Annotated in this window: 58 protein-coding genes, 1 pseudogene and 1 riboswitch (2 of these 60 cut by a window edge); of the genes and pseudogenes, 51 read left to right on the forward strand and 8 right to left on the reverse strand. The window is 50.4% G+C overall.

Annotated elements, in window-relative coordinates; all coding sequences use genetic code 11:
- The 9 genes and pseudogenes from PAE68_RS03720 to PAE68_RS03760 all read left to right on the forward strand — a co-directional run.
- Positions 1–786, forward strand: the 3' portion of a protein-coding gene (locus tag PAE68_RS03720; RefSeq protein ID WP_281882888.1) for an IS4 family transposase. The gene continues 372 nt to the left of window position 1, outside the view; only the last 786 of its 1,158 coding nucleotides appear in the window; its start codon lies beyond the left edge, outside the window; it ends in the stop codon at positions 784–786.
- Between the two features lie 215 nt (positions 787–1,001).
- The gene (locus tag PAE68_RS03725; protein ID WP_281884185.1) at positions 1,002–1,910 is read left to right on the forward strand and encodes a hypothetical protein; all 909 of its coding nucleotides are present in this window, start codon (positions 1,002–1,004) and stop codon (positions 1,908–1,910) included.
- Positions 1,876–2,526, forward strand: a complete 651-nt coding sequence (locus PAE68_RS03730) for a hypothetical protein (RefSeq protein WP_281884187.1) — start codon at positions 1,876–1,878, stop codon at positions 2,524–2,526. The genes PAE68_RS03725 and PAE68_RS03730 overlap by 35 nt, the downstream gene beginning before the upstream one ends.
- A gap of 315 nt (positions 2,527–2,841) precedes the next feature.
- Positions 2,842–4,521, forward strand: a complete 1,680-nt coding sequence (locus tag PAE68_RS03735; protein ID WP_281884189.1) for a hypothetical protein — start codon at positions 2,842–2,844, stop codon at positions 4,519–4,521.
- A 33-nt stretch (positions 4,522–4,554) separates the two neighbouring features.
- On the forward strand, positions 4,555–5,406 hold the full coding sequence (locus PAE68_RS03740; protein WP_281884191.1) for an HNH endonuclease: 852 nt from the start codon (positions 4,555–4,557) through the stop codon (positions 5,404–5,406).
- Between the two features lie 375 nt (positions 5,407–5,781).
- Complete coding sequence (locus PAE68_RS03745; protein WP_281884193.1) at positions 5,782–5,940, forward strand: helix-turn-helix transcriptional regulator; 159 nt, start codon at positions 5,782–5,784, stop codon at positions 5,938–5,940.
- 128 nt (positions 5,941–6,068) lie between these two features.
- A pseudogene (locus PAE68_RS22880) lies at positions 6,069–6,346 on the forward strand (transposase); the annotation flags it as partial.
- Between the two features lie 312 nt (positions 6,347–6,658).
- The gene (locus tag PAE68_RS03755) at positions 6,659–7,732 is read left to right on the forward strand and encodes a DUF4238 domain-containing protein (RefSeq protein WP_281884195.1); all 1,074 of its coding nucleotides are present in this window, start codon (positions 6,659–6,661) and stop codon (positions 7,730–7,732) included.
- A 286-nt stretch (positions 7,733–8,018) separates the two neighbouring features.
- On the forward strand, positions 8,019–8,906 hold the full coding sequence (locus PAE68_RS03760) for a hypothetical protein (protein WP_281884197.1): 888 nt from the start codon (positions 8,019–8,021) through the stop codon (positions 8,904–8,906).
- A gap of 476 nt (positions 8,907–9,382) precedes the next feature.
- On the opposite strand, the gene PAE68_RS03765 is transcribed toward PAE68_RS03760, so the two are convergent.
- A complete protein-coding gene (locus tag PAE68_RS03765) occupies positions 9,383–9,898 on the reverse strand; it encodes a DedA family protein (RefSeq protein ID WP_281884199.1) in 516 nt (171 codons plus the stop codon).
- Positions 9,898–10,692, reverse strand: coding sequence for a TerC family protein (locus PAE68_RS03770; protein WP_281884202.1), 795 nt, complete (start codon positions 10,690–10,692; stop codon positions 9,898–9,900). The genes PAE68_RS03765 and PAE68_RS03770 overlap by 1 nt, the downstream gene beginning before the upstream one ends.
- A gap of 792 nt (positions 10,693–11,484) precedes the next feature.
- Between PAE68_RS03770 and PAE68_RS03775 the strand changes: the two genes are divergently transcribed.
- From PAE68_RS03775 to PAE68_RS03805, 7 genes are all read left to right on the forward strand, one after another.
- The gene (locus PAE68_RS03775; protein ID WP_281884205.1) at positions 11,485–12,600 is read left to right on the forward strand and encodes an IS4 family transposase; all 1,116 of its coding nucleotides are present in this window, start codon (positions 11,485–11,487) and stop codon (positions 12,598–12,600) included.
- Positions 12,601–13,136: 536 nt separating this feature from the next.
- Positions 13,137–13,916 (forward strand): hypothetical protein, encoded by a 780-nt coding sequence (locus PAE68_RS03780; protein ID WP_281884208.1) that lies wholly within the window; start codon positions 13,137–13,139, stop codon positions 13,914–13,916.
- 71 nt (positions 13,917–13,987) lie between these two features.
- Positions 13,988–15,529 carry a hypothetical protein gene (locus PAE68_RS03785; RefSeq protein WP_281884210.1) on the forward strand — a complete coding sequence of 514 codons (1,542 nt, stop codon included), beginning with the start codon at positions 13,988–13,990 and terminating at the stop codon, positions 15,527–15,529.
- An 18-nt stretch (positions 15,530–15,547) separates the two neighbouring features.
- Positions 15,548–16,417 (forward strand): ABC transporter ATP-binding protein, encoded by an 870-nt coding sequence (locus PAE68_RS03790; protein ID WP_281884212.1) that lies wholly within the window; start codon positions 15,548–15,550, stop codon positions 16,415–16,417.
- Between the two features lie 2 nt (positions 16,418–16,419).
- Positions 16,420–17,037, forward strand: a complete 618-nt coding sequence (locus PAE68_RS03795) for a hypothetical protein (protein WP_281884214.1) — start codon at positions 16,420–16,422, stop codon at positions 17,035–17,037.
- A 224-nt stretch (positions 17,038–17,261) separates the two neighbouring features.
- Positions 17,262–18,533 (forward strand): phytoene desaturase family protein, encoded by a 1,272-nt coding sequence (locus tag PAE68_RS03800; RefSeq protein ID WP_281884216.1) that lies wholly within the window; start codon positions 17,262–17,264, stop codon positions 18,531–18,533.
- A gap of 40 nt (positions 18,534–18,573) precedes the next feature.
- A complete protein-coding gene (locus PAE68_RS03805; RefSeq protein WP_281884218.1) occupies positions 18,574–19,155 on the forward strand; it encodes a TetR/AcrR family transcriptional regulator in 582 nt (193 codons plus the stop codon).
- Here PAE68_RS03805 and PAE68_RS03810 read toward each other — a convergent pair whose 3' ends face one another.
- Entirely contained in the window at positions 19,156–20,067 is a 912-nt protein-coding gene (locus tag PAE68_RS03810; RefSeq protein WP_281884220.1) for a helix-turn-helix transcriptional regulator, read from the reverse strand.
- A gap of 132 nt (positions 20,068–20,199) precedes the next feature.
- Here PAE68_RS03810 and PAE68_RS03815 point away from each other — a divergent pair, with 132 nt between their 5' ends.
- Positions 20,200–20,661: a VOC family protein gene (locus tag PAE68_RS03815; RefSeq protein ID WP_281884222.1), complete on the forward strand. Its 462-nt coding sequence runs from the start codon at positions 20,200–20,202 to the stop codon at positions 20,659–20,661.
- A 25-nt stretch (positions 20,662–20,686) separates the two neighbouring features.
- Here the strand turns inward: PAE68_RS03815 and PAE68_RS03820 are convergent, their stop codons facing one another.
- From PAE68_RS03820 to PAE68_RS03830, 3 genes are all read right to left on the reverse strand, one after another.
- Positions 20,687–21,364, reverse strand: a complete 678-nt coding sequence (locus PAE68_RS03820) for a hypothetical protein (RefSeq protein WP_281884224.1) — start codon at positions 21,362–21,364, stop codon at positions 20,687–20,689.
- A gap of 215 nt (positions 21,365–21,579) precedes the next feature.
- Positions 21,580–22,221, reverse strand: a complete 642-nt coding sequence (locus tag PAE68_RS03825; RefSeq protein ID WP_281884226.1) for an ABC transporter ATP-binding protein — start codon at positions 22,219–22,221, stop codon at positions 21,580–21,582.
- A 2-nt stretch (positions 22,222–22,223) separates the two neighbouring features.
- A complete protein-coding gene (locus PAE68_RS03830; RefSeq protein ID WP_281884228.1) occupies positions 22,224–24,500 on the reverse strand; it encodes a DUF1430 domain-containing protein in 2,277 nt (758 codons plus the stop codon).
- A gap of 277 nt (positions 24,501–24,777) precedes the next feature.
- Between PAE68_RS03830 and PAE68_RS03835 the strand changes: the two genes are divergently transcribed.
- The 11 genes from PAE68_RS03835 to PAE68_RS03885 all read left to right on the forward strand — a co-directional run bounded on the left by PAE68_RS03835 (position 24,778) and on the right by PAE68_RS03885 (position 34,171).
- The gene (locus tag PAE68_RS03835) at positions 24,778–25,299 is read left to right on the forward strand and encodes an RNA polymerase sigma factor (protein ID WP_281884230.1); all 522 of its coding nucleotides are present in this window, start codon (positions 24,778–24,780) and stop codon (positions 25,297–25,299) included.
- Positions 25,292–26,947, forward strand: a complete 1,656-nt coding sequence (locus tag PAE68_RS03840) for a DUF4179 domain-containing protein (protein ID WP_281884232.1) — start codon at positions 25,292–25,294, stop codon at positions 26,945–26,947. The genes PAE68_RS03835 and PAE68_RS03840 overlap by 8 nt, the downstream gene beginning before the upstream one ends.
- A 433-nt stretch (positions 26,948–27,380) precedes the next feature.
- The gene (locus PAE68_RS03845; protein WP_397378113.1) at positions 27,381–28,526 is read left to right on the forward strand and encodes an MBL fold metallo-hydrolase; all 1,146 of its coding nucleotides are present in this window, start codon (positions 27,381–27,383) and stop codon (positions 28,524–28,526) included.
- Between the two features lie 51 nt (positions 28,527–28,577).
- Positions 28,578–29,363, forward strand: coding sequence for a sulfite exporter TauE/SafE family protein (locus PAE68_RS03850; RefSeq protein ID WP_281884236.1), 786 nt, complete (start codon positions 28,578–28,580; stop codon positions 29,361–29,363).
- A gap of 26 nt (positions 29,364–29,389) precedes the next feature.
- The gene (locus PAE68_RS03855) at positions 29,390–29,707 is read left to right on the forward strand and encodes a rhodanese-like domain-containing protein (RefSeq protein ID WP_281884239.1); all 318 of its coding nucleotides are present in this window, start codon (positions 29,390–29,392) and stop codon (positions 29,705–29,707) included.
- 25 nt (positions 29,708–29,732) lie between these two features.
- Positions 29,733–30,308 carry a sulfurtransferase TusA family protein gene (locus tag PAE68_RS03860; RefSeq protein ID WP_281884240.1) on the forward strand — a complete coding sequence of 192 codons (576 nt, stop codon included), beginning with the start codon at positions 29,733–29,735 and terminating at the stop codon, positions 30,306–30,308.
- A 62-nt stretch (positions 30,309–30,370) separates the two neighbouring features.
- Complete coding sequence (locus PAE68_RS03865) at positions 30,371–30,595, forward strand: sulfurtransferase TusA family protein (protein ID WP_281884243.1); 225 nt, start codon at positions 30,371–30,373, stop codon at positions 30,593–30,595.
- 116 nt (positions 30,596–30,711) lie between these two features.
- Complete coding sequence (locus PAE68_RS03870; protein ID WP_281884245.1) at positions 30,712–31,191, forward strand: DsrE/DsrF/DrsH-like family protein; 480 nt, start codon at positions 30,712–30,714, stop codon at positions 31,189–31,191.
- Between the two features lie 58 nt (positions 31,192–31,249).
- A complete protein-coding gene (locus tag PAE68_RS03875) occupies positions 31,250–31,510 on the forward strand; it encodes a metal-sensitive transcriptional regulator (protein WP_281884247.1) in 261 nt (86 codons plus the stop codon).
- Positions 31,511–31,518: 8 nt separating this feature from the next.
- Positions 31,519–31,890: a rhodanese-like domain-containing protein gene (locus PAE68_RS03880; RefSeq protein ID WP_281884249.1), complete on the forward strand. Its 372-nt coding sequence runs from the start codon at positions 31,519–31,521 to the stop codon at positions 31,888–31,890.
- 199 nt (positions 31,891–32,089) lie between these two features.
- Positions 32,090–34,171, forward strand: coding sequence for a diguanylate cyclase (locus PAE68_RS03885; RefSeq protein WP_281884251.1), 2,082 nt, complete (start codon positions 32,090–32,092; stop codon positions 34,169–34,171).
- Positions 34,172–34,240: 69 nt separating this feature from the next.
- On the opposite strand, the gene PAE68_RS03890 is transcribed toward PAE68_RS03885, so the two are convergent.
- Positions 34,241–34,723: a hypothetical protein gene (locus PAE68_RS03890; protein ID WP_281884253.1), complete on the reverse strand. Its 483-nt coding sequence runs from the start codon at positions 34,721–34,723 to the stop codon at positions 34,241–34,243.
- 364 nt (positions 34,724–35,087) lie between these two features.
- On the opposite strand from PAE68_RS03890, the gene ahpC reads away from it, so the two are divergent.
- On the forward strand, positions 35,088–35,651 hold the full coding sequence (gene ahpC, locus PAE68_RS03895) for an alkyl hydroperoxide reductase subunit C (protein WP_281884255.1): 564 nt from the start codon (positions 35,088–35,090) through the stop codon (positions 35,649–35,651).
- Between the two features lie 14 nt (positions 35,652–35,665).
- Positions 35,666–37,201 (forward strand): alkyl hydroperoxide reductase subunit F, encoded by a 1,536-nt coding sequence (gene ahpF, locus PAE68_RS03900; RefSeq protein WP_281884257.1) that lies wholly within the window; start codon positions 35,666–35,668, stop codon positions 37,199–37,201.
- 63 nt (positions 37,202–37,264) lie between these two features.
- Here the strand turns inward: ahpF and PAE68_RS03905 are convergent, their stop codons facing one another.
- Positions 37,265–37,609 (reverse strand): hypothetical protein, encoded by a 345-nt coding sequence (locus PAE68_RS03905; RefSeq protein WP_281884259.1) that lies wholly within the window; start codon positions 37,607–37,609, stop codon positions 37,265–37,267.
- Positions 37,610–37,941: 332 nt separating this feature from the next.
- On the opposite strand from PAE68_RS03905, the gene PAE68_RS03910 reads away from it, so the two are divergent.
- The 21 genes from PAE68_RS03910 to PAE68_RS04010 form a co-directional block, all read left to right on the forward strand.
- Positions 37,942–40,671, forward strand: coding sequence for a stalk domain-containing protein (locus PAE68_RS03910; RefSeq protein ID WP_281884261.1), 2,730 nt, complete (start codon positions 37,942–37,944; stop codon positions 40,669–40,671).
- A 127-nt stretch (positions 40,672–40,798) separates the two neighbouring features.
- Positions 40,799–41,230 (forward strand): DUF6526 family protein, encoded by a 432-nt coding sequence (locus tag PAE68_RS03915; protein WP_281884263.1) that lies wholly within the window; start codon positions 40,799–40,801, stop codon positions 41,228–41,230.
- Positions 41,231–41,430: 200 nt separating this feature from the next.
- Complete coding sequence (locus tag PAE68_RS03920) at positions 41,431–41,949, forward strand: GNAT family N-acetyltransferase (protein ID WP_281884265.1); 519 nt, start codon at positions 41,431–41,433, stop codon at positions 41,947–41,949.
- A gap of 76 nt (positions 41,950–42,025) precedes the next feature.
- Positions 42,026–43,033: a DUF3231 family protein gene (locus PAE68_RS03925; RefSeq protein WP_281884267.1), complete on the forward strand. Its 1,008-nt coding sequence runs from the start codon at positions 42,026–42,028 to the stop codon at positions 43,031–43,033.
- Positions 43,034–43,303: 270 nt separating this feature from the next.
- A riboswitch (cyclic di-GMP riboswitch) is annotated at positions 43,304–43,393 on the forward strand.
- A 91-nt stretch (positions 43,394–43,484) separates the two neighbouring features.
- A complete protein-coding gene (locus PAE68_RS03930; protein ID WP_281884269.1) occupies positions 43,485–43,859 on the forward strand; it encodes a DUF192 domain-containing protein in 375 nt (124 codons plus the stop codon).
- Positions 43,856–44,050, forward strand: coding sequence for a Flp family type IVb pilin (locus PAE68_RS03935; protein ID WP_281884271.1), 195 nt, complete (start codon positions 43,856–43,858; stop codon positions 44,048–44,050). Before PAE68_RS03930 ends, PAE68_RS03935 begins: the two co-directional genes overlap by 4 nt.
- A 104-nt stretch (positions 44,051–44,154) precedes the next feature.
- Positions 44,155–44,667 (forward strand): A24 family peptidase, encoded by a 513-nt coding sequence (locus tag PAE68_RS03940; RefSeq protein WP_281884273.1) that lies wholly within the window; start codon positions 44,155–44,157, stop codon positions 44,665–44,667.
- A complete protein-coding gene (locus PAE68_RS03945; RefSeq protein WP_281884276.1) occupies positions 44,664–45,044 on the forward strand; it encodes a TadE/TadG family type IV pilus assembly protein in 381 nt (126 codons plus the stop codon). The genes PAE68_RS03940 and PAE68_RS03945 overlap by 4 nt, the downstream gene beginning before the upstream one ends.
- Positions 45,045–45,073: 29 nt before the next feature.
- Positions 45,074–45,991, forward strand: a complete 918-nt coding sequence (locus PAE68_RS03950) for a pilus assembly protein TadG-related protein (protein WP_281884278.1) — start codon at positions 45,074–45,076, stop codon at positions 45,989–45,991.
- A 65-nt stretch (positions 45,992–46,056) separates the two neighbouring features.
- Positions 46,057–46,746 (forward strand): Flp pilus assembly protein CpaB, encoded by a 690-nt coding sequence (gene cpaB, locus PAE68_RS03955; protein WP_281884280.1) that lies wholly within the window; start codon positions 46,057–46,059, stop codon positions 46,744–46,746.
- A gap of 148 nt (positions 46,747–46,894) precedes the next feature.
- Positions 46,895–47,749, forward strand: coding sequence for a CpaE/TadZ family protein (locus PAE68_RS03960; RefSeq protein WP_281884282.1), 855 nt, complete (start codon positions 46,895–46,897; stop codon positions 47,747–47,749).
- 62 nt (positions 47,750–47,811) lie between these two features.
- On the forward strand, positions 47,812–49,248 hold the full coding sequence (locus PAE68_RS03965; protein WP_281884284.1) for a TadA family conjugal transfer-associated ATPase: 1,437 nt from the start codon (positions 47,812–47,814) through the stop codon (positions 49,246–49,248).
- A gap of 5 nt (positions 49,249–49,253) precedes the next feature.
- Entirely contained in the window at positions 49,254–50,216 is a 963-nt protein-coding gene (locus PAE68_RS03970; RefSeq protein WP_281884288.1) for a type II secretion system F family protein, read from the forward strand.
- 3 nt (positions 50,217–50,219) lie between these two features.
- Positions 50,220–51,275 (forward strand): type II secretion system F family protein, encoded by a 1,056-nt coding sequence (locus PAE68_RS03975; protein ID WP_281884291.1) that lies wholly within the window; start codon positions 50,220–50,222, stop codon positions 51,273–51,275.
- A gap of 236 nt (positions 51,276–51,511) precedes the next feature.
- Positions 51,512–52,309 (forward strand): hypothetical protein, encoded by a 798-nt coding sequence (locus PAE68_RS03980; RefSeq protein WP_281884293.1) that lies wholly within the window; start codon positions 51,512–51,514, stop codon positions 52,307–52,309.
- Positions 52,306–52,575, forward strand: coding sequence for a PqqD family protein (locus tag PAE68_RS03985; protein ID WP_281884295.1), 270 nt, complete (start codon positions 52,306–52,308; stop codon positions 52,573–52,575). The genes PAE68_RS03980 and PAE68_RS03985 overlap by 4 nt, the downstream gene beginning before the upstream one ends.
- Positions 52,568–53,041, forward strand: coding sequence for a S24/S26 family peptidase (locus PAE68_RS03990; RefSeq protein ID WP_281884298.1), 474 nt, complete (start codon positions 52,568–52,570; stop codon positions 53,039–53,041). Before PAE68_RS03985 ends, PAE68_RS03990 begins: the two co-directional genes overlap by 8 nt.
- Positions 53,038–54,843 (forward strand): ABC transporter ATP-binding protein, encoded by a 1,806-nt coding sequence (locus tag PAE68_RS03995; RefSeq protein WP_281884300.1) that lies wholly within the window; start codon positions 53,038–53,040, stop codon positions 54,841–54,843. Before PAE68_RS03990 ends, PAE68_RS03995 begins: the two co-directional genes overlap by 4 nt.
- A 76-nt stretch (positions 54,844–54,919) precedes the next feature.
- Positions 54,920–55,165: a hypothetical protein gene (locus PAE68_RS04000; protein WP_281884302.1), complete on the forward strand. Its 246-nt coding sequence runs from the start codon at positions 54,920–54,922 to the stop codon at positions 55,163–55,165.
- Positions 55,166–55,311: 146 nt separating this feature from the next.
- Positions 55,312–55,833 (forward strand): lasso peptide biosynthesis B2 protein, encoded by a 522-nt coding sequence (locus tag PAE68_RS04005; RefSeq protein ID WP_281884304.1) that lies wholly within the window; start codon positions 55,312–55,314, stop codon positions 55,831–55,833.
- Positions 55,834–55,895: 62 nt separating this feature from the next.
- Positions 55,896–57,671, forward strand: partial view of an asparagine synthase-related protein gene (locus PAE68_RS04010; RefSeq protein ID WP_281884306.1) — the 5' portion only. Its footprint extends 138 nt past the window's final position; 1,776 of the gene's 1,914 nt are visible here — the first part of the coding sequence; it begins with the start codon at positions 55,896–55,898; its stop codon lies beyond the right edge, outside the window.

Consider the following 57,671-nt stretch of genomic DNA (forward strand, 5'->3'; position numbering starts at 1 on the left):
ATAGACTCTTCTACGATCAGCGTTTGCCTACAGCGGTATAAATGGGCGACTTTCCGAAAAACGAAAGCAGGCGTGAAACTGCACCTGCGAGTGGCATTTGCTGACCCCGACCATGTTTATCCGGATAAGGCAGTGGTTACGCCTGCAAGGCCCGCAGACCGCAGCCAAATGGACGTCCTGATCGATGAGTCGGACGTCACGTATCTGATGGACCGCGGGTATCTGGACTACGGCAAATACGACAGTTACTGCGAGCGTGGCATTCGATTCGTATCACGATTAAAGGACAATGCTGTTGTCGAAGAAGTGGAAGAACTTTCGGTGAACACAGATTCAGACATCATCCGCGATGTCAAAGTCGTGCTAGGCAAAGCTCACAAGCGCATGCAGCACCCCCTTCGTATGATCGTCACCACAGACGGTCGCGGTAATGAGGTCCGTATCATTACGAATCGGTTCGACCTGACGGCAGAAGAGCTTGGTGACCTGTATCGTAGCCGCTGGCAGATCGAGATGTTCTTCCGGTGGGTCAAGCAGAACCTGAAGCTAACCTGTTTTTACGGTGACAGCGAGAACGCAGTGATGAATCAGATTTGGATCTGTTTAATTGCATACTGCTTGCTGCTGCTTATGAAGCTAGAACTGGGAACGAGTCGAACGTTAACGGAACTCATTGAGGCTTTGAAAGAACTCATGTGGCAACCGTGGCTGAGGATGGTCGCAGCAGTAGAGCGAAAACCAAGTCGAACTTCGAGAGGGCGACAGAAGAAACAGAAAGACCAGTAAGTCGCCTAAGTCGAAAAAAACCAATCATCAACTTGAAAAGGATGAATATTACAAATGGACAGCAACTGCCTGTTTCAGGGGTACCCCGTAAGTTTTTGGCCCTTGGAATTTGAAAACTAATTTCTGAATATTCCACCATTTTAGATGTCATGATTTATGCAACGCTACTGAATTTTTATCTTTCATATCATGCCATGCTTGTTGTGGCTTCGAGGTTGCTGGAGAAAATGCCTGTTGTTCACAGCTCGGATTGGTATGAAGATGAGTGGCATGAGTGGTTACACAGACACTTATTGACTCGAAGTGATGGTTATTGGCTATATGACCGTAGAGATCCTATTCCTTTGTATAGAAGGGATTGGATTAATGAAATGAGAAATCCAGATTGGTGTGAAGAGATATCAAATGATGATTTTCTTGATGGCATATTGTCTGAAAGAAACGGAGAACTATGGCTAAACGTGTTCGGATCTTGGGAGGATGGAGAGAGTGAAAGATCGGAAAGTTTCTATATTGCAAGCTCTCTTGTATCATCGGCGACTGCTCAATCGCTTTTGCATGCATTGAGCACATGTTCAAATCCTCATGATTTTAAGTTGCCTGATTTCGAAGAAGAGAGAATGGAAATAGACCAGGGTCCGTTTAAGCTTAAAGGTTGGGTATATCAAGAAGAAGCATCTAAGCGTCTGGATGAGTTCGATCCACATTCTGCTAAAGTAGATTACCCGCCTTATAAAATAGGGAACTCAATCGCTGAGAAAATGAAGTTATCCTCTGATTATGAGAAGAGGGAATGGACTTTGGCGGATGAGAGTAGAGCATCAATAATTTGCGAAATCTGGGCGCCTATTCATGATAGTCATGAAGATGAGGAAATGCGCTGCGGCAATAGACTAACAGCATCGCTCTCATTTCTAAAAAGACTTTGTTCTGAATTCCAAAGTGAATTAATTATTGAAGTTCAAATTAGAAGAAGATTTAGACAGAAATCATACATGAGAAGGGAAGAGTCGGATGGATATAAACCACCGCATAGCAAAGTATTTATCTTCTCAGCCGATGGAAGACTCAGAGATACAGAAACGTACTATGAACTTAGGCAAAGCGCTAGTCAAAGAGCTTAATTTGGATCCCGGTGTAGATACCACTGCCCGTTGGATGGCACATTATATAGCGGAACAAATTGAACTCGCTGAACATAGCACTGGAGCTGAAAAAAAGCAGGAGGAAGAACGTTGTTTTGAAACAATATTAAAGTTATGGAATCACAGATCAATGTTCCCAAGTGGCTCAAGGCCATTTGAAAATTTTGAGCCTATACTTCGTGCTCTAACTCGACTTGATCCTGAAAATGATCGCCATTTCTTCTTTGAAAATAGAAGGGATGCAAAGGATTGTGTCCCAGAAGAAGTTCAAAATTGGCTGGATGTAGCCAATGGAATAGATGAAGCCGCGCGTGTATGGTTGAAATATGTTTTTGAACAAGCTTCATTGGCTGCAACTGATGATTCTACACTCGAATGGTTAGAAAATTCAGTGGCACTTCAGGATGACGACCATTTTCCTGTTATTTTTCGAGATTTGTATAGTGATATCAATAATCTTTGGGGAAAAGGCCAAAATGAAAATGATAAGAAACAAAAAATTATTATTTCGAGGATTAAGAAACTTGAGGCCTTCGAGGAACTAAATCAATTTTTATTGTCCGAATATAGGGAAGAACTTAAGAAGTATGAATAAGGGAGTATAATTTCAGACCCCTAACTTTCTAAGAATTTCGAATTTTTCATATTTCCTGTTTTTTAAATCCCGCGGCAAAACAAATTCATCTAATCGGTGTCATATCATTATAAATCTTGGTTACCTTATCTTTTTGAAAGAATAATCCCTGTTTTTTGGAGAATCATTCAGAAGGCGGGGGTTCTTGGCATATGTGAATTATACAGATAATGTTTCATGTGATACCGCCGCCGCTATCCCCTTTGTAACATGGAATGAATTACAGGATAGTTTAAGAATAACCGTTATATAGATTGATTATAAGGGGTTATAAAAATGAGTTTAAGTCGGGAAGAAACCCAAAATATCGAAAACCAAGTGGATCAGTTCCTGTTTGATTTATTGGATGCCTCGATTCCTAGGTATAAATTTATATATCATATGAATTTAGTTTTTATTGATTGGGTTATAGATCAGAGGTTGTGGTTTACCACAGTAGAAAGACATTTTCTATTTTCTTTAAGTTATAATATTTTTTTAGCTTATAAAAAACTTTCAGAAGAAGAGGTTTTTGATTATGAATTCGATAATGAACTATATCTTTACTGCATGAATTTTCTTATCAGGGGTATGCAATATTCGATGTTATGTGATGAATTTCCCAGTACATATTCAGGAAATAAGAACATCTATCTGCATGATATTTCAAGGACTATTTCGTTTATTGAATCAAGAGAGGTGCCACGCAAAAACCACGAATTTATAAATAAATATAATTTGAGAAAAGCTCTAAGCTATTCGTTACAAATGGCTGCTGGCAAATTGGAAGATAAAGATGATGAAGATGCTGCACATGAACTGACAAAGGTCTATCATAATTTTTGGAATGAAAACATGTTATACGATGATTTTGAACCGTACTCCCGACTCGATTGGGGAGGGGTAACAAATTTTTTTATTCTGGCTTCTATGAGAAGATTTATAAAATTATACAGAAAAGATTTTAATATTGTTAAATTTGATTCTCAAAAAATGATGATAGTTATTTCACCTCAAGGACGTAATAAGATTATTGAATTTACTGTTACAAAAGACCAAGAAACACTTGATCAAGTGCTAGATGATTATACATACAGGCCAATTGGGAATGGACTATTTCCCAAATCAAATATTTCTGACGCACCAATTATTCAAACCAAGGATGGTTATTTATTTATTAATCCATTAGTGATGCTATTTAATGATTCTAGTGAAAGCCGCTTTTTAAACTATTTACGAAAATATGATAACGAGCGGCACCAGCGGATAAAAGATAAATTAAAGGAAAGAGCTATACCAATAGTTGAACAATTGATTAAGCTTAAATTTCCCGATGTTGTTGTTAAAAGTAATTTCAATTTACCTATACCAGGGAGAAAGAAGCAAAAAAGAGAACTTGATATATTAGTTATAGATGAAAAAACTGGATTTGTTCTGTACATGGAAGTCAAGCATTTTTTTAACCCTTTGTCTATTGCAGAAATGAAAAGCCTAGATAAACAATTACAAGAGGCCGTAGATAAAACGTCCGATCAAATTGATGCGATTCAAAGTAATTGGGAACTGATAAGAGAAAGGTTTGCTGTCAGTACAGATATCAAAGATATTAAAAGTGTTATACTTTCCCATCAATACTTAGGAAATAATGTTGAGATTAATAATACGGTTCCGATTGTTAATCCGCAAAATCTATATGAAAGTTTAGCCCAATCCAACTCGGTCGAAGAATTTTATAAGGCAAATAAAGAAATAGATGATATTTATAACTCAATAAAAATGATAAGTGATGATGTTAATTTTGAATATGCAGGGTACAATTTTTCCTTGAAAATGGAGGTTTTAGATCCGGCATTTGAGATGTTATACATATCAGCATATCAGAGAAATATTTCTAAAACTATTGATTTTAAACAAAAAAGCACCTTTACTACAATTGAAGAGGCCGTACAAGTGTTGTTTAATCGATTGCATGCTTAAAAATACGTTGCAAAAAACGAATGGAGGCATTGGATGTTATATCCTAATGCAAGAATTGTTAATAAATATGAAGTGATAACGATGGCAGGTGTGGTTTTCTCTGAGTGTGACGGTGTAAGTTCATATTCACCTAAAGACTGGATTGAGTACATCGGCATCAATTATATAAATAAGGTAATAAAACCACATAAAAGAACTCTTTTGCATGACTATATAGCGGCCATCTATGAATATCACATGAACTACCTAATTAACAAACATCTTCCAATTGAGGTGATCGAAAATATAATTGAACTATTTACTACATATAGTCCAGATGATAAGGAATTCAAGAGAATATTATCGAAGTATAGAGAATTCAAAATTGACTTTGTTGAATTAGAAGCCATAGATCAGTCTGGGAACGTAGTAGATTATAGATCCCTCGATGGAATGGGAAGTCATTTTTACAATCTTTTTGAAGAAAAAATCATGCCGATAGTTGTTGATGATGTATTTACGTTATTATTTCAAAATAAAATGTTTTTGAAAAAGTTTAATGAGTCAATTTCAGAACTCATTGATGTTTTAAATATGACAGAATACCCTGAATTTTTGAAAAAAGATGGTGTTATAAGGCGATGTAGTTATATTCCAGAATGGCTAAAGAGAGGCGTTTTCTTTAGAGATAAAGGAAGATGTCAGGAATGCGGAATAGATCTAACCGGTTTGCGAAGTCCGTTCGATCAAATTCATTTGGATCATATTATCCCCCTTGATTTAGGTGGAACGAATGATCCAACAAATTTCCAATTGTTATGTGAAAAATGCAACCTGTTCAAAGGTGCAAGACATAGTAATACAAAGGATATTGATATACCTTTTTGGAGCCAAGAAGAGGATTGAAATAAAAATTGCTGCTTTTCTGGTCAGATAAGTAGTTTCCCACTTTCTTTTCATGGTAATTTCTAGTGGTTCCAGACTTTTCATTTTTCGTGTTTATCACGTGCCGCGGCAAACCCAATAAAATCAACAAAAGTGGTACCAGAGTTTTTTTAGACCTGACAGTTGTTGGAGTTCGGTATTAAAGTTGTGTACTCAATAAAAAGATGTGTATCTTTGGTATTATATTTGTGTGCTGAGCTATAAAGTTGTGTTCTACTCGGCATTAAGTTGTGTACTGAGTAAATAAAGAGCTTGCTGAAATAAACACCACTATACTCAACTAGAAAAGTCCCGATGGATTAAAGTCGGGACTTTTCTGTATTTAGGGGGCAAATGATGAGTTCAACGATTGGGGAACGTATTCGTACAGTCAGAAAATCAAACAAACTCAGTCAAGTTGAGTTTGCTAATATAGCTGGTGTATCTCAAGGTACATTAAGTGAGTTGGAGCAAGATAAGTATAAACCTTCACTTGATACAATTATAGCTCTATGAAAGAATGTTTTAAAATAGATACTGACTGGCTAATTTTCGGTGATGATAATAAGGAGATTAAGAGTATTTATAATCTATCGATTAAATCCCAAGAACTAAATCTATTATCTAACTTTCGTGAACTCTAGCGGTACCAGGCGGTAATCGAGCCGATGGTACTGAAGGACTGGATTCAATGGGGGCTTAAGTGCAAGCTCGCACCGATGGTCGAAGTTGCCCGCATGCTGCAAAGCCACTCGAAGGGATTGTTAGCTGGTTCACCTCCAAGCTAACGAATGGCTTAATTGAAGGCGTGAACAGCTTGTTCCAAGCTGCCAAACGCAAGGCCCGGGGCTACCGTTCAGATAAAAACATAATCGCTATGGTGTACGTATTGGCAGGCAAGCTCAATTTCTCTCTGAAATGAGAAAAGAACTGGTCAACAGCACGGAGCTACGTTTTTGCTCGCATCTAACCAATTCCCTTGTCCAATTTTTAAAGATTTACTGGAAATTCATAGAGCCTTTTTTGACAAGTAGCATTGCTAATGGCAAAGAGCCAGTAAGAATTTCAATTTGGCTTATAGCCGTATTATAAAGAGAATTAGAAGTACACTGTTTTGAGCTTAGTGTTTAAGGTAGGTAGGTCCTATCACTATATTGGGGTTGTCCAAAGAGAATAAAGTTTTTTCTTAGTGCTTAGGTTAAGATAAAAAGAAAAATATCAGGGGGGCTAATGTTTGTCACAACAAAAAGGCGGTCGCCAACACATCATTCCAGCTTGCCATATTGCGAGTTTTTCAAACAATGAAGAGATCCATCCTAGACGTAAAAGACCTGTATGGTACCGGAGAGATGGGATGATTAAGGCTGCCCAGCCAAGTGCTAAAGATGTGGGATTTCGAGAACATTTCTATACCTTAAAGGATGATGACTTAGATAAAAGATATGTTGATAAGACTTGGGATTTTGTTGAACATAATTTGCCAGGTGCGGTAACTGCACTGGAAAATCATAAGACATCACCTCTTTTTGATGGAACCTTATGGGTATCAATCCTTGTTCCTTTTGTTGCACAATTGTTTTGCCGTGGAGAAGATTATAAAAACCTGCTTCTCGGGAGGGCTCCTTCACTTAATACATTTGTTGAAGAAGTGGGAGGGAATTTAGAAGATACAATCAACCTCAATCGGCTTATTGATTTCCAAATATATTGTGGATTGCTATGTAATGCTGAATGGAGATTAATCCATAATCAAAGCCCAATCCCATTTGTTCTTAATGACTTAGGTTATGCAACAATTCAATCTCAACGATATGGCTATGGAGAAAGGGAAGGTTATTTTATTCCTATGTCCAAAACTACAGCTTTGGTAATCACTCAGAAAAATCCTATTAGAGAACCGTTTAATCCGTACGGGAATAAGGTCCCACTTGTCCAAAGTGTACTTAAAAATAGCAGTAGGGTGAAGTTCTTCAACCAACAAGTTGTAAAATGTGCATATTCTGAGGCATATGGACCGTCAGAAGAGGTGTTAAATCAGGCCTGGGGCGATAGAGAAGTAAGGAGAAAAAAGTTACCTGTCGGCCCAGTATTAATTCAAAGCCGGTTGATCGATGGGGTTAAACTAGGCTTCCATTGGAAATGGATGGATAAGCTCAACATACCATCAACTGTTCGTAAAGAATTATACGGCGGTCGGGTTATAGAGGTGTGTAATGGACTGCCTGAGGACAAGGAGAAACTCGTATCACTCGTGTACAATGAGAAGAAAAAGGATTCGCTATACGCATTAGTCTATAGAGAATTATAAATAGCTTTCTGTAATTTCATTACGCTATCGATTACGTTAGTTTACTATAGGAAATTAACAAGGCTGTCGCGAAATTGTACCACAGCCTTGATAAGCCCAAGGGGAGTTAGGTTGAAGACCATCCGCGGCTTAGCTTACCAAGCCGTCACCATGACCCTTGATGACGTTCTTTTTACTCCAGACGACGTCGCGAGTATAATGTAACCATCCACATAACAACACGCGAAACGTCCGCACAAACTATATATTGTATAAAGCTACATTTAATTAAGAAAGGAAACGAAACATGGATAGAACTAAAATAAACAACTTGGCGTTAATTCCCATTAACGAAAGCTTTGTAGATGTTTTTGAAACATTTATGGATGATAACCAGAAAACTAAAATTCGCGCGAACAGTGTGCGGCAGTATGTTGAAGGTATTATTGATTTATTATTGAAAGACAAAATTGTAGCAGTTCTTAAACCCAATGAAGATTATAGGGGTATTAACTGGGGCAGAAAAATAACAATCATAAAAGAAAAATATGATAGAAACATTGGAGAAAATATTCAGGAAATTTTTAGGATTGGAGGGGACGGCTCACATTTTAATGGTCAAGTTATCGATGATGATTTACATATAATCATAAATAAAGCTATACATATTGTAGAAGATATCTTCGTGAATTATTTCCTTGCTCCTGAGCATAGATTCGGTTGTGAAGATATTTACACAATATTTAGCATGCTTCCTTTGCATCATAGAATTTATATATTAGAAAATGTAGCCACACATTACACTAACCCAGATATCGTTGATCGACTTTCACTTGCTTATACAAAGTCGGGGGATATGAATAAAGCAATCAAGCTTCTTGAAAATTCATTGCAAGAAAAGGTGATTGATGAGTTTTTCTATAATTGTCAATTAGTAAAAATAAATATTTTATATTCAAATTTGACAGAATTATACGAGAGAAATGCGCAATATGAGAATGATCCAAAACGCTCAGTAGCTATCATAGATGGAAATCAATTAGTAGTAGGGTTACCAACCTCAAAAGATGTTTTTGATACTGCAAGGGCTGTACAAATATTTAGTGAGTGGTTCGAAACAGACAAGGATAAATATCCTGAATTTATAAATCTTTTTCTATATCTAATGAAAACGGATAATCGACAATATAATTAGTTATTACCTGAGTATATGAGAAACTACTTCACATTCACTGTCCTTCAAGACCACGATAAGCAAAACGACCCTTACCCTTGGAGTAAAAAATGATCTCGACTGTTTCTGCGTGTAAAGACTGCAGGTCATCCCGTTCATGGTCACACGGCAAAAGCCGGGGGACGAAGGCCTCAGCTGATTGGAGATCAGGTGGCGCAGCGCAGCAAGGCCAGAGCCGAGTGAAATGTCATTCGCCTACCGCCGGTAACACGCACACCGCGCGGCTAAAGTCGAGTGGGGGAGAAGGTTGCTGACGGACTTGGTAACATTTCCGTATGGTTCTGGAAATATTATGCTGACGGCTACAAACTATAAACATTAGCAGCTCGTTAAACTAAGTTGAACAAATGACATTATTATTCGCTTACTGTTATACACTGTTTCCGGGAATGATAAGCTGAGGAGGAAATCCGCTCACAAAGGCGAAAGCTATCACTTTACCCGGTAATCGTTCCCCAGGAATGGCCTGCTGCGGCTCCAAGATATATAAAGATCATATTCCAGATGAAGCTGCCGATCGTGGTGAGTAGCAGGAACCATCCGATGCTGATTCGGCCTAAGCCTGCCGGAATGGAGATGAGACTTCGGATCAGCGGAATAAAGCGGCAGAAGAATACGGTCCATAGTCCATACCGGGCAAACCATCCGTTCGCTCGGTGCAGGTCATGCGTCGTTAATCGCACGAAGGAGCCGTAGCGTTCAATGATCCGCTCCAGCTGCCGGAGTCCCAGCTTCCAGCCGAGTCCGTAGAGCACGGCTGCTCCGACAACGGAGCCGATCGTGGCGTACAGCAGGACACCTGCCAATGTCAGGTCGGTTCGTGTGGTCATGAATCCGCTGAACGAAAGGATCACCTCGGACGGAATGGGGGGAAATACATTTTCCAAGGCGATCAATACAAGGATACCGGTGTATCCGAACTGCTCAATAATAGAGATGATCCACTGCTCCACTAGTGTACTCCTTTAGCTTGATTCTCTTCGGCCAATGGCTTTTCCTTCGATAAGAACCATCCGCCCAGCGCAATAAGAATCAGGATGACGTAGAAGGTGATCTTCCATTCAGGCAGCTTGGCGAAGCCCTCTGGAAGGACGGACAGCGCCGGATGCGACAGGGTATAGACCGACAGCTTCACGCCAACCCAGCCTACGATTAGAAATGCGGCGATCTCGAGTCCCGGTCTCCGCTGAAGCAGCTGCACGAAGAAGGAGGCGGCGAAGCGCATAATAATGAGGCCGATAAAGCCTCCGGCGAAAATAACGAGGAAGTGCCCGCCGTCCATTCCGCCAATCTGCGGAAGCGGTGTCGTAGGGAGCGCGACAGCAAGGGCGACGGCTGCGAGAATCGAATCGACAGCGAAGGCGATATCCGCGAGCTCGACCTTGAATACCGTTGTCCAGAAACCGGCGCCTTGCTTCGGCTTGGACTCGCCCGTCAGCCCACCGTTTTCAGCCTTCTTGACGAGCAGCTTGCGGAATATGTGATTCAACGCGATGAAGATCAGGTAGAGGGCTCCGAGCGCTTGAACCTGCCATACGTCCACCAGGAACGAGATGATGAACAGGGAGGCGAAGCGAAACACGAATGCACCAGCCAGGCCGTAGAACAGAGCCTTTTTCCTCGCTTCGTCCGGCAGATGCTTCACCATAATCGCTAACACCAAAGCGTTATCCGCAGCCAACAAGCCTTCGAGGGCAATCAGGACGAGCAGCACCCATCCGTATTCCAGTAACAGAGTTAGCTCCATTAAACATTCACTCCTTCATGGTCATATAAATTTTAGCTCGATCAGGTAAACGTTCGGTTTAATAAGCAACGTGATGGTTTGTTCGCACCCCCCTTTGGCGATTAGCCCTCTTGCAGTGACGATCAACGAATTCAACGAAAAAAGCCCTTACCGTTTGCCGGCAAAGGCTGTACATGTATGTACATCAAAAGAGACCTTTGCCGACAAGGGCAAAGGTCTCGCTAACAACGTGAGTGACGCTGCAACAAAGCCGGAGGCATACGCCACGTAATGACGACTTTGTTCGAAATAGCTACTCCCCTTTGAGGGATCGTATGAAGTTAAGCTTAATATAGCAGGAACTTGCTGATGACGTCAAGACATAAGTAAGAGCAAGACCACGATTGGGTTTGGAGAAGCTGTACGAACATTGTTAAACTTGTTTTATATCCAATAAATGGACATGGATTAAGTTACTAGGTACAATATAGTAGATTCCAAAGTGTGGGATCTGAATTCTTCATAAATATGACGTTATCAGAAATGACCGATTTTGTGTGTGATTCAAGGAGGTGCTGAAAATACGAAAAACACTATTATTTAGTCTATTGTTAGTATCAATGACTGGCGCAGCAGTGATCACATCGATTTCATTATCCATTTTGATAGGTGTTTATTTACTTTCAGATACTTTCGCAGGTAATGATTATTATGGAGCCAGGCCTGTTGATTAACCACTAAATGGTAGAAAAAGAGCCGTCAACCCGATAAAATGTTTGTACCCCTACAAACAATTGGGAAGGTGACGACTCCATGAAAAATTCTAACACGATTCTTCCCATTCTACAAACACTCCTTACGACTGAAGAAGTCGATCATATCGTCCAGGCGAACGGTTATGTGGACAAAGCTCGAAAGTTCACGGTTCATCATTTGCTTCAATATTGGTGCGCCGCAGCGAGTGAGGAATGGTCAGGGTATCGCTCTGGTGCAGATCGCGCCGCCCGTAGCGGCTTAAGCCCTGTTCATTATTCCTGTTTCTCGGGTAAAGCAGCAGAGGTTCCATTTGAAATATTCAAAGAGCTGTTTCATCTACTTGTCCGTAAATGTAACCGTGAAACACGGCGAAAGCTCGCCCTCCCAAAAGAACTGCTACTCATTGATTCGACCACGATCACAGTGGGGAAAACTCGTTTGCCGTGGGCTCCTTATCATGGAGAACGAGCGGCGGTTAAATTGCATGTAGCATTACGTGCCCTCAACGGGCAGCCGCTTGGCGTCACAGAAACCATTGGTTCAAAGCACGATAGTCCTGTGTGCGAAACGCTGGAAAACGTTGATTTTATTATGGTTATGGACCGAGCCTACGGAAAATTGGAGCGGTTGGATCGCTACAAACAAGAGGGGCAATCCTTCGTCATCCGTCTTCGTGACAATGTCCATATCGAGAAACCATACACCTTGCGGCGTCAGTCCCCGTCCGACTCTTCAGTGATTGGTGATTTCACCTGTCAACTCGGAACGCCTCAGTGTCGCTCTACACAACGTCATCGTGTAGTCATCTTTCGGGATTTCGAAGGAAGAGAGATTCGCGTCGTTACTGACCTGATGAGTATAAGTGCCGAACAGATTGCTTTAATCTATAAAGCCCGCTGGCAGATTGAGGTATTCTTTCGCTGGATCAAGCAACATCTTAATATTCCGACGTTATTTGGCACGACAGAAAATGCCGTTTATGGCCAATTGTTTTGCGCGTTGATCGTCTTTGTGCTGCTCAAATGGTTGTTTGATGGGACCCGTCATGGAGTTCCTCGTCATGCTAACCTTAGTTTCGTTCGGTTCGCTCGCTTGCTGCTCTTGAACAACTTGTCCGCAGAGTGGCTTATTCGAATACATCGGTTTATGTTGTGTTTTTCCAGTCCGAGTTAATTACATATCTTGGTTAATCAACAGGCCTGTTATGGAGCAGTAATTTATTATTTCCGTTGCTCACTCCCAGTGGTGATGATTACTCCTTTTGTAGCTATACCATTACTTAATGTAGATAATTACAAGAAGTTATTATATGGTTCGATCATAAGTGGTGTTTTGTTCTATTTATTAGCTAGTTGGATGCTTGGTCTGTATATCGAGTATATGAGCTATCTTCCACTGCGTGATACTTTTGGATTGTTAGTAGGATATAGCATTGGGAGTCTTGAAATAGCGTATTTATCAGTGTTGTTAACATTGAATTTTCTTTTAGTAGGACGAGTTATGATTAGGAAGTGACTTGTTGGTTTTTCGAAGAGGTCGGTCACATCTGATAACAATGCATTCACGCAGCGGGCCGGCAAGCCGTCCCTTGGTCGCCAGGAGGGATTTCGAGGAAGTGGGATCAGGCGACAACCCTGCACCGACTAAGCACATTGCGCCCGGCCGCCGGCCTCAAGTCGGTGAGGGTTCGTGAATGCGAGGAACGATCTATGAATTTACTTATGGAGGGAAGGGCAATGAGGGCGACTCCAGATGTTATTGCAATATGGAATAAATTTGACGACTTTCCTATGGAAACTCTAACTAAAGCTTGGTACAACGAATTAACAATGGATAGTCAACAAAGATCAGTTGATTTAATGAAATTACATAGAGAGAAGTATGGGACGTCCGGGAATTGCTTCGATTTGGCTATTTGGTTAATTGATGAATACAGAAAGAACAATCTTTACTCCTATGCAGTATTAACACCAGACTCACATGTGGCAGTCGTAGTCAAGAACGAAGAGGGAAACAAGTATTTATGCGATTTAGGAGACCAATGGATCGAGCCAATACTTATAGAACCGAATCACGAGGATTATTCTGAACAATTTTTGCCAGGTTTTTTTCCGGGTGCTGAAGTTAAGCTGAATTACCGAACGGGAAATTTACTTGTGACTTATAGGAGGCCTAACGGCAAGGTAAGTAGACAAGAGTTTGATCTAACTCCTATTTTCGATCAGGAATTAATAGTGGCGGGACAAAAAACACAAAAAAAGCTATGGACTCCACTCGTTGAAAAGCGATTATTTATGGAAACAGAAGTGACACATTGGGAATTTGATAACTTTACAAGCTTTATCAGTTCTACTGAGGGCAAGAAGATGGAAGAACCACTAAGGAAAATAGAAGAGTGGGCAAATCGAATTTGTATCATGTCTGGAATTAGCGAAGAAATTGTCTTGACGGCATTGAAAGTATATTCAAAGAAGTCTCCCCATGATTAACATCATTTTGCGATCAGCGCTGTTATTCGGGGACGATCGGGATTACCTTTGCACGACAAGGAGCAACCCTAATGAAATTAGAATGGAAGCAGTTCCTCAATCAGCCTCAATTTTGGGGCATTTTCTTGCTCTCGGAGCTTGTTTTTATTTTTGTTGGATTTCGAGTAGCGGAGCAGTGGCAGGACATACCCAGTATGATTTTCTTCGTCATGGCGGTTAATCTGCTCTATCTCTTGTATGGTGCCGAGCAAGCGCGGCTAGAGATGAAGCACTATATTGCGGAACAGATTCATTCACTCCCTAGAGGCTACAGGTACTATGTAATGAAGCTGGGCTACTGGCTTTCTCATGTTCTGCTATTCTACTTGATTTCAGTCGTCAGCATCATCATGTACTTCACATCCCAACAGGTTGAGATGAACGGCGTAGTTCTTACTATGATATGGACGTATACGTTTTGTAATTGGTTTGTTCCTTTTTTGATTTCGGTCGTTATCGGATACTCGTTATACTCAATATTCCCCCACATGAGCACCTATCTTGTAATCGTGTTCGTCTGGATACTTCTCGGTCCATACAATCCATTCGTCGAGTTGCTTCCATCAGACTTATCTCCGTATCTCGCAGTGGCGGACACTAACTTTCAGCTTACTCATTACATATACGTCTCAGAGCATATGATCGTAAACACGGGCTCATATTGGCAGCGGATCGTAGTGGTTATGGCTGCATTCACTATATTTCTAGCTTCGGTTGGACTGCTTCGCAGATTACATCAAGTACGAATCTTAATACCAACTCTATTAGCTGGCATTGTACTTATTGCGTATACTGCCCCAACCCCCAGAATAAGCGACCAGCCTGGCAGCCTGCAATTAGAACCTGACCCCTATAACGGGAATCGTTATTCCATAGAAGCGTATAGCATGGACTTGCATCATGCCGAGGTGGATCATAAGCTATCGTACAGCTTGGATATTCAGATGATTGCGAATGATGAGCATGTAAGCTTTGCCCTGTGGGACTCGATTCATATTGCTAGTCTGGAGTGGAATGGGGAGAAGCTGGCTTTTCATAGACAAGGGAATTGGGTTCATGTTCGACTACCTAGCGGACAAGCGGGTGCAGGGGTACTTCATCTGGAGGCTCATACAAGCGAGTATCCAGATGTGAATCCGACCTCGTTGCTGTTGCTATCTACTGTCCCCTGGTATCCGATGCATCCTGACGAAGCGATCGACCCAATGGGGAATGCGAAGAAGGAGAAGTATGATATTACGTTACACCATACGGGGCACAACCACGTGAAGTCGAATTTAACCCAGCGTGAAGACCATGTATTCACTGGGGAGGCGTACGGTCCTACGATTCTTAAAGGATATTTCAACCAAACGAATAATCTTCTATATCTTGTTCAATACGATAAAAATGATATACGGAATAAAATGAATCAAATTCGGGGTGTATATCAGGAGATGGGGATAAGCAGTCCGACTCGGTTATACTTCGTGTCCTCCGCAACGACTTATTCGGCTAACCCGGATGAGAGCTTCACTACACCGTTACCGATTCCTCTAGAGCAGACGGTTAAACACTATTTATCCAAGCGTTGATTATGGAGGTACATCCTTATGCTTCAGATTCAAGGGGTTACGAAGTCATTCGGCCATCGAGTGGCTCTACATGAAGTTCATGTTGAAATCAGCAAGGGCGTAGTCGGACTGCTAGGGCCTAATGGAGCGGGCAAGACGACGCTGCTCAGGGTGTTAGCCACCGTATATTCCCCTACCACGGGTCGGATTGAGCTACATGGTGTCGATTGGGATCGGCAGGTGGAGGAGGCTCGGAGGCGCATCGGGTACCTCCCTCAGCATGTCGGGCTGTTCCCCGCGTTGACATCGTATGAATATCTCGACTACTTCGCATTAATGAGAGGAATAACGGATTCGAAGAAGCGTCGTGACATCGTTCATGAAGTATTGCAAGAGGTGAACCTGATCGAGAAGAGTAATTCCAAAATTCGCAAGCTGTCCGGTGGCATGAAGCAACGTCTCGGTATTGCACAAGCGATTATACATAATCCACAGCTGCTGCTATTAGATGAGCCTACGGCTGGACTCGATCCAGAGGAGCGGTTAAGATTTCGAGGTTTAATCAGGCGGCTAGCCGATAACCGAATCGTGATCATCTCGACACATATTACGGATGATATCTCGATGACATGTGATCAAGTATGCGTAATGAAGAAGGGCAGGCTGGAATATTTCCCGTCACCTTCTGAGATTAGTCACTTAGCTAATGGTAAAGTGTGGTCTGTCGATGCTTCGTTTGCGGAGTACTCGGAGATCGAGCGCATGCCTGACTATCAAATTGTGAACTCGATGGAGCTGGACGGGAGAATAAGGCTACGGATTCTTTCCTCTGACCAACCATCTCCTGCCGCTGTATCCGCTGATCCTACGTTAGAAGAGGGGTATCTGATCTGGTTAAAGGGACGATAAGTATGTGGCTGTATCTCATTAAGACGCAATCCTTCTTCTTGCTGCTGCCAGTATGGGTCTGTGTTCTAGCGATTGCCCTAAGAGATCATGAATCGATCTCAGCGTACAACGTACTCGCGTATGTAGGGATCGTCATGGTGCCCTTTCCGGCGGCTGGGCTCATGCACCCCGTAGGCTCCTTGCATCAGAAGGAGCTGTTTACTTCGCTGCCTCTGTCGAATAGATCCTTGGGCTTCATACAGCCCTTCACGCTAGCCGCGCTGTACGGAATCATGTATTCGGTTACGCTGAATATAGTCGTCGAGGATGGAGCTCGCCATTTGACAGCGGCTATATTCACTTCAGTCATGCTTCTATTCGTATTCACATGTATGTTCATTAGTCTTCTCAAGAACAGTGCGATTGGGCTATGCTTAGCGCTCATTTATGTTATATTCGGAATGTTCACCACAGGGACAGGTCAAGGAGTCTTCTATCTGTTCCAATGGTTTAGGCCGAAGCCTTATACAGATCCCCAAGCGTTCGTGGTGTACCAGATCATAGGTACGATCGTCTTAGGGATCTTGAATTATTGGCTGGTTAAGAGGAGAAATAGGCTTCATTGGTTACAATTGGGGTGAGGGACCAAATTACGAGTCAACCACAACCCATCCTGCTAAGATAGGACTGTTGCCAACAGTGCCCGATACAAGCTGTATAAACGTCATACGATCATCGCTCCTCAGCCGCAGCGACGGCTGAGTGATGCGATTTTGACACGAGCGTACATTTCTCATTGCATTCTAGACTCTTCCAGCGTATGATTAGACTAAATAGTTAGTTTAACTCGAGAGGAGCTATTCTCATGCAAACAATAGGTATCATCGGAGCAGGTCTCGCAGGCTTAGTCACTGCAGCGTTGTTAGCCAAAAGAGGGAACCGCGTCGTCGTCTTGGAGCGCTCGCCCATCTTAGGCGGAAGAAGCCACGTCGTGTCGAAGAACGGCTTCACGATGAGCTACGGCGCGCATGCGGTACTGGCACCCAAGGAGGAGCCGATGCGCTCCATCGTCCGTGAGCTGGAGCTGCCGATGCAATACAGGAAGGCGAGCCTCTCGAAGTTCAAGCTCCTCATGAACGGCAAGGTGATCTCGAGCCCTCTAGGCTTCGGTGCGCTGACGTCTCCGGCAATTACGGGCTTGGTCAACCATATCCAGTGCCTTAGACAGTTCTACCAGTTGGTCAAGCAAGCGCCTGTATTCCCGGAGACGATGTCTGTAGGTCGATGGATCAGGGAGAACGTAACGAACCCTGAGATCGCGAAGGTGCTATCCGCTTATGCGGCTCTATCGGTGTACGATGGCGCGATCGACACGTATTCGATGAACCGCTTCGTCGAGCTAACCGCCCGAGCATACGAGCGTAATGAGCCTCTGAGCTACATGGGGTACGACACGCTCCTTGCGGAGCTGCACAAGGCGATTACGACACATGGTGGGCAGGTGCTGCTGGGGAAAGCGGTCTCCGAGCTGATCGTGGAAGCGGGTCAAGTGAAGGGTGTCGTGTGCGCGGAGGAACGGTATGCATTCGATGCGGTCGTGCTGAATGTGCCGCCCAAGGAGCTGAGCAAGCTGCTTCATGAACCGGCCTTAGCCGAGGAGCTGGGCAGCTATACAGAGCAAGCGGCTCAATATGTGTACGTCTATGATCTCATGCTGTCGAAGAGACTGCGCGGCGATATTAGCAATCTGCTCGATCTGGATGGACGGTTCTATGTTAATGATTACAGCATGAACAACCCGTCCTCCGCGCCTGCGGGCACACAGTTGCTGCAAGGGATGAAGTTCTTGAGCGCCGAGGAGCAGCTGGACGACAGTCACGCGAGCCGTTCCCAAGACGACTATGAAGCGATGCTGCATCAGGTCTATCCGGGTTGGGAGAAGCACGTCGTCCAGAAGCGCATCATCCACCGTGCGATGGTCAACGGAATCGCCAGAAGGATGAATGCGCGTCTGCTGCCGCTGCAGAGCCGAGCCGTAAGTGGCTTGTACCTCGTTGGCGATGCGACAGAAGGAGCGGGAGCGCTGGGGATGCCGTGCTACGATAGCGCGCGGAAGGTCGCAGATATGTTATCCTGAAGGAGTGAGGAACGAACGAGTTAGACGGAGGCTTCCATATATGAGTCAGGGAAGAGAGAAGATATTACAGACCGCTGTACACGAATTCGCCGAGAAAGGCTTCGACGGAGCCCGGATCGACTATATAGCGAAGGCGGCCGGAGTCAACAAGGCGTTAATCTATTACCATTTCAAAAGCAAGGAGGAGCTGTTCGCGGCGGTCATTAACGATCTGTTCGCGCATGCGCTATCCGTATCGATGGAGCCGTCGGGTACGTCCGTTCGCGAGGGCTTGCTGCAGGTGATGGAGCACTTCATGGATTTCCTGCATGACAACCCGTATTTTGTGAAAATTATGGACCAGAGCGTCGCGCAGGACCGAGACGTCTTCCAACAGCTGCACCATCAGAACCTTTTCTTCGAGACGGTCATGGGGATGTACCAGCAGGGCGTCCAGACGGGCGAGTGCAGACAGGTCGATCACCCGGAGGATGTCGTGATCAGCCTGCTGGGCGCGGTATACTTTTACTTCTCCCATCATAAGGCGATCCGGAAGTACTATGGCGAGCTCTCCGAGGAGGAGGTCATCGTGATCCGCAAGCGGACGATGCGGGACATGATGGCGAGGCTGATCTTTGTATAGTCACCCGTACTTGCCCAGCAGCCCACGTAAGAAGCATCGATAATCTTCAACGTACGATGGAGGCTCTAGTAGCGTTAAGCTTGTTCCAAAGCTGGCCAGAAACTGAAATCCGATCTCGTTCTGCGGTACTTGGATGGTGGCTGCAAGAAGCTCCGAATTGTAGGCTTCCACGCTCTTCCGACCGTACCTTTCGATGAAGTGATCCATAATGCGGGGCTCTATGAGCGCCTTAACGGTGACTAGTTGTGACAGAATGCTATCGCGGGAGGCTTGATCTCCTGCATCTTGACGAGGAACGAATGCTCTGACTTGCAGGTTCATATGGTCGGTACGGGACAGCTTGAAGGTCCGATAATCGTTCCGATCGAGGCAATAGCCCTTCATATACCAGCTCCTCTCATGAAAGTGAAGCTCATAGGGCTCTACCGTTCGACTCGTGGTGTGGCCATTGCGATCGATATAATCGAAGGACACGAGTCTGTTCTCTGAGATCGCCTGCTGACAGGTTAGCATAATGGGGGCCATCTCAGAGCGACCGTCCCATTCATAGAAGGACAGCTGAATCGGACTTTTCACAGACGTGGAGCTCACCATGGATTCGATTTTTGTCATCGTGATGGCAACTTCTGGACTGACCATAATTTGTCCCAATCCGCTGAGCGCTGTCAGTAGATGCTCTAAGTCTTTGCTTGTGAGAAGACGCTTATCAAGTTTATACTCCTCCATGATCCCGTATCCGCCATGTACGCCATGGATCGAATAGATGGGGATATTGGACATGCCAAGTGCTTCCATATCGCGCAGAATCGTTCTCTTCGATACGTGAAGCAACTGAGCCAATTGGGCAGCGGGTACGACATCCCTCTGCAGTAAGATCATCACGATTGAGAGCAGCCTCTCCAGTTTGCCCATTCTCATCCTCCTGTTCCCATCAATCTATGCGAGAGCGACAATCTTTCTTTCGTTACCAGTATAAAAGGTGACACACAAGCTGTCACTCTTTATCGCTTATAGTAAATGTAGAACGAAGAGGAGGAATGTACAATGTCAGTTATTGCATATGTAAACTGTGATGGGAATGCGGCTCAAGCTATTGATTTCTATGCGAAGGCGTTGAGCGCAGAGCAAGTGAAGAGTGTGCAGTTCAAGGATTTCCCGCAAGACCCTAGCTACCCGTTGCCCGAGCAAGAGCTGGAGATGATTATGGAGGCCTCGATCGAATTCGCTGGCGGTAAAATCATGCTGTCCGACATATTGCCTTCGATGAAGAAGGTGACGGGCGAGTATGTACGAGGAAACCATATGTTCATCAGCCTCGTGATCGAGGACAAGGAGGCGCTGGAGAGCTATTTCAACGGCTTGGCGGTTGGAGGCTATGTCATCATGCCCCTATCTCACACCCCGTGGTCGTCTTGCTTCGGGATGCTGGTGGACCAATATGGTATTGGTTGGAAGTTTAACAGCGATGCTGAGAAGTTTCTGGATGCAGTGATGTCGAAGTCATAGCTTGATTGAGCCGCGGCACCTGCAGCTACTCCTTCACTATGCTCGTGGCTTCCACAGCCTTATTCGCTACATCTATATTCCATAAGATCGTAATGGTTTTGCCAATGGAATTGTCATAGGCTTGGCTCAGGAGCTGTTCATCCTTCACCTCTAAGGTATGGGCGAACAGCTCTTGCTTCGTTCGACCGCCCTCCAGCCAGTTCAGACGAACGAGCTTCTCTTGTGTAGGATCTAAGGCGAACAATTCATAGGTAGACCCGTTACAGCTGGCATATTGCTTTAATGTAAGGAGCTCCGTCTTGTCGATCGATAGCTTCTCAAGCGGATTTCTCTGCGTGTTGTATGTATAGTACTGATCCTGCAGCTTCAAGCGATATGCCTTGCCTTGATACGCATAGACCAATTGCCGTTCTCCATGCACGACGGTGTCGCCTGACTGGGCCAAGCAGGAGGCTTCCTCTTGCACTTCTTGCGTTGCATGAAGCATCGCGAGATAGACCTTCACTTGGCTATTCGCTGTATCCAGTGATGCTTGCAGGGGAGCGCTAAGAGCCTGCTGAATGACGGCGGGGTCGGTTAGCTCCTCTACGTCTACATCGAGAGCATCCATCGTATGGCTTTCAGCATGCTGTTGAAGGGTTGCTTCAGAAGCAGGAGCTGCTCCGATGTCCGGGGCCATGCTCATGCTCGACGGTGCGGTCATTGATGGGGACTCCTGCTCCGCTTCATTTATCGCTCCACATGCTGTTAATATTGCAATAACTAACAAGCTCATTATGAGGGCTCTTTGCATCGTATAGACGACCTTTACTTGGAATATACTTATTACCTAGCGGAAAAAGGTTCTTGCCACAAATCAGGGCAAGAGCCTCGCTTCTGTCGGGGACGCCCCTCTGTAACCCCAGGTATCACACCTTCTCACGACAGCTTGATGATCCTGTCACATGCTTCCACAACATACGGGTCATGCGTCACAATAACGATGGTTTTGCCTGCATGATTAAGCTCCCTCAGAAGCTTAACGATCTCGTTCCGATTCTCGATATCTAATGAGCCAGTCGGTTCATCGGCTAGGATGAGGTCGCAGGGCTTCAGCAATGTTCTCGCGATTGCCACTCTTTGCTGCTCTCCGCCTGAGATTCCGTATATGCTTTGCTTGAGCTTGATATCCAGCCCAACCTTCTCAAGAGCCTCCATTTTTAATTTTTGTTTTTCTTTTCTGGATAACCTAGAATTCAGCAGAGGCACTTCAAGATTATAGTCCACCGTCTCATCATCAATGAGTGCATAATTTTGAAATAGATACGATATCCTCGTTCTAAGGAGCCGTCTAGCCTGAGCCGAACCGATCCGTGGACGATTCGCATTAAACAGTCGGACAGTGCCGCCACTCGGGTTTTCCAGCAATCCCATCATATTAAGAACGGTTGTCTTTCCAGAGCCGCTTTTCCCAGTAATGGCCAGCATTTCACCCTCGTACACCTGTACGTTCAAATTCTCAAGGACGACGCGATCTTGATAGCATTTGCTCACATCTATGAGCTCACATATTGCATTCACGTTCAATGGCCTCCTTTCAGTATGTTTACTTTGTTCGAACGCTCCAAGACGTAGAGACCAAGAACAGCCGCAATAAACTCAACTGCGATTACCCCACTCCCTATAGCAAGAATACTGATGTCAGACGCACCCACGGCCTCGTAGATGGATGACGCCACGGCGAATGTGCCTCCCGCCTTCTGTAACAGTGTAGATGCGAATCCGTTGTTCACAAGGAAGCAAGCACCGATCTGGATCACCCATGTAGCCGCTAATACCCACATATACTCCTTATAAGTTTGGAAAAATCCGCTACCAAATAATCTGCGAATCATAAATCTTCGTTTATATTTACTGAAAAAAATGCTTAAATTCTGTATAACAAGCACCAACAGCCCTGCTGTCAGTCCGACGCTGATGAATAACAGTTGGTTCATCATCAATTGCAAGTCGTGAATTTGTTTAAGAATGTACTGGTCGACGGTTATCAGGTTTCTTGAATTGTCGTTGAGCTTTAATCTTTTCAATTCAGGCTCCCAGAACTCATACGTTTTCTGAGTATCGCGATCAATTAGCTTGACCTTCAATGGGTCTCGTCCACCACCGGACATCATGTTTGCCTTATCTGCAACGAGACTGTTCTGCTCTGTGATCACCTCGATGATGGGATCTACGATTATATTATTTTCGGATGGAAATACCTCGGTATTGAAGCTGAATAGATTCTGTCCGTTTGCAATCCAGATTATGTTTAGTTGTTGGTTTTTCATCCGATCTGTAACGGGTACCTTGAACAAAAATTCATCACCTTCAATGCGACTCTTTCTTTTTTTCTTAAACGTATCTAATATGGTCTGTTCATGCGCTCGGTATTTATCAGGTACAAGCAGTATCGCATCACTCCTATCCTCAGATAGCTGTACAGGTTGTCCTTGAGTATCATATACAGGAAATTCATTGAGATAATTAAGGTTCACCTTTATACTACGCAAGTTGTCCCTGTTCAACAGAAGGGATCGTTGCTCATAATCACCCGCATTGATATATAGGGCACCCGCCTGATTAAGTAATGGATATAAGCCTGTTACCTGCGCGACCGTCATCTTGTACGCCCCGTGCTTGACGTCCTCCAGATCGTCCCCAACGGTCAGAGGGTAGAACATACCATAGTCCTTGCTTCGCTCCCAGCTTTTCATATTATGTTGCTTGATGTGCAGATGATCATATTGGTCCCAGATTGAGAGGATAACCAAGATCAGAACTAAGGAAGCTCCGGTCTTGAGCAGTGTGTTCCATGCAAAGATGCGGTTCGTTTCTTTGCGGTTCTTGATCGCATCGACGACTCTTATTCGAGATATATGGACATAAGCGACGAGTGAAATCAAGCTGATGATGATATAACTGATGAATGCAGAGACGACAACATGACCGATAAACGAAACAGTCACATTCGTTATGAATAAGGATGCGATAACAGAGGCTACTACTGCTAAAGCAAACATAACGGAAATCAATCTTCCAATAATAAAATACCACAGGATGATGTTAGACAGGCCGTGCATCTTCATGATGCCAATCCGCTTCGATTCGTTGAACACATAATAGATGAGCATCATCATCGTGATGATCAGAATGATGGAATGTATATAGGATAAGAATTCATCTTTCATTTCGATTTCGCCTGTAGGATCAGATGAATGCTTAAAATCTTCAGGAGTTAGAAGAGTAGTCCCGTCGTATCGTTTATTTACTTTTTGGACTATAAGGTCAATAAAATGGTTGTATTGTTCCTCAGATGACTCTACAAGGTATTGACCCTCTACTGGAAGACGTGTGTAAGCGAATTGTAAAGGTTTGATTTCGAATATGTATCCATTTCCAAAAGTACTGAGGATGCCAGCCTGATGTTGTTCTCTAGAATCTATATTTGATAGGAAACGACTACTTCTCTGGGTATCTTCAGCGGTGAGAAACGCGCCACTTGTTAAACGCAGTGAAGAAAACAATTGGGTCGTGTTTGTTAGAAGCACGTACTTATGGACCTGAACGGTGTCTTGTACACTGTAATCGATGTTTGTTCTGAAGATATTTACCCTTGCTTCTATGGCGGCTTCAAGTAAGATGGGGTAAAACTCATCTGGAGAAGCGAGAAGTCCATTGTTAGGGATATGCAAGGGTATTGAAAACGCCTCCCCTATTGATTCTAACTTGTCCATTTCGTTCCGATTCGTTTGGTTGTAAGACAGTAGAAAAGAGACTAAGAAAATAAAGAATAGTAAGCATGACAATATTTTTTTCAATTCTTCCGCTCCTCTATATTCAAGCATTGTTCTGTTCGCGTGGGTTCATTCAACCTGATCATGCGTCTGATTTCCAGTTGAGCCAAGTCCGGATACATGCATAGGAAACGTTTCGCATAAATCCATCGTGTTTCTAGGTTGGCCTGGCCTCAGAGATAAGTTATCATACGATGGTTAAAAACAATGTCGAAACTCGCCTGTTTTCTTGAATAACCGAACCCAAAGCGCCTGTTCATGGTCTTATATATATCAACGGACAGAAGGAGGCGCATGACGCTTGACCGATCGAGAGCTATTCGAGGCGTACCGGACGGATGTGTACTATATATGCTACTACATGCTGCACAACAGCGCCGATGCAGAGGATGTGTGTCAGGAAGTGTTCCTGAAGGCGTTCCAAGTGGACCGAAGCGGTATTGAGAGGCTGAAGCCGTGGCTGCTTCGGATCGCCGTTAACCAATGTGATCATCAGCTGGGGCGTAGAAAAGTAGGAGTGTGGAAGGAGATGAAGCAGTTCCTCCAGCAAACGCTGCAGGCACATGAGCCCGCTGATGAAGCCGTCCTGCGCATAGAGCGGGAAGACGATCTGAAGCGGTGGCTGCAGCAGCTCCCCATCAAGAGTCGGGTCGTCCTCACGCTGCGCTACGTCCATGAGCTGTCCCTGCAGGAGATCGCAGAGTCGCTAGACATCCCGCTAGGAACGGTGAAGTCGAGACTGAACGCAGGACTCGTGCGGATCAAGAAGCACATCGAGGCCGAACGATACCCTAGCGAGAGAGGAGCCGAATGTCATGAGTAATTCAATCGAAGAGCTGCTGCTGAAGAAGGCGCGAGCGGAGCGGCCGAGGCTGCCGGATTTCGAAGCGATGTGGGAGAAGCTTCAGGCTGAGCAGCAGCAGGAGACCTTATCCAGTGGGCACAGGCGTAAGCGAGTCAGCAGGCGTCTGCTGCTGCCAGCGATCGTAGCTGCAGCTATGCTAGTGGCGGCGCCGGTTGTCGCGGGCGTGTCGATGGGCTGGACGGAGCTGTTCGGGCGGATCGGTGTGAAGACGGCGGTGGAGGGCGGCTTCGGCAGTCCGCTCGATATTAAGATCAGCTCGGCCGGGACGACGCTGTCGCTGCACGGCGTCGTGACCGACGATCAGACGCTGGATGTCTTGTTCACGATGCAGCTCCCTTCGCTGCCAGCATACGATGTGATGGAGTTCGAGCACAAGACGCTTACGACATCCTCGGGCACGACGCTGCCGCTGGATGACCTCATCCAACGCAAGCCATCTACGCAGTCGGCGGAGTCGGGGGAGTCTGGGCATGAGCTGACCGGCTTGCTGGAGGCTCGGTACGGGCTTGGCAAGAAGCGGGAGCAGCTGGGGCTGTCGCTGCGCGATCTTGTTTTTCTCCGCTATAGTGAGGTACAGCTCCCTGCAGCGCCAGCTTCCCTTCAGGATCACGACGAGCTCCATAGCGGGACCCGGTTCGGCGAGCTGAGGATCGTCTCCGTGTTCAGAGAGAAGGACGTCTATACGATTCGCTATGAGGTTCCGGTAACGCAAGAGGATCAGCGGCTCGACCCGCGGCTGTCGTTGAAGTCGGAGGGGCAGGCGATGAGCAGCTATTCGGCTGTACTGCCGTCGGAGCAGGAGGGAGTCAGCCTGAGGCAGGATACGTACCGGCTGACGGATGAGGAGCTCAGCCGCGCGAAGCTCCACTTCAGCTACTTGGAGAAGGTTCATACGATCGCGGGCACATGGGAGACGTCCTTCACAGCTGATGGGAGAAGGGCGAGCCAAGCGACGTACCGAAAGAAGCTCGACGCGGCGCTGGTCGACCCAGAGACGACCATGAAGCCGATGGAGCTTGTGGTGACACCGCTCCATATCCGCGTGCTGCTCGAGAACGAGTCGCATTCGCCGAATCGAGCCTACCTCCACTATGACAACGTGGAGCTGCTGCTGAACGGACAGACGCTCTCGGGAGGGCTATGGCATACGGAGGAGAGCGGCTGGTCGTATCGCTTCGAATCGCCAGAGTGGTCCAAGGACTGGTCGCACGTACCGATGACGCTGCAGCTGTCCGAAGCTTGGGTTAGCAACCGAGCGAACGAGATGTGGTTCCCGCTGCAGGACGTCTCGGAGTCGAAGCAGACGATCGAGACGAGCTTGGACGGCTTCCCAGTGACCTTGACTTACTATCAGCAAGGGCAGGACTTGATCGTCGAGTCGCACTCGGACAATGCGCAGTTCAGAGGGATCTCGCAGACAGCGGTGAAGCGAGACGGGAAGGCGGTCTATCCCGCGGAGAACCCTATGCCGCCAGGCGGGAACGGCTCGAATCGAAGAGCAGACCGTTATCCCGGACTGCTGGCCGAGCAGGGGACGCTGCAGCTAAGCCCGGGCTTCTACAGCTACTCGGTTCCGGAGAAGCTCGTACGAGTTCCGATTAATTGATCTGAGAACAGATAAGGGAGCAGTCTGCCGCGGCAGCTGCTCCCTTCATTTTATAACGTGACGGACGCACCTCTTACTTCATCATCTTCAGTACAAGACGGTCATACATCCGGTCTGGCAGCACCGGCACTGGGTCATCACAGCTGTGATCCTGATGCTCGTGACGTATAGCTTCGTGATGTACCTGCTATTTGTTAAGAAATGAATGAATCACCTTGTTACCGTCATCCCATCCATCTCCTCAGTCAGAATGTCGTTCCCTAATCGGTCATAGCAGCAGCCTGTTGACAACAAGCGTCGAACAGAGTAATATAGTCACATACCCCACGGGGTATTAAATTTTACCCAAAATAATACCCTATAGGGTATATTGTTCTCGCATAAAAGGTAACCCTAACTTCAACAAGCTCACCACTACAGGAGGATGATGACGATGACCACTGCAACGATGCAAGCGATGACTCCACAGCAGCTCACGCGCAAAATTGTTAACCATGAAGAGCTCTTTATACTGGATGTGCGCAATACGTCGGAATTCGATAACTGGAAGATCGAGGGCGGCAAGGCGGAGATCTTGAATATCCCATACTTCGATCTGCTCGATGGAGTCGATGAAGCGCTCGATAAAATTCCAAGTGGCAAGGACATTCTCGTCGTGTGCGCCAAGGAAGGCTCGTCGATCTTCGTTGCGGAGCAGCTCGTCGAGGCGGGGCGGACGAACATCTACTACTTGAGGGGCGGCATGAAGGCGTGGAGTGAACATATCGAGCCAGTCAAGGTCGGTGATCTGAAGGGCGGCGGAGAGCTGTACCAGTTCGTCCGCATCGGCAAAGGCTGCTTGTCCTACATGGTGCTGTCCGGCGGGGTAGCCGCTGTCATCGACACGCTGCGCATGACCGACGTATACGAGCAGTTCGCCCGTGACAAGGGGGCGGTGATCAAGCATACGCTCGATACGCATCTGCATGCCGATCATATCTCGGGCGGCAGAACGCTTGCGGAGAAGGCTGGCGCGACGTACTGGCTTCCTCCGAAGGATGCGACAGAGGTGACCTTCAAGTACGAGCCTATCGAGGAAGGCAAAGACATTGCCGTCGGACAATCGAGTATCCGGATCGAGCCGATCTACTCCCCAGGGCATACGATTGGAAGCACGTCCTTCGTCATCGATGAGCAATATTTGCTAAGCGGCGACATTCTGTTCGTGGAGTCGATCGGTCGACCGGACCTTGCGGGTAAGGCGGAGGATTGGGTGGCGGATCTGCGCACGACGCTGTATGAGACGTATAAGCATCTATCCGACGATCTGATCGTGCTTCCTGCCCACTTCGGCAAGGCAACGGAGCTTGGCGAAGGTGGCAAGGTAGCGGGGCGGCTCGGTGATCTGTTCAAGAGCAATCCGGGACTGAACATCGATAGCGATGCCGAATTCAGAGCGGTCGTGACCGAGAATCTGCCGCCGCAGCCGAACGCGTATCAAGATATTCGCTTGACGAACATGGGACAAATATCGCCGACCGAGGACGAGCAGCGGGAGATGGAGCTGGGACCGAATCGGTGCGCGGTGCACGATAAATAAGTTCTTTTTTGCGAGCCTGTTATTTCAGGATAGAAAGAAGGATAACGCCTTATGGACCTGAATGTGCTGTGGATTGTCGTACTGTTCGCAATAGGCTTCGTCGGGTCCTTCATATCCGGGATGGTCGGTATCGGCGGGTCGATCATCAAGTATCCGATGCTGCTGTATATTCCTCCTGCGCTCGGATTCGTGGCATTCACCTCGCAGGAGGTGGCAGCGGTGAGCGCGATTCAAGTGTTCTTCGCTACGCTTGTCGGCATGCTCGCTTACCGCAAAGGGAGCTTCATTCATAAGAAGCTGGTGCTCTACATGGGCATACCGATCGTCATCGGAAGCTTCATTGGCGGTTACGGCTCGAGGCTTCTGCCTGACAGTGCGATTAATATGACGTATGGGGTGATGGCGCTCGTAGCCGCGGTGATGATGTTCATGCCGAAGAAGGGGGATGAGAGTGGGGATTATACGCAGCTGACGTTTAACCGTAGCGTGGCGGCGATCTCTGCTGGAGTGGTCGGCATCTTGTCCGGGATTGTTGGCGCGGCGGGGGCGTTCATTACGGTGCCGATCATGCTCGTCCTGCTGCGCATTCCGACCCGGGTCGCGATAGCTTCATCGCTGGCGATTACGTTCATCTCATCCATCGGCACGACAGTCGGCAAGATCATGGGGGGACACATGCTGTGGATTCCATCGGCTGTCATGGTCATCGCGAGCATTGTCGCATCGCCGATCGGCGTGAAGGTGGGCAAGCGGATGAACGTGAAGCTGCTGCAATGGATTCTGGCGGGCTTAATTACGGCAACTGTGGTGAAAATTTGGTTCGATCTATTAGCTTAACATCGAACAAAGGAGCGTGTAACGAGATGGCAGGAAGCTATACGAAGGATATGATGCACGAGGAAGTGAAGGAACGGTTAGAGAAGGGCGAGGTGCTGCACATTATAGATGTGCGTGAGCCAGAGGAATGGGAGTCGGGACATATTCCGAGCGCGAAGCCGATGCCGCTTGGCGCACTCAGCCTCCGTCATGGGGAGCTGGACCGTAAGCAGCCTTACATCGTCGTATGCCGCAGCGGGAATCGAAGCGGACTCGCCTGCGAGCTGCTGGAGCAATTAGGCTATGATGTGACGAATATGACCGGGGGCATGTCCCAATGGGGCGGCGAAGTGGCCCGCGGCTAAAGGACAAGAGAGGAGAGTGCACCATATGTCAGCAGCAATCCAGACGAATCGAACGTTAGATTGTGAAGGGATGGCTTGTCCGCTGCCTGTCGTGAAGACGAAGAAGGCGATGGACGAGATGAAGGCAGGCGAGGTGCTTGAGGTGCGTGCGACAGATAAGGGGTCGGTAGCCGACCTGCAGAGCTGGGCGAATCGGACAGGGCACCAATACATCGGGCTGAAGGAAGAGGGAGGCATCTATCGCCACTTCCTGCGGAAGTCCTCGGACAGCGAGACGAAGCCTGAGACGAAGCATCCGCACGTGATCGGCAACGAAGAGCTGACCCGCAGGATGGCAGACGGCGGCAAGCTGAGAATATTGGACGTTCGCGAGCCGGCGGAGTACAGCTTCCAGCGCATTCCCGGAGCGATCTCCATACCGATGGGCGAGCTCGAGCATAAGCTCGATTCGCTGCCGAAGGACGAGGAATACATGGTCATATGCCGGACAGGTACGCGCAGCGATCTGGCCTGCCAGCTGCTGGCCGAGCGCGGCTATACGAAGGTAACGAATGTCGTACCAGGCATGTCCGGATGGGAAGGGCCAGTAGAGCAAGACTAATCATTGTTGACGCACAGGTTACGCTGAATTTCTAATTATACATTTAATAGGGGGATTATATCATGGCAGATATCGTAATTGATGCGAAGGGCTTGGCATGCCCAATGCCGATTGTCAAAGCAAAAAAAGGAATCGACTCGCTGCAGAGCGGGCAGACGATGGAGCTTCATACGACAGATAAAGGGTCGATGAATGACTTCCAGGCTTGGGTGAAGCAGACGAAGCATGAGCTTGTGGAAGCGAATGAGGAGAATGGTGTGTTCAAGTTTATTGTGAAGAAGGGCTAAGCGAGCATAGGAGGGGTGAACAGGCTCGAAGCTGCTGCTGCGCCCCTCTCGTTTTTCGACTAAGACATACGTATACATGTATCTGTACAATATCTGAACACGAAAGGGTGGACGACATGGCAGACCAAGAAAAAACGACGATCGTTCTATTCAGCGGGGAGCTGGACAAAGCGATTGCAGCCTTCATCATCGCGAACGGCGCGGCGGCCTATGATCATGAGGTAACGATCTTCTTCACATTCTGGGGACTGAACACGCTTCGCAAGGACGAGCACGTGCCGTTGAAGAAGGGCTTCCTGGAGAAGATGTTCGGTAAGATGATGCCACGCGGAGCGAATAAGCTCGGGCTGTCGAAGATGCACTTCGCCGGGATGGGTCCTCAGATGATCAAGCATGTGATGAAGAAGCATAACGCGCTAAGCTTGCCGCAGCTGATTGAGCTGGCACAGGAGCAAGGTGTGAAGCTTGTCGCCTGCACGATGACGATGGACCTGCTCGGCCTGCAGAAGGAGGAGCTGCTCGACGGGATCGATTACGCAGGTGTTGCGGCTTACCTCGGGGATGCGGCTGACGCGAAGGTGAATCTGTTCATTTGATACCCGGCTCCCCGATGTGGTTATAATAGACGTATACATGTAACGGGGGGAATCGAGTATGCAATATGATGACGATATGAAGCGAAGACTGCGCCGAGTCGAGGGACAAGTACGCGGCGTACTGAAGATGATGGAGGAGCAGCAGAACTGCAAGGACGTCGTCAGCCAGCTCTCCGCGGTCCGCAGCGCGGTGGACAAGACGATGGCGCTCATCGTAGCCGTTAATCTGGAGCACTGCATTGTGGAGGAGCGGGAGAAGGGCGGAGACACGAGCAAGCTCGTTCAGGAGGCTGTAGAGCTGTTACTCAAGAGCAGGTAGGTGAAGGTGTGGAGACTGTACTGTATACGCTATTATTCTTATTCGTATTATGGATGATGTACAAGCAATTTGCCCCTGTTAAGGGGCTGCGTACCTTGCCGGCTGAGCAGTTTCAGACCGAGTCGAAGGGCAGTCCCGTGATTGACGTTCGCGAGGCTCATGAATATAAGCGCGGTCATATCGAGGGAGCGGTCAATGTCCCGTTAAGCCAGCTGCCGCAGCGCTTTGGGGACGTTCCAAGAGGTGGAACGGTGTATCTATACTGTCAGAGCGGGATGCGTAGCAAGCAAGCGGCGAGGCTGCTCGTGCGCGGCGGATACGCGGATGTCGCGGAGCTCAGAGGCGGAATGCTGTCCTGGCGTGGACCGACGCAGCGGTAAATAGGAATCAGTCCAATGCTCTCGTCTTGCGGCGAGGGCTATTCGCTGTTCAGCCGCTTGCCCATTCTTATGGTGGGTCATCATTCAAATGGAGTAGGAGGAAATTGTCGTCTTGTGTCGAATAAGTTGTAACACAGGGTGAGCGCAGACGACAGAATTCACTCATCAGATACCTGCTCTTTTTGAAGGTGGGATGAACATGCGGATATGGAAACGAACTGGAAATTCATTGACAGCTAAGCTCAGCCTGACGATTATTGTGTGTATTCTGCTGGTCATAGTCATCTTCGCCTCCGTCTTCTCGACGATCTCCAAGCAGTGGATTATTGAGCAGCTGGACTACAGCACGAAGCAGCATGTTACGTATGTGAGCAAGCGGATGGAAGCGGAATTCGAGTATTATAATATGCTGTCGACCCAAATCATTGTAGATCCTGACATCCGCGAGCAAGTGATCACCGCGACGAGCTCTAGCAGTGCTTATGATAAGTTCATGGCCCGCCGAAAAATTGAAGAGCGGCTTATTCTCATTAATGTCTCGTTTCAGAAGAAGGCAACGATAAAAATCGCGATACGCAATGACTGGAGTACGATGGCTTGGTACAATCTTATCGAGCAAGGCTACGGTAAGGTTGTATGGTTCACCAAACAAACGGAAGGCTTCGAGTCGTACACGACGTCTGATGTCATGGTGCTGGGCCGTGCACTGCGCGATCTTAATACGGCGCAGACGCTAGGCGTCATTCTTATTGAGGTCGATCGACGGGAGCTGATGCAGGAGCTTAGTCCGCTTACCGAGACGTTGAAGGGCGATTACGCCGTCGTGGATGCGACGGGTCAGGTCGTGTTGTCCTCGCAGGGAGATATATCTCCATTCATGGAAGCGCTAACTATGCTCGATCGGACGAGCTTCGGTTCAGAGGAGATCGCTGTGACGAGAACGAAGCGGGAGAGCCTGTATTTCAGCCATCCCGGTCTTGATGAATGGACCTTGATTACCAAGGTGAATACCGATGAGCTGACACAGGCTGCGGATAAGGTATGGTCGGTTGCTGCGATGCTGTCTCTCGTTGCGCTGCTCGCAGCAGGGACGGTCGGTCTCGTCTCGACGCGCAAGATCAGCAAGCCGCTCATCAAGCTGAGCTCGCTCATGCGCATTGGCTCCTCGGGTAACCTGAGCATACGCAGCGCCTATCAATCGAACGATGAGATCGGGCACGTAAGCGACAGCTTCAACAAGCTGATGGAGCAGATGAGCGATCTCGTCGGACAGCGCATCGAGGATGCGCGCATTCAGACGAAGTATGAGCTGGAGCGGCAGCAGTCGGAGCAGTCGGAGCAGCTGAAGAGTGCTCTGCTCGCAGTAGCTTCAACGTTAGATCTTGAACAGGTGCTGCGGATTGCCGTCGAGCGGATGAGTGACTTCGTACCGTACACGCGAGGGAGCGTCTGTCTGCTCGAGAACGATGCGATTGCCGCTCAAGCTGTGCAGGCCGGTGGTCGTCGAGCCGCCGTATTCTCCAGTTTAAGGCAAGAGCTTCGACCGGGCTCCGCTGCATACGAGGCTTACCATAGTATGGAGCCGGTTGTGATGAAGGACCCGCGATGTGCGGAAGGCTCGTATCGACTTGCAGTGCCACTGTTGTCCCGCAGCCGCATCGTTGGCATGCTGGAGTTCGTATCCAGGCATGAGTATAGTCAGAAGGAGTATGATACGATCCTCATCTATGCCGCGCAAATTGCAGTGTCCATCGAGAATGCATGCATGTACTCCACAATGACCGAGATGGCGGTGAAGGATGGGCTTACCGGCTTGTATAACCGCAGATATTTCATCCAGGTCGCCGAGGAGCAGGTGCAGCAGGCCGAAGCTGGCAGCCGTCAGCTGGCGCTTCTCTTGTTCGATATTGATCACTTCAAGAAGGTGAACGATACGTATGGTCATCCGGCCGGGGATCTGGTGCTGCAGCATGTCGCACAGGGCGTGAAGGCTGTGGTCGGCGCCGCGGGTATATGCGCAAGGTACGGCGGCGAGGAATTCGCGGTTGTGCTGCCGGAATGCTCGGTGTCGGAGGCGGCGGCACTTGCGGAGCAGATTCGCAGCTCAATAGCTGCGCAGAGCGTCGTCACCGATGGCGTCATCATCCGCGTGACCGTCAGTCTCGGCTTATCCGTATGGTCGCACGAGAAGCAGTCGCTCAATGAGCTGCTGAAGACCGCCGATGAGGCGCTGTATAGGGCGAAGAGCAATGGACGCAACCAGGTATGCTGCTCGGCTTAGATTGTCGCTGTTTCATTAGACTGCCGTCTCCAGATCGCGCAATGGCGGGAAAGAAACGCTTCTACTGTATTAATGCTTCTGCCTATCTTTCACCCATTCCTTGTATTCCGGAATTGTGTATTCATCCGTCTTCACTACCGTCCATTGAGTACCTTGATAAGTCAAATAGACTTTCATAAGGCACTCCCAGCCTGCTTCCTCGAAATCCGCTGTTATATACGTCATTTTCCCGTGAACAAGCACTATTGCTTCTTGTTCGCTAATAATCTGAACTTTAATTCTGTCGTAGCTTTCGACGTCGAAATTAGCATCAATGTACTCTGTTCCCGTCAAGGATTCCAGCTCAAACTGCTCCACGTTGATTCCCTTATTACGGTCAATATTCGTTTGTAGCATCGGGTACTGCTCCCAAAGCCGATTCATATCTTGATGCAGAACAGCCTGCGTACGATAGTACATATATTCTCTTATCGGCTTCATGTATTTCACCCAATCGGACGGCTCTACATCTTTGGGTGAAGATTCACTGATACGGATATGATTGTTTGACATAACGATGGATTCATCCTGTGGAACCTTAGTGGAACAAGCGGTAAACAGTAATGCCGCTAGCATCATGGAAATCGTGATTTTTTTCAGCTATCTCACCCTTTCGAACAATGTCACTCTTCACAAATCTGTAGACGATTTTCCCGTACCAGAAGTTACACTGAGTTAGTCCGCATAGATGTTGGTTCATCGAACCTTCATGAGATGTTCATGAAGGTTTTATGCCGTCTTCACGCATACTTCACCGTTACTTCATGAACGGAACGAATATGGATGTTAAGATGGTCGTATGTGAATGATGACCGGATGCATGAGCATACTGGTTAGTAGAATTACTATATACGATCATATCGGGAGGAATTTGGAGATGTCACTTATTGGAACTGAAGTATTACCGTTCAAGGCGCAGGCGTATCACAATGGCAAGTTCATCGAGGTCACGGAAGCGGATTTCAAAGGAAAGTGGAGCGTTGTGTGCTTCTATCCGGCGGATTTCACATTCGTATGCCCAACTGAGCTTGAGGATCTGCAAAATCAATATGAAGAGCTGAAGTCGCTCGGCGTTGAAGTATACTCGGTATCGACAGATACACACTTCACGCACAAGGCTTGGCATGACAGCTCTGAGGCGATCGGCAAAATTACGTACATCATGATCGGCGACCCGGCGCACACGATCTCCCGTAACTTCGACGTACTGATCGAGGCTGACGGTCTTGCAGATCGCGGCACGTTCATCATCGATCCGGACGGTGTGATCCAGACGGTGGAGATCAGCGCAGGCGGTATCGGCCGCGACGCGAGCATCCTCGTGAGCAAGATCAAGGCGGCTCAATACGTGCGCAACAATCCAGGCGAGGTATGCCCAGCGAAGTGGCAGGAAGGCTCTGCAACGCTGAAGCCTAGTCTTGACCTCGTAGGTAAAATATAAGGAGCGGTTAGCCTATGGTACTCGAAGCAGATATTAAAGCACAATTAAATCAATACCTCCAGCTGATGGAAGGCGACGTGCTGCTGAAGGTCAGCGCGGCATCTGATGCCGTATCGACCGAGATGCTGGCGCTCGTGGAGGAGCTCGCGAGCATGTCGAGCCGTATTAAGGTGGAGCGGGTAGAGCTCGAGCGTACGCCGAGCTTCAGCGTGAACCGTGCGGGTGAGGCGGCAGATACAGGAGTCGTGTTCGCAGGCATTCCGCTCGGTCATGAGTTCACATCGCTCGTGCTGGCGCTGCTGCAGGTGAGCGGAAGAGCGCCGAAGGTCGAGCAGGATGTAATCGATCAGATCAAGAGCATCCGCGGCGAGTACAAGTTCGAGTCGTACATCAGCCTGAGCTGCCATAACTGCCCGGATGTCGTGCAGGCGCTCAACCTGATGAGTATTCTGAACCCAGGCATTACGCATACGATGATCGATGGCGCTGCTTATAAGGATGAGGTCGAGAGCAAGCAGGTGATGGCCGTACCGACGGTCTACTTGAACGGCGAGGTGTTCGGCAGCGGCCGGATGACGATCGAGGAGATCGTAGCGAAGCTCGTCGATGCGCCGGATGCTTCCGTGTTCTCGAGCAAGGAGCCGTTCGATGTGCTCGTTGTCGGCGGCGGTCCTGCTGGTGCGAGCGCAGCGATCTATGCGGCGCGTAAGGGCATTCGCACAGGCATCGTAGCGGAGCGCTTCGGCGGTCAGGTGATGGATACGGTTGGGATTGAAAACTTCATTAGCGTGAAGTATACGGAAGGTCCTAAGCTCGCGGCGAGCCTTGAGGAGCACGTGAAGGAGTACAACGTCGATGTGATGAAACTGCAGCGTGCGAAGCGTCTGGAGAAGAAGGACCTCATCGAGGTCGAGCTTGAGAACGGCGCTGTGCTGAAGAGCAAGACGGTCATCCTGAGCACAGGCGCGCGCTGGCGCAACGTTGGGGTGCCGGGCGAGCAGGAGTTCAAGAACAAGGGCGTGGCGTATTGCCCGCATTGCGACGGTCCGCTGTTCGCAGGCAAGCGTGTCGCGGTTATCGGCGGAGGCAACTCCGGCGTCGAGGCCGCTATTGACTTGGCAGGTATCGTCAGCCACGTAACGGTGCTGGAGTTCAATTCGGAGCTGAAGGCCGATGCGGTGCTGCAGGATCGTCTGAACAGCCTACCGAACGCAACGGTGCTAACGAATGTGCAGACGAAGGAAATTACGGGCACCGACAAGGTGAATGGTATTACGTACATCGACCGCGCTACGCAAGAGGAGCACCATGTGGAGCTCGAGGGTGTATTCGTTCAGATCGGTCTTGTGCCGAACACGGATTGGCTCGGCGACTCGCTTGAGCGCAACCGCATTGGCGAGATCGTCGTCGACAGCCACGGTGCAACGACACTGCCCGGCGTCTTCGCCGCGGGCGATTGCACGAACAATCCATACAAGCAGATCATTATCTCGATGGGCTCCGGCGCGAACGCGGCGCTCGGCGCATTCGATTATTTGATTCGGAATTAGGTTACTGGAGAACGCCCCTAACGGGGCGTTTTTCTTAATCGTCATCACCTAATAAGCATTCAGCTATTCATAGTCTGCTACGACCACAAGCTTGACAGGGGATTGTTCACCGCCATCTCCATCGTCAGCAACCACCACTATGCGATATTCTCCACCGTGAGCAGCCATGAAGCTGTTGGTGATTTTGAAATCGTTATGTGGGTTGGTGTGAGCCTCGCTGACCGCTTGCTTGCTCGGATCGTAGAGCTTAAGCTGCATTCCGCGTCGGTTATCGTCCGAGAAGCTGTACGTTACAGTTGCACGCTTGTCAGGCTGCAGGTTAAAGAAATAATGGCCTTCCCCTTTGCTTCGCCCGCTCTCGCTCAGTGTAGCCTCAATATTCAAGACCTCGGATGGAATAGTCTCCATGGCGTCGTCCTCCTTGGGAGCTGCAGCATAGAAGGAGAGAATAGTTAAGAGGAGCGCTAGGCTGATAAACATGACGATGTTAGTTTTGGAGTACATGTAGCATGACCTACTTTCTATGAACGATTAACCATATTGTAACGTTTTTAACGGTAAAGTAATATTTCCCTTTTTATGAAACCTTAAGGCGGATTTAACAGTCTACTTGTACGGATAAGTCTGTAGAGAGGACGTGCAAGGAGATGCCCCCATTCACACTTTGTGAAAAAATTAGGAATAGTAAGCGGTGTATCCTGCTCTCGCTCAGCGTGGCTATGTTGACGATCGGGAGCACAATGACATTGCTGCCCGCTGCCGCAGCAGAGGCGCAGCTCGCAAGTAACGTTGAAGCTCAGGCGTCCTCTATGGCGACGCAGTCAGGGCCGATTACGAGCAAGGAGGAGGCGGTTGAGCGGGCAAGACGACTCACCTGGATCCCTTCGGATGCGGTCATGAGTGAGCCGCAATATTGGGACTCTCAAGCAGGTCCTGCTTGGAGAATCAGCTTCACTCAAGCTGGAGCGGCGGAAGGAGGAAACTCACCATTCAGGCTTGAGATCTCACTCTCAGGCGCTGACGGGTCGCTACTGATGCTCTCTAGTACCAAGAAGCTCGAAGCTACTGCACCGGATGCGGATCGTATAGCGGTAAGCTTCGAAGAGGCGTCGGAAATTGCACGTTCGTATATAGATGGACTGGACTTGGGACTCGACACCGAATGGGCGCTTGATCCGTACCCGGAGTCTGAATACAGCACTCGTGGGCAAGACAAGTCGTTACATAAGCTGCGCTTTCAGCGAATAGTGAACGGCATTCCGTTCGATCAGAACCGATTCACGGTGTGGGTCAATGCTGTGGGCAGCGTCGTGTCGTATGATGTGTACTGGTCGGCCTCGACGTTCGCTGAACCGGCGAACATTCTCTCCCTGCAGGAGGCTCAAGTGAAGCTGCTGGAGGAGGCGGACCTGGTTCTCTCCTATGGGTATATAGCTGACGGTCAACCACGTCCTGTATATACCTTGGCTACGTCTATTATGGACGCTGTAGACGGCTCATACCCGGATAATCGTAATGTGCCGAATCCGTATCCAAGCAGCGGTCAGATGAAGCCGCTCAGCGCAGAGATCTTGGAGCCGCTGACAAGTAACGGAATCGCCTCAGAGGTGACGCAGCTTGCGCGTATTCGTCAAGTGCTGGGGCTTGCGGACGATGATGCGTTGGAGCTTCGCAAGCAGGATATCTCGAGTGGGATATATATGGTTGCTTATCCATCTAAGACTGACGGCAGCTTGCGGGAGGCGTCTCTGATCGTGGATAATTTGACAGGACAGCTTGATGACTTTCAGTATTACGACTGGGCGAACTACAGCTGGGTGACGGAGCCGAAGGTATCGGAGCAAGAGGCGAAGGCGAAGGCCGAGTCGTTCCTGCGTCAGGCGGTGCCTGCTTATATGAACCAGCTTGCCCATTACAAGACGGAGCTGACCATCTCTAAGGACAATACAACGACTCAGCCGGAGTACCGAATGGAATATATTCGTGTCGCTAATGGTATTCCTTTCCGAAATCAACTAGTGGAGGTCGTCGTTCATGCGTACACCGGTGAGCTCATGAGAATGAACGCCCATCTGCATGCCGCTGCCTACCCGCCAGACCAAGCACCGGTTATGTCTAAGGAGAAGGCCAGAAGGCTGCTGCTCTCGCTGTATGATGTGCGTGTTACGTATGCCAGTGAGAGAGTGTTCGAGGCGAAGCTGTACTATGAGCTGATGCTGAAGCCGACCGTCCCTCGCTTCTACACGGGAGCGGCGCCTTCTCTCGATAGTCTTAGCGGGGAGTGGAGGAATTATATCGGAGAACCGATAGTGGGGCCGCTTCCTCCACCAGAGAGCGGAAACTGGGTCGAGGAGCTCCTGTCCTCTCCAGAGTATATTCAGTATACGGCAGGAGTGGTGATGGACGACGTGCCGCTCTATCTCGTGCATGAGCCGGTCATCCGCGATGGAAGCACACTCGTGCCGGTTCGCGAGCTGCTGGAGCGGATGGGAGCGGAGGTGCGTTGGGATGCGGATACGCGGCAGATTATCATTGCGAAGGGCTCAACCCGGATTGAGCTGAAGCTGGACGATGCGGCGGCTGTCATGAACGGCGAGCTGCATCAGCTGGAGGTGCCTGCTCAGCTCGTTGATTCGAGCACCTACATTCCGATACGAGCTGTTGCCGAGGCGCTTGGAGCGAAGGTGGAATGGGAGGCCGAGTCGCGGCTGATCCGGATCGGCACGAACGGCGAGCTGTCCCTTCCTACGGAGGCGTCCTTGCGGCAGTGGCGTCTTGAGCACCAGCGGCATTGGGAGGCAACCGGGAGCCGTCAAGCGATCGAGCGATCGGGCGACAAGACGGATAGCAAGTCGAGCATGAAGCGTAGCTTGACTGCAATGGAAGCGCTGCGCCTTGGATATGAGGAAGCCAAGAGGCATACAGACGAAGAGCCATTGTTAATACATATGACTAGCATAGACGACACTGCGCTTCAGCAAGTAAGAAGCGATGGACAGGATGGGAAGAGAAGCGCGTGGAGTTTGTCCTTTGGCAGCGCGAAGGGGAATATCCATATTCGGATTGCCATTCGGAATGGTGAACTGAGCGTCGATCGGGTAGCCAAGGATGATACTAATTCTCTTCAGAAAGGGATGTACGTGATCTCTGATATTCATATCGATTCTTCACGGGCTGTACAGCGATCGATCGAAGCAATGGGGATGCGTCCAGGAGATCCAGAGGTTGCCGATGACTGGATGAAGGGGTACCACTTTGAAATCGCGGGGTTCCACACCGCCCCTCATTCTTCATCCACTCGTCTGATGCTGCGAGTTATTGGGATTTCACCGAATTCTCCGGGCCGCATGGGGGAGAGCTTACGAATGATCGTATTCTTCGATGGGAAGACGGGTGAAATGCTGAATGCGTCCGATATGACAGGGTACGATGAGAATGGGCGTACGATGTGGAGGGAGGTTGAGTTTTGAATATAAAGGCTCAGTACTTGTAAATAAAACGCTGACAGGTAGCGGTGCCAACGTTTGCGGCCGTAGTTGGAAATTGCTACACTAATTAAAAAGAACCAAACCCCAAACCCAAGGAGTGAGATCACGCATGAGCACGTCCACTGCTCAGAACTACAGCAATCACCGCAAGCTAGATCCGCCGTATCACTATGTACTGGCACCTGTATCCCTCATCGTACTTATTGCTTCCATTATGAATGTGTTTATGAATGGAATGAGTCTTCACACGCTGATTGTGTTAGGTCTTGCGCTTGCCGTCTCGCTTATAGCGGCGCTCGTGCGTCTGTACGCAACGAAGCTGCAGGATCGGATTATTCGTCACGAAGAGAGCTTCCGGCACTATCGGTTGACAGGATTGCTGCTGGATGGGAGACTGACGAGCGGGCAGATCATTGCGCTGCGATTCGCAAGTGACGAGGAGTATCCAGCGCTGTGTGCGAAGGCGGCTGAGGCTGGCATGAAGCCTGATGAGATTAAGAGATCTATTGCACAGTGGCGGGCGGATCATCATCGCGTATAGCTGCTCTTACCACCAAGTGTTGAAGACCCGAATGCCCCTTGAGGCGTTCGGGTCTTCTTCAATGAGATGAGCTGGCACATTCAAGCGAATATGCTGGATGTTGACGTAAGGCAACAATCGGCACGATTCTGTATAATGGGATACAGTGCCTTCCATATAGAAGGTCGACTTTGAGCTGTTGCGAAGGAAGGTCACAAGCGATGAACTGGAAGATAGCATCAGTAACGATCGAGCCGATCAAGCTCGAGCAGATCGAGAACGTACTGCAATTTGTAACGGCAGTGCGCGAAGAGGTGTTCCCAATGCTACCAGTTGGGCAAGTACCCGTTGACATGCAGAAGCTGGAGCAGACATATATAGATTCCGAAGCTGCTATATTCCTCGTGGCTGCTGCGGAGGACGGCTCGATCCTCGGAACCGTCGGTGTCGTCACGTATGACGATCGGATCCAGCAGGTGAAGGGGCGCTATAGGCTGGAGCGCACCGCTGAGATTGTTCGCTGTTATGTGCATGCTGCGGCGCGGCGGACCGGGATAGGCTCGATGCTTGTTCGCGAGGCGCTTCGCTTCAGCGAGCAGCACGGGTATGAGCAGCTGTACTTACATACGCAGCGGTTCTTGCCGGGGGCCGTCGGCTTCTGGGAGCGACATGGCTTCACCATTGTGTGCGAGGAGACCGACGATTGGCAGACGGTGCACATGGAGCGAGGCTATCTGTGAGGTTGTAGAAGTATGCATACATTTACAGAGACTGGACATCATAGGCGTAAACCAATGAGGCAATGGGAGTGAGTTCATGGCGAACGTTTCTGTAGAAGCAATGACTAGCGCAGAGATGGGCAAGCTCTGGGCTACGTACCTGTTCAATAACTATTCTGGCTACGTTCTGACCGTATTTGAGCATCATGCAGCCGATGAGCAGATCAAGCAGCTGCTGCAGCGCGCAAGGCAGCTAGGCGAGAGCAACCAGCAAGCCGTCAAGCAGATGATGCAGGAGCATCAGTTCCCTATACCGGAAGGCTTCAGCCAGCAAGATATAGACTTGAGCGCTCCGCCGCTATATACCGATCCGTTCTATCTATATTATTACACGAAAATGGCATCCGCCGGTCTTGAGTTCTATGTCAGCACTATGCCGCTCATGACGCAGCCTTCCATTCGGAAGCTGTTCAATGGGTTCATGACCGACACGATTGCACTCTTGAATGAGCTGGTCGATCTGAAGATGTCGAAGGGGCTGTATGTGAAGCCGCCCTACATCCCTATCCCGGAGCGTGTGACGTATGCGAAGAGCGCTAATTATTTATCCGGCTTTCTTAAGGAAAAAAGAAGTCTGCATGCGCTCGGCATTACCTCGATATTTAACGATATCCAATTCTCATATGTGATGCATGCGTACTTGCTCGGGTTCAGTCAGGTGGCCAAGAACGAAGAGATTCGGCGTTATGTGACTCGATGCAGCTCGTTGCTCTCCGAGCTTACGATGGAGCTGCGTACATTGCTCGAGGACGAGAGTATCGGAGCCGGACTACCGACGGAGGCGAACGTCACAGCTTCAACCCGTGCCCCATTCTCGGACAAGCTGATGCTGTTTATGAGCAATCAGGTGATGTCCGTCTTGATCCGACTATTAGGTAGATCGTTCTCGGAGACGAGTCGGCACGACCTGTCTGTCTTATATATGAAGCAGCTGGCTAAGGTCAGTACCCTTGCCCAGGATGGCATGAAGCTTCTCTTGGATCAAGGCTGGTTCGAGGAGCCGCCGCAGTCGCCGAATCGACAGCAGCTTATTCGACAACACTAAGAGGCGAAGTGAATCTGTAGTCGTACATGTTATGCGGCTGAAGCTTGCATCTGAACGATGGACAGGGAGGTCGTCATTATAGTATGGGTCTAAAGTCACTGTTATGACGTGCGAAAAGGGATAAACAGATATATTCACGCAGAGTAAGTGCCTCTATGTTCCTGGGTAAAATATTCTGACAATTAGTCTTTGTGTCGGATTACGTAATATATTGTCGTGCGGTAAGATGTAATCAAGATATCGGATCGGCGAGCACAACACTCCGCTGAATCTCGATAAAGGCAAACCCGGTGAAAGCCGGCGACGCAAAGCTACAGGGGCTACGAACGTGCATAGCGTTCTTGCCAGCCAGCTGCCGAAAGATGCAGGGGAGTTTTCTTATGCAGAAAACCCTCCTTTCGGGATCCATCCACAGGTGGGTATTTTGTCATGAGAAGGAGGGAATGCATAGGTGAGGCTGGTCGTTCGGGAGAGCGGAATACAGCTAGCAGAGACAATTATGGAAGCGTTAACATTCGGTCGGCGGCTGCGCGGGCTCATGCTGACAGCTTCCTTGCCCGAAGGGTGCGGACTGCTCCTTCGGCCGTGCAGGTCGGTGCATACGTTCTTAATGAAGTACGCGATCGATGTTGTACATCTGGATGAAGAGGAACGCATCGTAGGGCTGGAGCATGAATTGAGGCCGGGACGCATCGGGGCTGTATTCGCCGGGACTCGCTCGGTTGTCGAGCTTCCGGCTGGCACGTTGAGGCGAAGCGGCGGGATTGAAGTCGGACAGACTGTGCAATGGTTACACCACTACACGAATCGGAGGCGATTGCTATGATGAACAAGCTGAGAGGTCTGTGGAATGATGAGCAAGGTCAAGGGATGACAGAGTATGGTCTGGTGCTCGGACTGATCGCGGTAGCGGTCGTAGCTGCACTCATCGCGCTGCGCGGACATATCGTGAGCCTATTCGATAATGCGGAGGCAACGGTCAATACAGGTGTGACGGAGATGTCGACGACGCCGTAATGACTTCTCTCATAGGTGTGGAGGGCCGTGCGTTGGAGCAACGTACGGCCTTCTTCGTCCCATAGTTCCCTGAATTCCCAAGCATAGGACAAGGAGGAGCTCGCATGTGGCAGGATACCGTGCTGATCGTTGTGCTGATCATCTGTGTGGTCACAGACATAAGAAGTCGTAAAATTTACAACAAGGTCATCTTCCCGACGCTGGTGCTTGCCGTATCGCTGCATGCGGTCCATGGTGGCTGGCATGGTCTAGGTCATTCGCTAACAGGCTTCGCGGTCGGTCTTGGAGTGCTCCTCTTGCCGTATATGCTCGGTGGGATGGGGGCCGGTGATGTGAAGCTGCTGGCGCTCGTCGGTGCACTGAAGGGCGCGATGTTCGTGCTGACTGCCTCGGTCTACATGGCGCTCGTCGGTGCGGTTATGGCGCTTGTGATCGTACTGTTCAAGGACGGGTTCATGACGAGGCTGCGATTCATCGGGTATATCGTCGTCTGCTTGCGGCATCGGATGAAGCCACAGCTGAAGGGTAGCTTCTCCTCGGGGACGTATCCGTATGGCGTGGCGATTGCTTGCGGCTGCGTTGCCTCCTTATGGCTGAAGGGATGGGGAGCGGGATGATCAGGGAGGAGAAGGGTCAGTCATTGGTCGAGTTCGCTCTGCTACTACCGATCATGCTATTGCTGCTGTGCGGTATTGTCGATCTGGGCAGGCTGCTGTTCGCCTACTCCAGTCTGAACTTGACGGCGCAGGAGACGGTGCGACTCGGAGGACTCGGTCGCAGCGATGCGGATATGAGGGAGTATGCGAGAAGTCAGGTGCGGGTGGGAGACGGTTCCAGCCTAAGCGTGCAGATTACGCCTAGCGAGGCGAGCCGCAGGTCCGGTCAGAACGTGACGGTCACGCTATCTTACTCGCTGCCGCTCATTACGCCAATTATGACGCAGATCATTCCGGCCCCGGTGCTTGCAGCCCAATCTACGATACGTGTGGAATGAAGAATAGAGCGGAATGGAGGAGGAAGCTCATGCGTGCTGCGATTAGCCGATTTGCACGGGAGGAGCGGGGCAGCACCATCGTGCTGGGGGGCATGTCCTTGCTGCTGCTGCTGACGGTCAGCGGGCTCGTCGTGGATGGCGGTATCCTGTACGCTCAGCGAAGTCACTTGCAGAAGGTCGCGAACGCAGCCGCGCTATCCGGCGCTCAAGAGCTCACAGCTGATCAAGCCAAGGTAACGGCGGTGGTCGATGACATCCTGGAGCAGCATCACGAGCGGACAAGTCTCGTGCGGACGACGGTTACGCCGAAGACGGGCGTGCGCGTGCAGCTTCGCAAGGCTGTGCCGCTCGGCTTCGCCAGGCTGCTCGGCAAGGACAGCGCGACCGTGTCGGCTGAGGCCGCCGCCGAGGTGCTACCGATGGGAGCAGCGGCAGGTGCTGCCCCGCTCGGCATTGATGAGTCGATTCCGCTGGAGTACTTGAAGCCGTATAAGCTGAAGGTGGACAGCAGCGGTGTTGAGGCCGGATATTTCGGCATATTGGCGCTGGGCGGGCCGGGCGCGAGCACGTATGAGAGCAATCTCATGCATGGCTACCCGAGTGAGATTAAGGTCGGCGATATTATCGACACGCAGACGGGCAATATTGCCGGGAAGACGCGTGCAGCGGTGAAGTACCGGATCGACTCGGATCCGTATCCACCGGGCGACTACAGTCATCGCGATTCACCGAGAGTCATCCTCATACCGGTGTACCGACCGTACAACCATAACTCCAACCAGCTGAAGCATATTGAAGTAACCGGGTTCGCTTACTTCTACATTACAGAGCCGATGTCGAGCAAGGATACGTCCATTACGGGCATGTTCCTCGAACGAACGGGAACAGGCTTCACGAAGTCCGGTACGGTGAATAAAGGTGCCTACGCGATCAAGCTGGTCGAGTAATGGATTGCAAGCAAGATAGGACAGGCGTACAGCATATCCCCAGATGAAGAAGGACAGGTGATGGCATGAGATCGAAGCTCGTCTTGGCGGCAGCGCTCATCATGGGGCTGATTACGACGGTGCTTTTTTTCAACTATATGAAATCGTTCAATGAGGCCGCGAAGAGCAGTGAGCAGCAAGTCGAGGTGCTGGCGGCCAAGCAGGATATTCCGGAGAACACGAGGCTGTCGGCAGCGATGCTGCAGGTCATCCGTGTTCCTGCGCTAGGTGTAGAGGCGACGGCGCTGACCGGGCTGAAGCAGGCGGAGGGCAAGATCGCGGCCGTGAAGCTTGTGCCGGGCGAGGTGCTGCTCGCCCATCATGTGACCGATCAGAAGGAGGAGACGCTCTTCGTCTCGAGGAAGGTGCGGGAGGGCTACCGCGCGATGTCAGTCGGCGTCAACCTTGTTCAGTCCGTATCGAATCTCATCGAGCCGGGCGATTACGTCGATGTCGTGTCGACCATTAAGGACCCTGCGACAGATAAGCTGCAGTCGACGCTCGTGCAGGGTCAGGTGCGTGTTCTGGCGATCGGTCGCCGCATGCTTGAGGCGAGGACGGATACGCCCTATGTGGAGTATGCCTCGGTCACGCTGGAGGTGAAGCCGGAGGACGGTATTCGCGTCATTCAGGCTGGTGAGGAGGGCGTCCTCAGTCTGATGCTGCATAGCCGGGTAATCGAGCAAGCGGCTGCTGCGCCGGAGAAGAAGCCGTAGGCAGGTGGGTGGTGGTCTTTAGGGAACGTTATGTGTGAAAAGCAGTTCAAGGGAGGCCCTCAATTTGGCTTCACCAAATTCGAGGCTTGCCATAACAATTCCCGATAATACCCGGGAAATCGTTATTCCAGGAGGGGGCGAAGGAGCGATGAGAGGCGGGGCACATGGAAGCGAGGGGCAGCCGACCGGCAAGCGGGGCGAGATGATCGTGGTCTGCAGCGCCAAGGGCGGGATCGGACGAACCGTGACGACGGTCAATCTGGCGGTCGCCTTAACGAAGAAGAACATCCAAGTCGGCGTGCTGGACGGCAGCTTTCAATTCGGGGACGTTGCGCTCGCGCTCGATCTGCATCCTACCTTCACGATCAAGGACGTGGTGGACAATCTGGGCACGATGGATCGCTACACGCTCAGCAGCTTCCTTATCCATCACGGGAGCGGGGTCAAGGTGCTGGCGGCGCCGGAGCGTCCGGAATATGCCGACCTCATTACGCCGCAGGTGCTGGATCAGGTGTGCGACCTCATGCTGCAGCAGCACGATTACGTGCTGGTCGATACGGCTGCGGGACTCGGGGAGCGGACGCTGCAATTCATAGAGAAGGCAGATCAAATCTTCATCCTGACGACGCTTGAGATGAGCGCGATTAAGAATACGAAGCTGATGCTGGAGACGCTCGGCGTGCTCGGACTGCTCGATAAGGTGCAGCTCGTCGTCAATCGCTCGACGATGGAGAGCGTGATCAAGGCGACGGATGTGCCGGACATTCTCGGCGTCGAGTCGACGATCTACATCCCGAACGATTACCAGATTGTCGGTCAGTCGCTCAATATCGGCATTCCGTTCGTTATCAATCAGGCGAAGACGGACATGGCGAAGACGATGTTCAAGCTGGCGGAGCAACTGATCTCAAGACGTGAGATTTCGCTATTTAAGCCGAAGCAGGCAGGCTTCCTGCAGCAGCTGCTGCACAAGACGTCGAAGGGTGTTACGTCGATGTTCTAATGAGGAGGGCCTCAATCGGCCTTCCACTCATTCGAGTCTTCATCAGGGGAGGGTACATCCTTATGAGCCTATTGGACAAAATTCAAGCGAAGGCCGGTGCCTCCGCTGCGGATACAAGCTCTGCTGTGCAGGAGGAGCGCGGGAGTAGTCCGGCTGTCGAGCCGCAAGGGCCGATGAAGAAGGATCTGCTGACGACCTTCCGCCACATTCGCGGCTCGGAGCCGCGTCCGAAGGAGCAGACCGCTGCGATTACGAAGCATCAAGAGCTGAAGAATAAGCTGCACAAGCAGATCTTGAACGATCTGAAGGATGACGAGGTCGAATCGATCATTCCGAAGCTGGACGCGATGGCGGTGCAGCTGATCATGGAGGATGAATCGTTCCGCGGCAAGGTCGATCGGAAGAAGGTTGTGGAGGAGCTGATGCATGACCTGACCGGCTTCGGGCCGATCAATCCGCTGCTGCTCGACCCCGAGGTGAGCGAGGTGATGGTGAACGGGCCGAATCAGGTGTATGTGGAGCGCAGCGGCAAGCTCGAGCTATCCTACGTGCAATTCCGTGACGATGAGCATGTGCTTCATATTATTGAGAAGATCGTCGCCCCCATCGGACGCCGTGTCGACGAGAGCAGCCCGATGGTCGATGCGCGACTGCCAGACGGATCGCGTGTCAATGTGATCATTCCGCCCCTAGCGCTCAGGGGACCGACTATTACGATCCGTAAATTTTCGAAAAAGCCGTATACGATCGAGAGCTTGATCCAATTCGGCACCATCTCCCGCGATATGGCGATCTTCCTCGAGGCGTGCGTCAAGGCGCGGCTGAACATCTTCGTCAGCGGGGGAACCGGCTCAGGAAAGACGACGTCACTGAACGTCTTGTCGTCGTTCATTCCTAGTGATGAGCGCATCGTGACGATCGAGGACGCGGCAGAGCTGCAGCTGTCTCAGGAGCACGTCGTCTCGCTCGAGTCGCGGCCACCGAATATTGAAGGGAAGGGAGCCATCTCGATTCGCGATCTCGTGCGCAACTCCTTGCGGATGCGTCCAGAGCGGATCGTGATCGGTGAGGTGCGGGGCGGCGAGGCGCTCGATATGCTGCAGGCAATGAATACGGGGCATGACGGCTCACTTGCCACCGGTCACTCGAACAGTCCGCGCGATATGATCTCCCGCCTCGAGACGATGGTGCTGATGGCCGGTATTGAGCTGCCGATCAAGGCGATCCGCGAGCAGATCGCAGGGGCGCTCGACCTGATCATCCAGCAGTCCCGCTTGAAGGACGGCTCCCGCAAAATTACGCATATTACCGAGGTGCAGGGGATGGAGGGCGATGTGATCGTGCTCCAGGATATTTTTGTATACACGCAAACAGGGGTGGATGAGGAAGGCAAGGCGATCGGCAGGCTTCGCCCGACTGGTGTTCGTCCGAAGTTCTTCGAGCGACTGGAGACGTCTGGCATCCATGTTCCTGCATCTGTGTTCATTGAGGAGGATTGAGGACGATGCTCGGTCTGCTCACGGGGATGTTCGCGCTCAGCAGCTTCCTGCTGTTCGCAGGCTTGCTGCAGCTGTTCTTCTTAACGGACAAGCGGATGCAGAGACGATTGAACCGATATTTGGAGCTTAATGATAAGAAGAAGCTGGGCAGGAGCGGCTTCCAGCTGCTCGTTCAGCTGCAGCTGTCCAAGCAGGCGGTGCGGGAGCGGGTGCTGACGAAGAAGAACAGCGAGCGTCTGGAGACGATGCTCACCCGCGCAGGTGTGTCGCTCAAGCCGGAGGAGTTCATCATCTTCCGCTGGATGAGCACGGTGCTGGGAGGCGGCATGCTCTATCTGCTCGTGCCGGAGCCTCTTGCCGTTCCGATCGGAGTCGTGCTTGGTTATATGGCGCCCAGGTGGTGGGTCGCGCGGTTGCGGAGGAAGCGGGTCACACAGTTCAACGATAGTCTGCTCGATATGCTGACGACGGTCATCGGCTCGCTGCGGGCAGGCTTCAGCTTCGTTCAGGCGCTGCGTACCGTCATTGATGAGTCTGACGGCCCGATGAAGGAGGAGGCGGAGATCGTGCTGAAGGAGCTCCAGTACGGCAGCAGCATGGAGGATGCGCTGCACGATTGGAAGGAGCGGATGCCGAGCGAGGACTTGGATCTCATGATTCAAGCGATCTTGATCCAGCGTCAGATTGGCGGTAATCTTGCGGTCATTCTCGAGACGATCGTGCAGACGATACGAGATCGAGGCCGCATCCAGCGCCAAGTATCGACCTTGACGGCCCAGGGACGGTTATCCGGCATCGTCATCGGACTGCTGCCCTTCGTGCTCGGACTTGTCATCTACTTGATCGAGCCGACGTATATCGGTACGCTGTTCAGCCATCCGGTCGGCATCGGCATGACGATCGCGGGGCTGTGCTCCGGTGTTCTCGGCTTCGTATTTATTCGTAAAATGACAACAATCGAGGTGTAGCCGATGCTGTATGCTGCGTTCTGTATGACGGTGACGCTGACGATCTACGCGCTGTATGCGCTTGGCGAGGAGAGGCGGTCACGTCTGAAGCGGCGTCTCTCCCATGTGAAAGGTAGCGCAGGCTCAGCGGGAGCCGGGGCGGAGTCGGGTCTCGAAGGGAGAGCTGCCACTGCAGGCGGCGGTGCATCCGGGGGAGCCGTCGAAGGGGGCCCACGAGGAAGCGGCGAGGCTCACGGAGCAAGGCAGAGCGGAGGGAATACGCTCGAGGACGGCGAAGGTGAAGAGCGGGGGACACTGGCGGCTCGATTTATGCGCTCGTCCTGGAGGAAGCTTCGGCGCAGCTTCAGCAGGCGGCTGCAGGAGCGTCAGGAGGCCCGAATCGAGCTGAGGCTGCTTCAGGCCGGGCGGCCGTTCCAGATGACGCCGGTCGATTATCGTCTGCTTCAGCTTACCTTGCTGGCAGGGCTGCCGGTTCTCGTCGGCTTGTATGGCCTCGTGCTCGGTATGGGTATTGGCGGGATATTGCTCATGGGAGTCGTCGGGCTCCTGCTGGCGCTCCTGCTGCCCGGCTATTATTTGACGCTGAAGACGAGGGTAAGATCCAAGCAAGCATTGCGCGAGCTACCGGATGTGCTGGACCTGCTGACGGTCAGTCTTGAGGCCGGACTTGGCTTCGATGCGGCGCTCAGCAAGCTCATCTCGAAGAAGGAGGGCGTCCTCGCAGGCGAGTTCAGGCGCTGTCTGGAGGAGATTCGGCTCGGCAAGACGAGGCGGGAGGCGCTGACCGGCGTTAAGGAGCGTCTCGTGCTCGATGAGCTGCGCGTGCTGATCGGCAGTATTCTGCAGGCAGAGAAGCTCGGCATTGGCATGGTACAAGTATTGCGGGTGCAGTCTCAGGAGGTACGGGAGAGGCGGAAGCAGCGGGCGGAGGAGGAGGCGATGAAGGCGCCGATTAAGATGCTGTTCCCTCTTGTTCTGTTTATATTTCCTAGCTTATTCATCGTGCTGCTAGGTCCGGCGGTCATCCAATTCATCGAGACGTTCTCGAATACGCCGTAAGGTTAGGGCAAGAAGCGACGCTTCTTGCCTTGTTTGCCGTGAGGAGGCATGGACGTCTAGGAGGCTGATGCTATATGGGACTAATGGCACATTTCATAAACGAAACTTAAGGTATATTTAACCTACAATTAACTTGCTAGGGTCTATTTTACTATCTATAATGAAGAGACTATGCTGGAAGTCAGAATATCCGACAGCAAGATAAGATCGAGCACATCGTTGAGGGGTTACACGTGATGGTAAGGATGAAGCTTGGAGAGCACGAAGTGGTCTTGTCGTTCGGTTCGTCAGGTGCCCATGATGAATGGATCAGTCTGTTTCCCCATGTCGAGCTGAGCGGTGGAGACGAGACATGTGGTCAGCTGCACATTCGTCTGGAGAGCGGCTATGGCAGCGCTTTTGCAGGATATGAGATCGAACGAAGTAGGACTGAAGATGGGGCCACGTATCTAGTACGTGCTGATTATGCGACTAGGCTGGATGCTGACTACCGTGCCGCTACGATCCACTATTATGACCAACTCGCCCTGAAGCACGCCCTTATGCATGTATACAGCATGCTGATTGTTCAGCGAGGCTGGGGACTGCTGCTTCACGCCTCTTGTGTCGATGAGTATGGAGGCGGACACTTGTTCGCCGGACCTTCCGGAGCTGGCAAATCGACAGCCGCTGCACTGTCACAGCCTCGCGGTCTCTATGCCGATGAAGCCTCGATCGTGAAGATCGAGAGTGGGCGTGTGACGGTGTACCATTCACCGTTTCGCAGCGAGCTTCATACGCCGTTGGCAGAACAGCTTGCCCCTGCTCCATTACAGAGCATTCAGCTCCTTCACCAGTCATTAACGAATGAACGGACGCAGATGAAGAAGTCGGTCGCGCTGCTGGCCTTGATGGATAAAGTGTTCTACTGGTCGCCGACACCGGAGGCGGCGGGCACGATCATGCGCTTGTTGAAGCAGCTGGTAGAGTCGGTTCCGACCTATGACTTGTACTTCCGCAAAGATCCTACCTTCTGGGAGTTGATGGATAGATGATGCAATATGTGCGCAAGGAGCACTGCGAAACGATCGAGCTGGACGATGTGCATATGGTGATGAATCTGGACAATTATACGGTTACGGAGCTCAACAGCATGGGCGGCTATTGCTGGGGTCTGCTGACTGTAGCTCGGACTGTTCAGGAGCTGACGGATGCGGTGCGCCTGCACTATGCGATGGACTCGGAAGACTTGTCCGCCGACATTGCTGGTTTCTTGGAAGGGCTGGTCGAGTGTGAGCTCGTGGAGCTAGTGCATGTCTAAGGACGTCACCAAGCTGCTAAGGCACACGCTTCGTAAGCAAGGCTTCGTGGACTTGCCTGCGCAAGGCTACAGCATGTTCCCGGCTATTCGGCAAGGACGCGTGTGTCGGTTCGTTCCGTTCGAAGAAAGCGAGTGCAGCCCTGGTGATGTGATGCTGTACGCTAATGACTCTCATCAGCTCGTCGCTCATCGATATTACGGAACTAGACGTATCGATCATACGACGCTGTATGTGCTGAAGGGCGATTCGAACCTGTACCCCGATGAGGCGGTGCATGCGCATCAGATCATCGGCAAGCTGCAGCGAATGGCAGCAGAGGAGCACGGACTGGGACGATGGTTGTCGCCATTGTTCGGCGGGAGTCTATGGTGCAAGCTGGTGATGCATGCTCCACCCGTGACGCGCTGGCTGCATCGTTATGTGCATCGGCGCAGGCTGCTGCAGGCCGGAGGCGAGACTCCATGAGAGAGGCAATCAAGCTTGTTGCGGGACAAATCCGCGAGCACCTGACGCTTCGCGACCTGCATAAGCCGTTCAAGCTGCTAGTCCCGTATTTGCGGGGACATTGGAAGCCGCATGCGGGACTGTTCCTCATCGTATTGGTGGAAATTGCCCTTACGCTGACTACCTCCTGGTACATGGGCGCGGTGACGGATGCGGCGCTCCATCAGCAGCTCGAGAAGCTGTTCAAGCTGCTTCCGTTCGCCGTATTGCTCGTGTTGACGAGCATCTCGCTAGGGTATACGGCCAATCATCTGGAGCTGCTGGCCAGCACGAGGCTGAAGAAGCAATTCCAGGAGAATCTGGTCAGCCACTTGCTGCGCCTGCCTGCGGCCTGGACGAATCGAAGCCGCACGGGAGAGCTGATGACGCTATTCTCACAAGATTTGCACGGCATTGACGGTATGATTGGCAAAAGCTTGATCCAGCTCATCCGGCTGCCCTTAATCTTCATCGCTGTGATGATCTATATGCTACATATTCACTGGATGCTCGCGCTACTCAGCCTCGCTGCTGCTCCAGTGGTGGCGGTAGGCGGCGCCATATTCGGCATGCTGATGCGCAACAACAGCAGACGTATGTACGATCAGGTCGGCGAAATGAACTGCTTGCTTCATGAGCTCATGCAAGGTCTTGCGCTCATCCGCTCGTTCACGCTGGAGAAGCGGCTGTATCTAAGCTTCTTCGGGAAGAGCGAGGAGCTGTATGTGCTGGAGCGGAAGGATGCGAAGCTGCGCGGGGTGTATGCGGCTGTGAGCGAGGCGGGTAGCTCGGCTATGTTCTTGACCTGCTTATCGCTAGGGGCGTATTTCGTAACGACGGGGATCATATCGGTAGGGGCGCTCGTGTCGTTCCTGAATCTGACCGCACATCTGGTCTACCCGCTTACGGGACTAGCCGGCTTGTGGGTCGGCTACCAGAAGGCGATTCCAGCTATAGAGCGCTTGGAGCGTGTGCTTCAGGAGGTGCCGGAATCGTCTGAGCTCCCAGAGCCTATGCCAGCTGCATCTGGCGGCGCTTCGATTCGGTTCGAGCAGGTGACCTTCGCTTATGACGGACAGTCGAAGCTGTTCGAGCAATTCCAGCTTCATATCGAGGCTGGGAAGACAGTAGCCATCGTCGGGGAGAGTGGAGCGGGGAAGTCGACGCTGTTCCAGCTGCTGCAGCGGTTCTACCGGCCGCATTCCGGGCGCATCTATATGAACGGCGTCCCGATTGAGCAGCTGTCTGCCGCACAGCTGCGAAGCTCGATCGCACATGTGGCGCAGGAGACATTCCTGTTCGCGGGATCGATCCGCGATAATCTGTTGCTTGCGCGTGCTGATGTTACAGATGAAGAGATGATGCAGGCTGCGAAGGATGCGTACATCCATGATTTTATCATGACGCTCCCATCAGGCTATGATACCGAGGTTGGCGAGCGGGGAGTGCGTCTGTCGGGCGGACAGAAGCAGCGCGTTGCGATTGCCCGGGCGCTGCTGAAGCAGGCCTCGGTTCTGCTGTTGGACGAGGCGACCTCAGCGCTCGACAGTGAGTCGGAATATCAGGTGAAGCAGACGCTCGAGCGCCTTGGCACAGCTCGAACGACCTTGATCATTGCCCATCGATTGTCGACGGTGCTTCATGCCGATCTTATTATCGTGCTTCGAGAGGGCGCCATTGTGCAGATGGGAACGCATCAAGAGCTGATTGCATGCGAGGGGGTATACCGCCGCCTAGTGCGGCGGCAATATTTTGACCAGCCTGGTCATGTATCGTTGGTGTAGCTTCACCAAATTCGAGGCTTGCCATAAACAGTTCCATATGAATGGAACTGTTTATTCCAGGAGGGGAGGTGATAAGATGTCTACTCAAGAGATGAAGCCGATGATTATGAGCCACAAGCGCATCGTGTTCGAAACGGCGGTCAGTGGTGGCGGAACGTTCCCTGGTCTTGGCAATGGTGTGAATGGTAATCCCGCTAAAGATCAAGGTCAATTCCCTGGCGGCGGTAATACGAACGGTCAATTCCCTGGCAATGCGAACCCTGGCCAGCAGGGAAGCAAGGGTAATGGTAATGGCAACGGTAATGGTAACGGAAAGCGCTAGTCGGCTTAGAAGGAACAGATGGTCTCCGCACATTCGGAGTCATCTGTTTTTTTATAAATTATTTAACAAAAGCACATATTCATCCTTAAACGGCTATGGTATATTTTATGGGGATTTAGAACTGTCCGTGAAGGAGAGACCTGGTCATGATGAAGATGCTCGATCAGGGAATGTCGTTCGCTCGTCGGTGGAGTCGTCGAATTGAACGGGCTTCGAGGCTGCCATGGAAGGCCAAGGCGCTGGTGCTCATATCGTATGTGCTCATGGGGCTAGTGCGCTTGTGCATTCTGGTCATTCCCTTCAAATATATGGCCCCCTGCTTGGGGCGTAAGAACGGCAGCACCTCGCTAGAGGTGCCGAAGCCGATGCTCGCGCGTGCAGCGCGAATTGGTTGGATTGTGGAGACAACGAGTCGCTTCACCCCTTGGGAAAGCAAGTGCCTCGTTCGAGCAATTACCGCACAGCTTCTGTTGAGACTCGTCCGTACACCGAGCACACTGTATCTGGGTATGGCTAAGGATCAGTCCGAGAAGCTCATCGCCCATGCTTGGCTAAGATGCGGGGAGCACATATTAACGGGTGCAAGCGAGGCGGACAACTTCGTGAAGGTGGCCCAGTTTGCCAGCCTGCTGCATAGAGAGACTGCTGTCATCATAGATCGGAGGTAGCAACATTGGGAGCGATATGCGGAATATATCAAGCGTCGGAGGATGACGGGAAGCTTAAGCTCTTGGGCTCACGCATGCTGGAGCAGCTACGGCACTATCCATTCGCCGACGTTCAAGGGGTGGTGGAAGCTGCGGTCTATCTCGGCTGCGGTTTATCCCGGCATACGCCGGAGTCGCAGCATGAGCGATTGCCCCGCACGTGCCGCAATGACAGATATGTTATAACGGCTGATGCCATCGTAGATAACCGTGAGGAGCTACTGCGAGCGTTTGACATTGCGTTGGCTGAATGGCCTGTTGTTACGGACAGCGAGCTGCTTCTGCGAGCCTTTGAGCGCTGGGGCTACGATTGTCCGAAGCATGTGCTTGGCGATTATGCCTTTGCAATCTGGGATAAAATGAAGCGTGAGCTGTATGTAGCTAGAGACGCGCTTGGCTCGAGAACGCTTTATTACAGCGTGAATTCGCATAGCTTCGCATTCTGCACACTGGAGAAGCCGCTGCTAGGGGTGCTTGGCGATGAGCCCCGGTTGCATGAGAAGTGGCTAGCTGATTTTTTGGCGATCGATGGCATACAGCATGAGATAGATTTCGAAGAGACGGTGTATGAAGGGATATACCAGCTCCCTCCTGCCAGCTACGGCGTATGGGATGGTCAATCGTTTCGTCGTCAGCAGCACTGGGACCCGCTGCAATCCAGCAAGCCGATCCGATATGAGTCGGACGAGGCGTATGTGGAGGCGTTCAACCGCATATTCGCTGAGGCAGTGGCGTGCAGACTGAGAAGTGTCCAGGAGACGGGCATTCTGCTGAGCGGAGGTATGGATTCGGGCTCGATCGCATGTGTCGCTGCGTCGCAGCTGGAGGGGACAGGCCGCAAGCTGTCGGCATTCTGCTCCGTTCCGGTCAACGGCTTCAAGGATGGGGAGGATCGACGGTATATTTTCAACGAGCGGGCTGAGGTGGAGGCGATTGTTGCGGCCTATCCGAACATTGAGGTGAGCTATTGCAGCTTCGAGGAGAAATCTGCCCTGTCGGACATCGAGACGCTGGTCGACGTGTTCGAGCAGCCGTATAAGGTGTATCAGAACATGACGTGGTATCACTCGATACTGGACATGGCATCCAAGCGCAATTGCAGCATCATGCTGACCGGTCAGGTAGGCAACAGTACGATCTCTTACGGAGACTTCAGAGTGCACCTGCTGACATTGTTCCGTCAAGGAAGGTACATCAGCTGCATGCAGGAATGTATCGCGCTCAGCCGTCTCTTGAAGGTGCCTGTTCGCAAAGTGCTGAAGCTGGCGGCCAGAGTGGTCACGCCCTATCGTCTACGACGTTGGCGAGACCGGAGGCGCAATCCGGTATTCGATCGATATCGCCATGTCATTGTCCACCCTAAGCTTATAGAACGATGGGACATCGGACGCAGGCTCGATGCGATCGAGGCTAATGTGCTGACGGGTAAGTTCCTTGATTATGAGGAGGATCGTGTGATGCGGGCAGGCATGATGCCGCTTGCGCACATCGGAGCAGTAGAGACGAAGCTGTCCATCGCTAATAACATTACGCTTCGTGACCCATCCCGCGACCGGCGCGTGGTCGAGTTCTGCTTAAATATTCCTTCCGAGCAATTCGTTAGCATGGGTAACGAGAGGTATTTGCTTCGCCGGGCGATGAAGGGGATTCTGCCTGAGCCAATCCGAGCTAACATCTCAACAAGGGGCGTGCAGAGCGCCGATTGGAAGTATAGGCTCGAGTTACATCAAGAACGCCTGAGACAGGAGATGGACGAGGCGCTTGCTAATCAGGATCTTGCTCAGTATGTTGATGTTGAT

The sequence above is a fragment of the Paenibacillus sp. YYML68 genome, from assembly GCF_027923405.1.
In the GTDB taxonomy this organism is placed as follows: domain Bacteria; phylum Bacillota; class Bacilli; order Paenibacillales; family NBRC-103111; genus Paenibacillus_G.

What these genes read in the sequence shown, in the direction of transcription:
- PAE68_RS03730 (WP_281884187.1), top strand. Translation starts at nt 1,876, where the DNA reads ATGAACTTAGGCAAAGCGCTAGTCAAAGAGCTTAATTTGGATCCCGGT.
- PAE68_RS03735 (WP_281884189.1), top strand. Translation starts at nt 2,842, where the DNA reads ATGAGTTTAAGTCGGGAAGAAACCCAAAATATCGAAAACCAAGTGGAT.
- PAE68_RS03740 (WP_281884191.1), top strand. Translation starts at nt 4,555, where the DNA reads ATGTTATATCCTAATGCAAGAATTGTTAATAAATATGAAGTGATAACG.
- PAE68_RS03745 (WP_281884193.1), top strand. Translation starts at nt 5,782, where the DNA reads ATGAGTTCAACGATTGGGGAACGTATTCGTACAGTCAGAAAATCAAAC.
- PAE68_RS03760 (WP_281884197.1), top strand. Translation starts at nt 8,019, where the DNA reads ATGGATAGAACTAAAATAAACAACTTGGCGTTAATTCCCATTAACGAA.
- PAE68_RS03770 (WP_281884202.1), bottom strand. Translation starts at nt 10,692, where the DNA reads ATGGAGCTAACTCTGTTACTGGAATACGGATGGGTGCTGCTCGTCCTG.
- PAE68_RS03775 (WP_281884205.1), top strand. Translation starts at nt 11,485, where the DNA reads ATGAAAAATTCTAACACGATTCTTCCCATTCTACAAACACTCCTTACG.
- PAE68_RS03780 (WP_281884208.1), top strand. Translation starts at nt 13,137, where the DNA reads ATGAATTTACTTATGGAGGGAAGGGCAATGAGGGCGACTCCAGATGTT.
- PAE68_RS03785 (WP_281884210.1), top strand. Translation starts at nt 13,988, where the DNA reads ATGAAATTAGAATGGAAGCAGTTCCTCAATCAGCCTCAATTTTGGGGC.
- PAE68_RS03790 (WP_281884212.1), top strand. Translation starts at nt 15,548, where the DNA reads ATGCTTCAGATTCAAGGGGTTACGAAGTCATTCGGCCATCGAGTGGCT.
- PAE68_RS03795 (WP_281884214.1), top strand. Translation starts at nt 16,420, where the DNA reads ATGTGGCTGTATCTCATTAAGACGCAATCCTTCTTCTTGCTGCTGCCA.
- PAE68_RS03800 (WP_281884216.1), top strand. Translation starts at nt 17,262, where the DNA reads ATGCAAACAATAGGTATCATCGGAGCAGGTCTCGCAGGCTTAGTCACT.
- PAE68_RS03805 (WP_281884218.1), top strand. Translation starts at nt 18,574, where the DNA reads ATGAGTCAGGGAAGAGAGAAGATATTACAGACCGCTGTACACGAATTC.
- PAE68_RS03810 (WP_281884220.1), bottom strand. Translation starts at nt 20,067, where the DNA reads ATGGGCAAACTGGAGAGGCTGCTCTCAATCGTGATGATCTTACTGCAG.
- PAE68_RS03815 (WP_281884222.1), top strand. Translation starts at nt 20,200, where the DNA reads ATGTCAGTTATTGCATATGTAAACTGTGATGGGAATGCGGCTCAAGCT.
- PAE68_RS03820 (WP_281884224.1), bottom strand. Translation starts at nt 21,364, where the DNA reads ATGACCGCACCGTCGAGCATGAGCATGGCCCCGGACATCGGAGCAGCT.
- PAE68_RS03840 (WP_281884232.1), top strand. Translation starts at nt 25,292, where the DNA reads ATGAGTAATTCAATCGAAGAGCTGCTGCTGAAGAAGGCGCGAGCGGAG.
- PAE68_RS03845 (WP_397378113.1), top strand. Translation starts at nt 27,381, where the DNA reads ATGACCACTGCAACGATGCAAGCGATGACTCCACAGCAGCTCACGCGC.
- PAE68_RS03850 (WP_281884236.1), top strand. Translation starts at nt 28,578, where the DNA reads ATGGACCTGAATGTGCTGTGGATTGTCGTACTGTTCGCAATAGGCTTC.
- PAE68_RS03855 (WP_281884239.1), top strand. Translation starts at nt 29,390, where the DNA reads ATGGCAGGAAGCTATACGAAGGATATGATGCACGAGGAAGTGAAGGAA.
- PAE68_RS03860 (WP_281884240.1), top strand. Translation starts at nt 29,733, where the DNA reads ATGTCAGCAGCAATCCAGACGAATCGAACGTTAGATTGTGAAGGGATG.
- PAE68_RS03865 (WP_281884243.1), top strand. Translation starts at nt 30,371, where the DNA reads ATGGCAGATATCGTAATTGATGCGAAGGGCTTGGCATGCCCAATGCCG.
- PAE68_RS03870 (WP_281884245.1), top strand. Translation starts at nt 30,712, where the DNA reads ATGGCAGACCAAGAAAAAACGACGATCGTTCTATTCAGCGGGGAGCTG.
- PAE68_RS03875 (WP_281884247.1), top strand. Translation starts at nt 31,250, where the DNA reads ATGCAATATGATGACGATATGAAGCGAAGACTGCGCCGAGTCGAGGGA.
- PAE68_RS03885 (WP_281884251.1), top strand. Translation starts at nt 32,090, where the DNA reads ATGCGGATATGGAAACGAACTGGAAATTCATTGACAGCTAAGCTCAGC.
- PAE68_RS03890 (WP_281884253.1), bottom strand. Translation starts at nt 34,723, where the DNA reads ATGTCAAACAATCATATCCGTATCAGTGAATCTTCACCCAAAGATGTA.
- ahpC (WP_281884255.1), top strand. Translation starts at nt 35,088, where the DNA reads ATGTCACTTATTGGAACTGAAGTATTACCGTTCAAGGCGCAGGCGTAT.
- ahpF (WP_281884257.1), top strand. Translation starts at nt 35,666, where the DNA reads ATGGTACTCGAAGCAGATATTAAAGCACAATTAAATCAATACCTCCAG.
- PAE68_RS03905 (WP_281884259.1), bottom strand. Translation starts at nt 37,609, where the DNA reads ATGGAGACTATTCCATCCGAGGTCTTGAATATTGAGGCTACACTGAGC.
- PAE68_RS03910 (WP_281884261.1), top strand. Translation starts at nt 37,942, where the DNA reads ATGACATTGCTGCCCGCTGCCGCAGCAGAGGCGCAGCTCGCAAGTAAC.
- PAE68_RS03915 (WP_281884263.1), top strand. Translation starts at nt 40,799, where the DNA reads ATGAGCACGTCCACTGCTCAGAACTACAGCAATCACCGCAAGCTAGAT.
- PAE68_RS03920 (WP_281884265.1), top strand. Translation starts at nt 41,431, where the DNA reads ATGAACTGGAAGATAGCATCAGTAACGATCGAGCCGATCAAGCTCGAG.
- PAE68_RS03925 (WP_281884267.1), top strand. Translation starts at nt 42,026, where the DNA reads ATGGCGAACGTTTCTGTAGAAGCAATGACTAGCGCAGAGATGGGCAAG.
- PAE68_RS03935 (WP_281884271.1), top strand. Translation starts at nt 43,856, where the DNA reads ATGATGAACAAGCTGAGAGGTCTGTGGAATGATGAGCAAGGTCAAGGG.
- PAE68_RS03940 (WP_281884273.1), top strand. Translation starts at nt 44,155, where the DNA reads ATGTGGCAGGATACCGTGCTGATCGTTGTGCTGATCATCTGTGTGGTC.
- PAE68_RS03945 (WP_281884276.1), top strand. Translation starts at nt 44,664, where the DNA reads ATGATCAGGGAGGAGAAGGGTCAGTCATTGGTCGAGTTCGCTCTGCTA.
- PAE68_RS03950 (WP_281884278.1), top strand. Translation starts at nt 45,074, where the DNA reads ATGCGTGCTGCGATTAGCCGATTTGCACGGGAGGAGCGGGGCAGCACC.
- cpaB (WP_281884280.1), top strand. Translation starts at nt 46,057, where the DNA reads ATGAGATCGAAGCTCGTCTTGGCGGCAGCGCTCATCATGGGGCTGATT.
- PAE68_RS03960 (WP_281884282.1), top strand. Translation starts at nt 46,895, where the DNA reads ATGAGAGGCGGGGCACATGGAAGCGAGGGGCAGCCGACCGGCAAGCGG.
- PAE68_RS03965 (WP_281884284.1), top strand. Translation starts at nt 47,812, where the DNA reads ATGAGCCTATTGGACAAAATTCAAGCGAAGGCCGGTGCCTCCGCTGCG.
- PAE68_RS03970 (WP_281884288.1), top strand. Translation starts at nt 49,254, where the DNA reads ATGCTCGGTCTGCTCACGGGGATGTTCGCGCTCAGCAGCTTCCTGCTG.
- PAE68_RS03975 (WP_281884291.1), top strand. Translation starts at nt 50,220, where the DNA reads ATGCTGTATGCTGCGTTCTGTATGACGGTGACGCTGACGATCTACGCG.
- PAE68_RS03980 (WP_281884293.1), top strand. Translation starts at nt 51,512, where the DNA reads ATGGTAAGGATGAAGCTTGGAGAGCACGAAGTGGTCTTGTCGTTCGGT.
- PAE68_RS03985 (WP_281884295.1), top strand. Translation starts at nt 52,306, where the DNA reads ATGATGCAATATGTGCGCAAGGAGCACTGCGAAACGATCGAGCTGGAC.
- PAE68_RS03990 (WP_281884298.1), top strand. Translation starts at nt 52,568, where the DNA reads ATGTCTAAGGACGTCACCAAGCTGCTAAGGCACACGCTTCGTAAGCAA.
- PAE68_RS03995 (WP_281884300.1), top strand. Translation starts at nt 53,038, where the DNA reads ATGAGAGAGGCAATCAAGCTTGTTGCGGGACAAATCCGCGAGCACCTG.
- PAE68_RS04000 (WP_281884302.1), top strand. Translation starts at nt 54,920, where the DNA reads ATGTCTACTCAAGAGATGAAGCCGATGATTATGAGCCACAAGCGCATC.
- PAE68_RS04005 (WP_281884304.1), top strand. Translation starts at nt 55,312, where the DNA reads ATGATGAAGATGCTCGATCAGGGAATGTCGTTCGCTCGTCGGTGGAGT.